This is a genomic window from Ancylothrix sp. D3o (genome assembly GCF_025370775.1).
GTDB lineage: Bacteria > Cyanobacteriota > Cyanobacteriia > Cyanobacteriales > Oscillatoriaceae > Ancylothrix.
The window spans coordinates 1-57,671 of record NZ_JAMXEX010000004.1 but is presented as its reverse complement, the minus strand read 5'-3'; the positions used below and the strand labels follow the sequence as shown (position 1 = coordinate 57,671).

At 43.6% G+C, this 57,671-nt stretch carries 47 protein-coding genes and 1 tRNA gene; 12 read left to right on the top strand and 36 right to left on the bottom strand.

Features of this window, described 5'->3' with window-relative positions; all coding sequences use genetic code 11:
- The first annotated feature begins 14 nt into the window (after window positions 1–14).
- Window positions 15–1,862, top strand: a complete 1,848-nt coding sequence (locus NG798_RS09565) for an ABC transporter permease (protein ID WP_261222256.1) — start codon at window positions 15–17, stop codon at window positions 1,860–1,862.
- Window positions 1,863–1,931: 69 nt separating this feature from the next.
- Here NG798_RS09565 and NG798_RS09560 read toward each other — a convergent pair whose 3' ends face one another.
- Window positions 1,932–2,363, bottom strand: a complete 432-nt coding sequence (locus NG798_RS09560) for a VOC family protein (RefSeq protein ID WP_261222255.1) — start codon at window positions 2,361–2,363, stop codon at window positions 1,932–1,934.
- Window positions 2,364–2,391: 28 nt separating this feature from the next.
- Here NG798_RS09560 and NG798_RS09555 point away from each other — a divergent pair, with 28 nt between their 5' ends.
- Entirely contained in the window at window positions 2,392–3,165 is a 774-nt protein-coding gene (locus tag NG798_RS09555; protein ID WP_261222253.1) for a TIGR00297 family protein, read from the top strand.
- A gap of 262 nt (window positions 3,166–3,427) precedes the next feature.
- Here the strand turns inward: NG798_RS09555 and NG798_RS09550 are convergent, their stop codons facing one another.
- The 4 genes from NG798_RS09550 to NG798_RS09535 all read right to left on the bottom strand — a co-directional run bounded on the left by NG798_RS09550 (window position 3,428) and on the right by NG798_RS09535 (window position 8,462).
- Window positions 3,428–4,312, bottom strand: a complete 885-nt coding sequence (locus NG798_RS09550) for an SDR family oxidoreductase (RefSeq protein WP_261222252.1) — start codon at window positions 4,310–4,312, stop codon at window positions 3,428–3,430.
- Window positions 4,313–4,404: 92 nt separating this feature from the next.
- Window positions 4,405–5,187, bottom strand: a complete 783-nt coding sequence (gene xth, locus NG798_RS09545) for an exodeoxyribonuclease III (protein ID WP_261222250.1) — start codon at window positions 5,185–5,187, stop codon at window positions 4,405–4,407.
- A 158-nt stretch (window positions 5,188–5,345) separates the two neighbouring features.
- Window positions 5,346–6,983 carry an acetolactate synthase large subunit gene (locus tag NG798_RS09540; protein WP_317619583.1) on the bottom strand — a complete coding sequence of 546 codons (1,638 nt, stop codon included), beginning with the start codon at window positions 6,981–6,983 and terminating at the stop codon, window positions 5,346–5,348.
- 111 nt (window positions 6,984–7,094) lie between these two features.
- Window positions 7,095–8,462, bottom strand: coding sequence for an NAD-dependent succinate-semialdehyde dehydrogenase (locus tag NG798_RS09535; RefSeq protein WP_261222247.1), 1,368 nt, complete (start codon window positions 8,460–8,462; stop codon window positions 7,095–7,097).
- A 781-nt stretch (window positions 8,463–9,243) separates the two neighbouring features.
- On the opposite strand from NG798_RS09535, the gene NG798_RS09530 reads away from it, so the two are divergent.
- Both NG798_RS09530 and NG798_RS09525 read left to right on the top strand, forming a co-directional pair.
- Complete coding sequence (locus NG798_RS09530) at window positions 9,244–10,896, top strand: S-layer homology domain-containing protein (RefSeq protein WP_261222245.1); 1,653 nt, start codon at window positions 9,244–9,246, stop codon at window positions 10,894–10,896.
- 22 nt (window positions 10,897–10,918) lie between these two features.
- On the top strand, window positions 10,919–12,691 hold the full coding sequence (locus NG798_RS09525) for a hypothetical protein (protein WP_261222244.1): 1,773 nt from the start codon (window positions 10,919–10,921) through the stop codon (window positions 12,689–12,691).
- Between the two features lie 108 nt (window positions 12,692–12,799).
- On the opposite strand, the gene NG798_RS09520 is transcribed toward NG798_RS09525, so the two are convergent.
- The 24 genes from NG798_RS09520 to NG798_RS09405 form a co-directional block, all read right to left on the bottom strand.
- A complete protein-coding gene (locus NG798_RS09520; protein ID WP_261222243.1) occupies window positions 12,800–15,115 on the bottom strand; it encodes a polysaccharide biosynthesis tyrosine autokinase in 2,316 nt (771 codons plus the stop codon).
- A 72-nt stretch (window positions 15,116–15,187) separates the two neighbouring features.
- Window positions 15,188–17,389 carry an SLBB domain-containing protein gene (locus NG798_RS09515; RefSeq protein WP_261222242.1) on the bottom strand — a complete coding sequence of 734 codons (2,202 nt, stop codon included), beginning with the start codon at window positions 17,387–17,389 and terminating at the stop codon, window positions 15,188–15,190.
- 170 nt (window positions 17,390–17,559) lie between these two features.
- A complete protein-coding gene (locus tag NG798_RS09510; RefSeq protein WP_261222240.1) occupies window positions 17,560–19,581 on the bottom strand; it encodes a nucleoside-diphosphate sugar epimerase/dehydratase in 2,022 nt (673 codons plus the stop codon).
- Between the two features lie 259 nt (window positions 19,582–19,840).
- Window positions 19,841–20,842: a glycosyltransferase family 4 protein gene (locus NG798_RS09505; protein WP_261222238.1), complete on the bottom strand. Its 1,002-nt coding sequence runs from the start codon at window positions 20,840–20,842 to the stop codon at window positions 19,841–19,843.
- 83 nt (window positions 20,843–20,925) lie between these two features.
- Window positions 20,926–22,731, bottom strand: coding sequence for a hypothetical protein (locus NG798_RS09500; protein ID WP_261222236.1), 1,806 nt, complete (start codon window positions 22,729–22,731; stop codon window positions 20,926–20,928).
- A gap of 319 nt (window positions 22,732–23,050) precedes the next feature.
- The gene (locus tag NG798_RS09495) at window positions 23,051–23,926 is read right to left on the bottom strand and encodes an NAD(P)-dependent oxidoreductase (RefSeq protein WP_261222235.1); all 876 of its coding nucleotides are present in this window, start codon (window positions 23,924–23,926) and stop codon (window positions 23,051–23,053) included.
- 29 nt (window positions 23,927–23,955) lie between these two features.
- A complete protein-coding gene (wecB, locus tag NG798_RS09490) occupies window positions 23,956–25,032 on the bottom strand; it encodes a non-hydrolyzing UDP-N-acetylglucosamine 2-epimerase (protein WP_261222234.1) in 1,077 nt (358 codons plus the stop codon).
- A gap of 8 nt (window positions 25,033–25,040) precedes the next feature.
- Complete coding sequence (locus tag NG798_RS09485) at window positions 25,041–26,096, bottom strand: polysaccharide biosynthesis protein (RefSeq protein ID WP_261222233.1); 1,056 nt, start codon at window positions 26,094–26,096, stop codon at window positions 25,041–25,043.
- Window positions 26,086–26,988 carry an SDR family oxidoreductase gene (locus NG798_RS09480; protein ID WP_261222232.1) on the bottom strand — a complete coding sequence of 301 codons (903 nt, stop codon included), beginning with the start codon at window positions 26,986–26,988 and terminating at the stop codon, window positions 26,086–26,088. Before NG798_RS09480 ends, NG798_RS09485 begins: the two co-directional genes overlap by 11 nt.
- Window positions 26,981–28,207, bottom strand: coding sequence for a glycosyltransferase family 4 protein (locus tag NG798_RS09475; RefSeq protein ID WP_261222230.1), 1,227 nt, complete (start codon window positions 28,205–28,207; stop codon window positions 26,981–26,983). The genes NG798_RS09480 and NG798_RS09475 overlap by 8 nt, the downstream gene beginning before the upstream one ends.
- A 7-nt stretch (window positions 28,208–28,214) precedes the next feature.
- Window positions 28,215–28,862, bottom strand: a complete 648-nt coding sequence (locus tag NG798_RS09470; RefSeq protein WP_261222228.1) for a 2OG-Fe(II) oxygenase — start codon at window positions 28,860–28,862, stop codon at window positions 28,215–28,217.
- A gap of 317 nt (window positions 28,863–29,179) precedes the next feature.
- Complete coding sequence (locus tag NG798_RS09465; protein WP_261222226.1) at window positions 29,180–30,154, bottom strand: class I SAM-dependent methyltransferase; 975 nt, start codon at window positions 30,152–30,154, stop codon at window positions 29,180–29,182.
- 83 nt (window positions 30,155–30,237) lie between these two features.
- Window positions 30,238–31,296 carry a glycosyltransferase family 4 protein gene (locus NG798_RS09460; RefSeq protein WP_261222225.1) on the bottom strand — a complete coding sequence of 353 codons (1,059 nt, stop codon included), beginning with the start codon at window positions 31,294–31,296 and terminating at the stop codon, window positions 30,238–30,240.
- A 119-nt stretch (window positions 31,297–31,415) separates the two neighbouring features.
- Entirely contained in the window at window positions 31,416–32,678 is a 1,263-nt protein-coding gene (locus NG798_RS09455) for a glycosyltransferase (protein WP_261222224.1), read from the bottom strand.
- Between the two features lie 98 nt (window positions 32,679–32,776).
- Complete coding sequence (locus tag NG798_RS09450) at window positions 32,777–34,105, bottom strand: hypothetical protein (RefSeq protein WP_261222222.1); 1,329 nt, start codon at window positions 34,103–34,105, stop codon at window positions 32,777–32,779.
- Window positions 34,102–35,316: a glycosyltransferase gene (locus NG798_RS09445; protein WP_261222221.1), complete on the bottom strand. Its 1,215-nt coding sequence runs from the start codon at window positions 35,314–35,316 to the stop codon at window positions 34,102–34,104. Before NG798_RS09445 ends, NG798_RS09450 begins: the two co-directional genes overlap by 4 nt.
- A gap of 81 nt (window positions 35,317–35,397) precedes the next feature.
- Window positions 35,398–36,588, bottom strand: a complete 1,191-nt coding sequence (locus NG798_RS09440; protein ID WP_261222219.1) for a glycosyltransferase — start codon at window positions 36,586–36,588, stop codon at window positions 35,398–35,400.
- A 117-nt stretch (window positions 36,589–36,705) separates the two neighbouring features.
- Window positions 36,706–37,668 carry a class I SAM-dependent methyltransferase gene (locus NG798_RS09435; protein ID WP_261222218.1) on the bottom strand — a complete coding sequence of 321 codons (963 nt, stop codon included), beginning with the start codon at window positions 37,666–37,668 and terminating at the stop codon, window positions 36,706–36,708.
- Between the two features lie 47 nt (window positions 37,669–37,715).
- Window positions 37,716–38,690: a glycosyltransferase family 2 protein gene (locus tag NG798_RS09430; RefSeq protein WP_261222217.1), complete on the bottom strand. Its 975-nt coding sequence runs from the start codon at window positions 38,688–38,690 to the stop codon at window positions 37,716–37,718.
- Between the two features lie 71 nt (window positions 38,691–38,761).
- A complete protein-coding gene (locus NG798_RS09425; protein ID WP_261222216.1) occupies window positions 38,762–39,526 on the bottom strand; it encodes an FkbM family methyltransferase in 765 nt (254 codons plus the stop codon).
- Between the two features lie 147 nt (window positions 39,527–39,673).
- A complete protein-coding gene (locus NG798_RS09420; RefSeq protein WP_261222214.1) occupies window positions 39,674–40,579 on the bottom strand; it encodes an FkbM family methyltransferase in 906 nt (301 codons plus the stop codon).
- Window positions 40,580–40,658: 79 nt separating this feature from the next.
- A complete protein-coding gene (locus tag NG798_RS09415) occupies window positions 40,659–41,903 on the bottom strand; it encodes an ABC transporter ATP-binding protein (protein WP_261222213.1) in 1,245 nt (414 codons plus the stop codon).
- A gap of 8 nt (window positions 41,904–41,911) precedes the next feature.
- A complete protein-coding gene (locus NG798_RS09410; protein WP_261222211.1) occupies window positions 41,912–42,742 on the bottom strand; it encodes an ABC transporter permease in 831 nt (276 codons plus the stop codon).
- 176 nt (window positions 42,743–42,918) lie between these two features.
- The gene (locus NG798_RS09405; protein WP_261222209.1) at window positions 42,919–43,977 is read right to left on the bottom strand and encodes a zinc-dependent dehydrogenase; all 1,059 of its coding nucleotides are present in this window, start codon (window positions 43,975–43,977) and stop codon (window positions 42,919–42,921) included.
- An 80-nt stretch (window positions 43,978–44,057) separates the two neighbouring features.
- Here NG798_RS09405 and NG798_RS09400 point away from each other — a divergent pair, with 80 nt between their 5' ends.
- The 3 genes from NG798_RS09400 (at window position 44,058) to hetR (ending at window position 48,205) form a co-directional block, all read left to right on the top strand.
- Window positions 44,058–45,812 carry an FAD-dependent oxidoreductase gene (locus NG798_RS09400; RefSeq protein WP_261222613.1) on the top strand — a complete coding sequence of 585 codons (1,755 nt, stop codon included), beginning with the start codon at window positions 44,058–44,060 and terminating at the stop codon, window positions 45,810–45,812.
- Window positions 45,813–45,970: 158 nt separating this feature from the next.
- Entirely contained in the window at window positions 45,971–46,192 is a 222-nt protein-coding gene (gene patX, locus NG798_RS09395; protein WP_261222207.1) for a heterocyst-inhibiting protein PatX, read from the top strand.
- Window positions 46,193–47,305: 1,113 nt separating this feature from the next.
- Complete coding sequence (gene hetR / locus NG798_RS09390; protein ID WP_261222205.1) at window positions 47,306–48,205, top strand: heterocyst differentiation master regulator HetR; 900 nt, start codon at window positions 47,306–47,308, stop codon at window positions 48,203–48,205.
- A gap of 184 nt (window positions 48,206–48,389) precedes the next feature.
- On the opposite strand, the gene NG798_RS09385 is transcribed toward hetR, so the two are convergent.
- A tRNA-Pro gene (locus tag NG798_RS09385) sits at window positions 48,390–48,463 on the bottom strand.
- A 94-nt stretch (window positions 48,464–48,557) separates the two neighbouring features.
- Here NG798_RS09385 and lipA point away from each other — a divergent pair.
- The 3 genes from lipA to sigC all read left to right on the top strand — a co-directional run bounded on the left by lipA (window position 48,558) and on the right by sigC (window position 52,379).
- Window positions 48,558–49,436 carry a lipoyl synthase gene (lipA, locus tag NG798_RS09380; RefSeq protein WP_261222203.1) on the top strand — a complete coding sequence of 293 codons (879 nt, stop codon included), beginning with the start codon at window positions 48,558–48,560 and terminating at the stop codon, window positions 49,434–49,436.
- 104 nt (window positions 49,437–49,540) lie between these two features.
- Window positions 49,541–50,467, top strand: coding sequence for an NAD(P)H-dependent glycerol-3-phosphate dehydrogenase (locus tag NG798_RS09375; RefSeq protein ID WP_261222201.1), 927 nt, complete (start codon window positions 49,541–49,543; stop codon window positions 50,465–50,467).
- Between the two features lie 658 nt (window positions 50,468–51,125).
- Window positions 51,126–52,379 (top strand): RNA polymerase sigma factor SigC, encoded by a 1,254-nt coding sequence (gene sigC, locus NG798_RS09370; protein ID WP_261222200.1) that lies wholly within the window; start codon window positions 51,126–51,128, stop codon window positions 52,377–52,379.
- 48 nt (window positions 52,380–52,427) lie between these two features.
- On the opposite strand, the gene NG798_RS09365 is transcribed toward sigC, so the two are convergent.
- The 4 genes from NG798_RS09365 to NG798_RS09355 form a co-directional block, all read right to left on the bottom strand.
- Complete coding sequence (locus tag NG798_RS09365; RefSeq protein ID WP_261222199.1) at window positions 52,428–53,522, bottom strand: peptidoglycan-binding protein; 1,095 nt, start codon at window positions 53,520–53,522, stop codon at window positions 52,428–52,430.
- A 198-nt stretch (window positions 53,523–53,720) separates the two neighbouring features.
- Entirely contained in the window at window positions 53,721–53,894 is a 174-nt protein-coding gene (locus NG798_RS09360) for a hypothetical protein (protein ID WP_261222197.1), read from the bottom strand.
- Window positions 53,895–54,218: 324 nt separating this feature from the next.
- Window positions 54,219–54,458: a hypothetical protein gene (locus NG798_RS27980; RefSeq protein ID WP_317619572.1), complete on the bottom strand. Its 240-nt coding sequence runs from the start codon at window positions 54,456–54,458 to the stop codon at window positions 54,219–54,221.
- Window positions 54,459–54,581: 123 nt separating this feature from the next.
- On the bottom strand, window positions 54,582–55,553 hold the full coding sequence (locus NG798_RS09355) for an ATP-binding protein (RefSeq protein WP_317619571.1): 972 nt from the start codon (window positions 55,551–55,553) through the stop codon (window positions 54,582–54,584).
- Between the two features lie 324 nt (window positions 55,554–55,877).
- Between NG798_RS09355 and NG798_RS09350 the strand changes: the two genes are divergently transcribed.
- Both NG798_RS09350 and NG798_RS09345 read left to right on the top strand, forming a co-directional pair.
- Window positions 55,878–56,108: a hypothetical protein gene (locus NG798_RS09350; RefSeq protein ID WP_261222195.1), complete on the top strand. Its 231-nt coding sequence runs from the start codon at window positions 55,878–55,880 to the stop codon at window positions 56,106–56,108.
- A gap of 214 nt (window positions 56,109–56,322) precedes the next feature.
- A complete protein-coding gene (locus NG798_RS09345; RefSeq protein WP_261222193.1) occupies window positions 56,323–56,766 on the top strand; it encodes a hypothetical protein in 444 nt (147 codons plus the stop codon).
- Window positions 56,767–56,996: 230 nt separating this feature from the next.
- Here the strand turns inward: NG798_RS09345 and NG798_RS09340 are convergent, their stop codons facing one another.
- Together NG798_RS09340 and NG798_RS09335 are read right to left on the bottom strand one after the other, a co-directional pair.
- Entirely contained in the window at window positions 56,997–57,218 is a 222-nt protein-coding gene (locus NG798_RS09340; protein ID WP_261222191.1) for a DUF4926 domain-containing protein, read from the bottom strand.
- Window positions 57,219–57,235: 17 nt separating this feature from the next.
- Complete coding sequence (locus NG798_RS09335; protein WP_261222189.1) at window positions 57,236–57,556, bottom strand: DUF6883 domain-containing protein; 321 nt, start codon at window positions 57,554–57,556, stop codon at window positions 57,236–57,238.
- Window positions 57,557–57,671 lie beyond the last annotated feature (115 nt).

Here is a 57,671-nt window from a genome sequence, read left to right as displayed (position 1 = left end):
AGGACTCACCAACCATGAAAAATTTGCTGGATAAGTTGGGAAATTGGAATCCGCAGTTATTGCGAGAATTAAAAGGCCGGTTAAAAGGTCGAAATATTTTTATTGCCGCGTTGGCTTCGATTTGTGGTCAATTGTTGGTGTTGTATTCTTTTTTGCGGCAAATTCCGATTCACCCCTACAATATTATGGGTGACTATTGCCGGCTGAGGGATAGTTATTTACCTTATCAACAGCAACAATATCAATTGCAAAACCAAGTCAGTAACCTTCGACATTCATCTGGTTATAGTCCTCCAAATACTCAGTTTTATATGCAGTTTGCGGAAGGGACTTCCAAGGCTGAGAAAATAAAACTCTTGGATCAAAAAATATCCCAACTGGGAAAATTGTTAAATCAAAACTGTCCTGCTGATGGGATCAATTTACAACTTTGGTGGGAAAATCACTGGCCACAGATTTTTGTAGCGTTGAGTGTGTGTGGTTTCGTTGTTTTATTAACGGTAGGAACCTATATGCTCATTAGTGATTTAGCGAATGAAGAACGGCGGGGAACGCTTAATTTTATCCGCTTGAGCCCTCAGTCTGGTAACAAGATTTTTCTAGGGAAAATTTTGGGTGTTCCGTTGTTACTTTATGTGGCGGCGTTGGTGGCTTTGCCTTTTCATTTGTATGCGGGGTTTTCTGCGGGAATTCCTAACCATGAAATTCTCAGCTATTACCTGGTTGTGGTAGGTAGTTGTGCGTTTTTCTATAGTGGGGCGTTGCTCTTTGGTTCCATGACTTCTTGGTTGGCTGGTTTCCAACCTTGGTTAGGAAGTGGGATGATTTTCTTGTTTCTGATGATGGTTAATTACAAACAAATTTTGAAAAGTCCTTTTGATTTCTTGAATTTGTTTTCTCCGTCAGTTTTGCTTCCTTATTTGATAAATTGGACCGGCAAGGAGTATTATGATCTGCCGTTTCGTCACGGGATGATTAATTCTTGGGAGTGGTTTTATTTACCGTTGGGGGCTGCGGGGTTTGGTGTAGTGCTTTTTGTGCTGTGTCATTATGGGTTGTGGACTTATTGGATTTCCCAAGCTTTGAACCGGCGTTTTGATTCGGATGAAGCGACGATGTTAAGCAAACGCCAAAGTTATTTAATAACGGCGTGTTTTGCGGTGGAATTGTTGGGTTTTGCGGTGCAAAGTCCGAACCCAAGTTATTCTTCGCAGTATCTTATAAATCTGCAATCAGGGTTAATGTTAACGTTTTTCTTGTTGTTGATTTTGATGGCTGCGTTGTCTCCCAATCGACAAGTTTTGCTGGAATGGGCGCGTTATAAACATTTGGCAAAACGCAAGGAAAGTGGGGTTCGAGTTTCTGTTTGGCAGGATTTAGTTTGGGGCGAAAAAAGTCCGACTGTGGTGGCGATGGTGGTTAATTGTGTGATTGCTACTGCGCCGATGATGGCTTGGATTTTGCTTTGGAGTGCGCCTTTTGAGGCTAAGGAAACGGCTTTTGCTGGTCTAATGTTGTTGATGAGTTTAGTGTTAATTTGTGCTCGTTTGGTGCAATTAACTCTGTTGATGAAGACTCCCAAACGGGCTTTTTGGGCGGCTGGTTCTGTGGGTAGTCTTTTGTGTGTTCCGCCGTTTGCTTTGGGCATTCTTTCAATTTATGCCGGCACTAATAATGGCGGTTTCTGGTTGTTAACGATGTGGCCTTGGGAGGCGCTGAAATATGTTGATTTAAATCAGGTTTTTGGGTTGCTTGGGTTTGAGTTTGTAGTGTTTGGGGTGTTGAGTTGGCAGTTGCACAAGCAGCTACGAATGTTTGGGGAATCTGCGTCAAAAGCTGCACTGGCTGCAAAACGCAGTTAAGAGACGATTGAAGTTTTTTAAAAGCCCGGTTTCTTCTGAAAGAAGCCGGGTTTTTGATTGGGATAAAAACTAGACAGCATCTCCAACTTGGGCAAATTCTTTGGCTCCAAAAATGGCTTCGTAGTGGCAATAATATTTGAATTCTAGGACGTTATAAAAGGGGTCTTCTAAGAAAAATGTGCGGTGTTCGGTGGGTTGGCCGGTGAACCGGCGTTTCGGTTCTTCTCTAAAGGTAAGTTGTTTTTGTTGGGCGCGTTTTAGTAAGGTTTCCCAGTCAGACTCCGAAGTGAAAATTAGGCCGAAATGGCGGGGATAAATTGTGCGTTGGGGGGTGAGGGGTTCGTGGGTGAGGTGGGCAACAATTTGATGTCCGTAAAGGTTAAGAATGACGGAACTAGGGGACTCGCGGCCAATTTGACAGCCTAATCCTTCGACGTAAAATTGTTTGGTTTGGGCAATATTTGCGACGGGGAAGGCAAGATGAAATAAAACTTGGTTCATAATGAATTTGTAGTTTTTGGTGAATGCGATGTTATCTCTAGTTTATGGGTTGAATCCTTGGTTGGTTGCTGTTGGTTTGAATACGGTTTTGTTGATTGTTGCGTATTTGGTGCCGAAAAAGTTGCTGACACCGGCAGGGTTGTTACACGCTTGGGTTTTGGGGGTGTTGGTTTGGGGATGTTTGGGGTGGCGTGGGTATGGGGTGGTGATGTTTTATTTTTTGGTGGGTTCGGCGGTGACGCGGGTGGGAATGAAGCAGAAAGAGGCGCTGGGGATAGCGGAGAAGCGGTCGGGGGCACGCGGGCCTGAGAATGTGTGGGGCTCGGCGTTAACGGGGACTTTGTGTGCTTTGGGGGTGTTGGCGGCGGGTTATTGGGGTGGGGGGTTTTGGGTGCCTTTGTTGTTGTTGGGGTATGTGGCGAGTTTTAGCACTAAGTTATCGGATACGAGTGCAAGTGAGATAGGTAAAGTATATGGAAAGCGGACGTTTTTGATTACGACTTTGCAGCCGGTGGAACGGGGTACGGAGGGGGCTGTGAGTTTGGAGGGTACTTTGGCGGGAGTTTTGGCTTCTGTTGTGATTGCTTTGGTTGGTTGGGGGGTTGGGATGATTGATTTGTTGGGGGTTTTATGGTGTGTGATTGCGGCTTTTGTGGCGACGAATTTGGAAAGTGTGATTGGCGCAACTTTGCAATCTAAGTTTGTTTGGTTGACGAATGAGGTGGTTAATTTTATTAATACTTTGATTGGGGCTTTTGTGGCTATTTTGTTCGGTTTGGCTTGGGGTTTTTGGGTGGGGTAGGTGTGGGGTTTGTTTGGTTGGGTTGATCTTTAACCCAACCTACTCTGTGTTTTGCTGATTGTATGAAAAGGGGGGCCGGTGGAATTGCCGAACTATTTTTATGATAGGTATTTTGGGAAAGTGCCGGCATCTTACCCCCAAATCAACAAATCCCAGCCCTTGTGTGATAATCCAAAACAATTAACCAACCCCATAAAACGCTCCCTAGCCCCGATAGGGGCTTTATTCATGTAGCTCTGGGTTTGAACCCAGAGCGCATAACTCAAACCCCCAAATACCGGCGCACAAAAGCCTCCAAACTCTCCATCTTCATATCAAAAACAGCCTCCAACCGCGCAATTTCTTCAGGCGTACAAAAAAACTCATTCCCCAACAAAGTCCGAAAAGTACCCAGAGACTTTTGCAATTTTGGATTCAACAAACCCAAACCCGCACGCACACCATCCAACACCAAAAGCGGCGGATTAACAATCACCGGCTCCCTGTTAAAAATCTTCCCAAAAATCTGCGGAATCTCATCACGCGACAAAATTTGCGGCCCCCCAACCGCAAAAACTTGATTTTTTGCCCCCTCCACAAACACCGAATCAACCGCAATTTTTGCCAAATCATCCGTACTCACAACCGACGATCTATTACGCAAATCACCCACACTCAAATAAATGCCGGTTTGCCGAAATCTTTCCGCCAAAACTAACAAATTAGAAGCCAAACCAGAAGGACGCAAAATCGTATAATTCACCCCGCTTTTCTCTAAATACTTCTCTACCTCCCGCTTAGCCTTAAACACCGGCGCATCCTCATATCCCCGATCTGCACCCAACACCGAAATAAACACAAAATGCTCAACTCCCTGAGCCTTTCCAAAATCAATTAAATCAATATTTGCCCGATATTCAAGCGCCTGCGCTCCCCCACTCACCTCATTAGAACCGTGAGCGCTGATAATATATCGCACTCCTTCACAGGCTTTTTGCATATCTCGCTCTCGCGTCAAATCCCCAATAAAAATTTCCGCCCCTCGATTTTCTAACTCAGAATAGCGAGACGTGAGACGCACAAAGGCTCGCACTTCCTGACCCCGTTCCCGCAACAACCGTACAATCCGTCTGCCTAAACCGCCAGTGGCGCCGGTGACTAAAAACATAAATTTGCCTCTTTTTGATTTTTAACCGCAGATTAACGCAGATTAACGCGGATGATCTATCTGCGTTTATCCGCGTCCATCTGCGGTTTATTTTAAACCTCCAAAATCACTGGCGTATGGTCGCTCGGTTTTTCCAACTTCCTCGGCGCAACATCAATCACACACCCAACCGCTCGCTCATAAAGGTGCGGAGTTGCATATAAATGGTCAATTCGCCAGCCGCGATTTCGCGCAAATGAACCTCCGCGATAATCCCACCAGCTATATTGCCCACCCTCATCACTAAATTTGCGAAACGTATCCGCCAACCCCAAACTTAAAACCTCCCGCAAAGCCTGCCTTTCCGGCTCCGATGCCATCACTTGGCCCTTATACGCCTTCGGGTTATGAATATCTCGCTCCTCCAAAGCAATATTAAAATCCCCGCAAATGCACAATTTATCAAATTTGTCAATAGCTACTTTCAAATATTCTTGCAACAACTTTAACCAACTCAATTTATAAACATATTTATCGCTGCCAACCTCCGAACCATTCGGCACATAAACATTGACAATCCTTACGCCATTAACCGTGCCGGCAATTAGCCGTTTTTGTTCATCAAAATCACCCACATCCGCACCCAAAACCCCACCAAAACCCAAACTTAAATCAGTCACCGGCAGCCGGCTTAAAAACGCCACGCCATTGTAAGACTTTTGCCCATAAACATACACCTCATACCCCAACTCCTCAAAAGTTGAGCGGGGAAAATCAGCATCCACAACCTTAGTTTCTTGTAAACACAAAATATCCACAGAATTACTCAACAACCACCCCTTAACATGATCCAATCGGCTGCGAATTGAGTTCACATTCCACGTCGCAATTTTCATTTTATCTCCTAATTTTTAAGCGTAATTGGCTATAAGTATAAACAAAAAAAATCCTTGACAAAAGTTTCTAGTCCTTCTGAACTAAAAACCCGGCTTCTCACAGAAACCGGGTATCTAACCATCCTAACTTACCATAAAATCTGCCCCATTAACCATAGCTAAATGGCACAATTTAAAGCACCGGCCTTTTGAGTAAAACGCAGATTTTCCCGATAATCAACCCGACAATCAATCACCGAAGGCACAGACTGAGTAAGCGCATCCTTCAACATCGGAATAAAATCAGCCGTAGACTCAATCCGATATCCCTTCAACCCCATACTTTCGGCAAACTTCACAAAATCAGGATTCGTAAATTGCGTAAAAGCACTACGCCCTAACTGATTCTGTTGTTTCCACTCAATCAACCCATAGCCACCATCATTAAAAATAATCGTGACAAACGGAGTCCCCACACGCAAAGCGGTTTCTAACTCCTGGCAATTCATCATAAAACCACCATCACCCGTCACCGCCACAATATTCTTATCCGGGTAAACCAACTTCGCAGCCATCGCCCCAGGAATTGCAATTCCCATCGCTGCAAAACCATTAGAAATAATACAAGTATTTGGACTTTCGCAGTGATAATGCCGCGCCATCCACATTTTATGAGCACCGACATCACAAATCACCACATCATCAGCACCCATCACTTGCCGCAAATCATAAATCAATTTTTGCGGTTTGATTGGAAACTCTGAATCATTCGCATAACGCTCATAATCAGCCCGAATACTATCCCGCAATTCCACCGCATAAGGCTCAGGTTTCCCTGTCCGATCCGTCCGTTTCATTATTTCATAAAGCGAATCTGAAATATCTCCTACTACTTCCACTTCAGGAATATAACTACTATCAATCTCCGCCGGCATCGCACTAATATGAACAATCGGCGTTTTCCCCTCCCGATTCCATTTTTTCGGGGAATACTCAATTAAATCATAACCAATTGCAATCACCACATCCGTATTATCAAACCCACAACTAATATGATCCCGTTGCTGCAAACCCACCGCCCAAAGAGCCAAAGGATGAGTATAAGGAATCACCCCCTTACCCATAAACGTATTTGCCACAGGAATATTCATCTTTGTAGCAAACTCCGTCAAAGCCTCACTCGCATTCGCACGAATCGCCCCATTTCCCACCAAAATTAAAGGATTCTTCGCCTGCGAAATAATCTCCGCCGCCTTTTCAATACTGTGAAAAGACGCAAAAGTTGGGGATAAGTCGCCTTTACTGAGTGGTTGCCCTGTCACCGGCATCGCCGCAATATTTTCCGGCACATCAATATGCACAGCACCCGGTTTTTCTGATTGTGCTAACTTAAAAGCACGACGCACCAATTCCGGCGTAATACTAGGGCGAACAATTTGAGCATTCCACTTAGTAACTGGCGCAAACATTGCCACTAAATCCAAATATTGATGAGATTCAATGTGCATCCGATCTGTCCCCACCTGGCCGGTAATAGCCACCAAAGGAGCCCCATCCAAATTTGCATCCGCCACGCCGGTCATTAAATTAGTCGCCCCAGGACCAAGCGTAGACAAACAGACCCCAGCCTGACCCGTTAAACGACCATAAACATCAGCCATAAAAGCCGCACCCTGTTCGTGACGAGTCGTAATAAACTGAATCGAAGACTTACGCAAAGCCTCCAAAACGTGCAAATTTTCCTCTCCCGGTAGCCCAAAAACATAACGCACACCCTCATTTTCAAGGCAGCGTACAAGCAACTCAGCAGTATTCATTTCACTCATATTCTTTTTACCTGTTCCTTGGTTTCTTCAAAAAATTAAACTCATTACTAGGATGGTTCCTAAAAATAAAAACCATCCTACATTTTTCTACCTTTACAACCTTTATTTGACCCAAACAGTCTTGATATTGACAAATTCGTGAATTCCCTGCACACTCAACTCCCGACCATAGCCAGACCGCTTAATTCCGCCAAACGGTAAACGCGGATCAGATTTCACCATGCCATTAATAAAAACAGCACCGGCCTCTAACTCCTCCATAAACCGTTCCGCTTCTTGAGCATCATTTGTCCAAGCACTTGCACCCAAACCAAACGATGTACTATTTGCTAATTCAATCGCCTCATCGATATCAGCTACTCGAAATAGCAACGCCACCGGCCCGAAAAATTCCTCAGAATAAGCCGGAGAACCAGGAGCAAAATCTGTCAAAATCGTAGGCGCATAAAAATTACCAGGCCGGTCAGACAAAGCATGACCTCCGACCAAAACCCTCGCCCCTTTTTCCACACAGTTTTGCACTTGACTATCCAAATCCTTCAAAATATCGGCAGTTGCCAAAGGCCCAATATCAGTTTTATCATCCAAGGGATCACCAACCCGCAAAGCTTTAAATTTCTCTACGAATCTTTGCTCAAATTCATCTGCAATTACATTCGCAACAATAAAACGTTTAGCAGCGATACAAGATTGACCAGCATTCAGCAGCCTTGCCGCCACAGCAACAGAAACAGCCGCCGACCGATCAGCACTTGGCAAAACAATAAATGGATCACTTCCGCCTAATTCCAAGACAGTTTTCTTAAGACATTTCCCCGCAGCCGAAGCCAAAGCCATGCCTGCCGGTTCGCTGCCGGTGAGAGTAGCCGCCATCACACGATCATCAGCAATCAAACCGGCGACCTTATCTGAACCCACCAACAAAGTCTGAAAAACTCCCTCTGGAAAACCGGCTTCCTGAAAAATCTCGTCAATGGCTAAAGCACATTGGGGAACATTAGAAGCGTGTTTGAGCAAACCCACATTTCCCGCCATCAAAGCCGGTGCCGCAAACCGAAACACCTGCCAAAATGGGAAATTCCAAGGCATCACCGCTAAAATAGCCCCCAACGGTTGATAGCGGACAAAACTCCGACCGGCATCCGACTCCACCGGCACATCCGCTAGAAAACTTTCTGCTTTTTCTGCATAAAATCTGCACACCAGCGCACATTTTTCTACCTCGGCAATAGCAGATTTTAATGGCTTGCCCATTTCAATCGTCATTATTTTGGCAAACTCTTGTTTACGCCGGTCTAAAATATCTGCCGCCGCCTTCATCCACTCACCGCGCTGCGTCATCGGAATGCGCCGGTAAGTTAAAAACGCCTTCTGTGCAGCTTCAAGTTTTGCTTCAATCTCCGCCTCAGTTAGCGCCTCAAAGGTTTTCAGCACTTCGCCGCTTGCTGGGTTAATCGTCGCAATCGCCATGAATTTCATCTCCTATTGAAACTCTCTACGCGGATAGTACGGGCGGGTTCATCCACATCCTGGCCACCAACAAATATCATTTAAGAACCAGCCCCTACCCCCTTCTTCCACTGTGGCGTATTGCAAGCCCATTGCCCAATTTTTTAAGTTATTTTTTTATAATTTAAAGTTTTTGTAAAGTGTTGACACATTTAAAGGTGATCCTCATCTGCCAACACAAAAAGCCAAATTTTTCTCTTCCAAAAACGGGAACTATTCAAATAACTTTCCCGTCCGAACAGACAAACTAACAGCCAACATTGATGCCGCCAACAACCTCTCAAGGCAGTTGGCATATTCTAGGCATCAAATTTTAAAAGGTAGTTTTTCAGGTTCTATGCAACCAGAACTTGCGAAAGATCCTGATCTTTTAAGTCTTGGGGTAGGCAAGTTCGTTGGCTCTGATACCAGCAGGCCAGCCGTGCGTCAGCACCTTAACCCTACGGGAAGCTTAGCTGTTTAACCAGATGGCCAAGCCCAACCAAAATCTATCTTTTGGTACAGGATAAAAGCCATTCCTAGACTGGGATATTCCTATATATTTAGTGTTAACTGCCTCCTAACCGGCTTTTCCGGAAAATTTAGAGAGAAGTACAGGGATCAAGAGACAGTTTTTGTGAGGAGTCATAGGAGTAAATGTGTGAAATCAACACGATTTAAAACTTATCCCAGCGCAAAGGGCCACGAGCTTTTCTTGTGGTGGAAACAGCTTTTATTTGTAAGCTCGATATTCAGCAGTTTTATGCTGATGTCCCCTGCTTCGGCGGCATACTGGCTTGAAAGCCTCAATGTGGCAGTGCAAGAGCAGACCCCCCAAAACTCAGAAAGCCTACCCCCAGAAACAACAAACCACCAAGCTGTAGCTGTTAAGCTCGTTGATGCCAAAAAAGCTGAGCCGCTGGCAGCAAAAACTACCGTCACGGAATTGCTGACATCAGGAACAACGCACGAGGTACAACCTCTTGTAGCCCAAGCTTCTACTTTCCCCGATATTCAGGGACATTGGGCACAAAGTTTTGTAGAACCTTTGGCGGCGAGGGGTATTATTCGCGGCTTTCCCGATGGCACATTTCGCCCGGAAGAGTCGGTGACGCGGGCCCAGTTTGCGGCAATTATCGGCAAAGCCTTTGCTGGCAATGCGGTGAGAAACCCAATTCAATTTGCCGATGTGCCGGTGAGATATTGGGCTTACGATGGCATTCAACAAGCCTACCAAATCGGCTTTTTGGAGGGATATCCAAACAATACTTTTAATCCAGAGCAAAATATCCCCCGTGTACAGGTTTTGGTGTCTTTGAGTAATGGGTTAAATTTAGCTGCCGGTGCAGAACAAAACCGCGTTTTAACAACCTCTTTTCAAGACGCCGCTCAAATTCCCTCCTATGCTCTGCCCAGTGTAGCGGCGGCGGCGGAAAATCAATTAGTGGTTAATTATCCGGATATCAACCGGCTTAGACCAAATCAAAACGCCACGCGAGCCGAAACCGCAGCCTTGATCTACCAAGCGCTTGCTAATGCCGGCCTCGTTCCCTCGCTCACCCCAGACAATCCAGCCACCCGCTATATTGCAGGCTACCAACCCCCCCAACCTACGGCTCAGCAACCCGCCCCACAACCGGCACCGGCACCGGAAGATCCCGCCAGCCTCCGCGATGAGTTACGAATTCCAATTCCCCAAGCCGCTTTGCTTTTGCCAAGTTTCAGTTCCATTTCACCTGGATCGAGTTCTGGCAGTCCTACAGCTTTCGGTGCCGATTATGGGAATGCTTTTATAGGAGCAAGTTTTCAAGCCCGCACTCGCTATACCAACCTTTCTGATGGAGCCGTTTCTTTTGGCTTTGGTGTCGGGGACGCCCAAAAATCTGTTGGTCTGGAAGTTGCCGTCGCTGTTTTAGATTTGGCCAACAGCGGACGCGGCGACCCAGGGACACTGGGACGGGGTAGTGTCAGTTTTAAGCTACACCGCATTTTACCTGATGATATGGCAGTGGCAGTTGGGGTTGAAAATTTACTCGTTTGGGGGGGAACCGATTCAGGAACCAGTTTATATGGTGTAGTCAGTAAAGTTTTCCGTTTACAAGATAGTCCCGAAAAACCCTTCAGTAGCCTAACTGCTTCGGTGGGTTTAGGTACAGGTCGTTTTAAATCGGAATGGGATTTTGAAAACGGCCAAGGCTCTGTCAATGTATTTGGCAGTTTGGGTTTACGGGTGGCGGAACCTGTCAGTTTAATTGCCGACTGGACGGGTCAAGATTTAACTTTGGGTGCATCTATTGTTCCATTTAGAAATATTCCGCTTGTGATTACTCCGGCGTTTGCTGATATTACCGGCAATGCTGGAGATGGAGCGAGATTTATTTTGGGAATTGGGTACAGTTTTCCTTATTCTTTCTAAGTTTTTACAGGATTAAAAAACCATGAACAGAAAACATCTTGTCAAGTTTGGTTGTGCGTTTGGTTCTTCTTTAATGTTGCTTCAAATGGCCCCTTTGGTTCATGCCGGGAATATGTCTGACGGCACCGGCCACAACGCCAACCCCGTCCCCACCGGCAATGGATCAGATTACACCGGCTCACTTAACCAAGTTATTGTCAGGCTAGTGACAACAACGTTAATTAATATTCGGGGAACAGCCATTTCTCGTGAAATTCAGCAAAGTTTTGCCGCTCTTTTGGTTGGCGATGCTGATATTAGTTCGGTTGTCCAAATTTTGCTCAGGGCTGGAATTGAACAGCAACAGGCTTTACTTTTAGCTCAGCGTTTGCAAGGTTTAATTCAACTCGATGGCACTATTAATCAAGCCCAACTCGCTCAGGTAGTTCTTGCTTACCGATCTATTATAGCTTCGGCAAATATCGAGTTTTTTTTGAATCCTAACCCCGAATTTTTAGCGCTGCAAGCCATTTTAAGTCAGCTTACTCAAAATCAGTTAGATTTTGCCTTTATTGCGCCGGATGTTAATACAAATCCGACTTTGATTACGCTGATTAGAAGTTTGAGTGGGGGCAGCTTTACAGCCGGCGGTGTAACGGTCAATAGCCAGTTTCAAGCAGTTTTGTTAAATCTAATTTTAGGTCGGGTTGATATTAGTACAGCCGTGAATACTTTTGTTGCAATTGGTATTCGGGCTGATTTAGCTCAATCTTTAGCCCAAGGTTTTCAAGGTTTGATTCAAGCGGATGGAAGTATTAACTACACTCAGCTAAGTTTGGTGATGACGACTTATCAGCAAGTGGTAGCGAATTCGAGTGTGGCATTTTTAACTAATCCTTCGGTGGAATTTTTAGCTTTACAAGCGCTTTTAATTCAGTTGGGTGTTAATCCTACGCAAGTAGCAATTAATGTGCCGTCAAACCCTGGCGGTGGCGTGACTCCTCCAACTGATAACGCTGGTGGTGAAACCCCCACAACTCCGGGGGGTGGAACAAAGCCTGGTGGCGATGTGGCCGGCAAACCTGGTCAGGGTCAAGGGAACGGTTCGGGCGGTAATATGTCGGATGGGACTGGTGCAATTATTACTACTGGAGATATTGCGGGGAATTTATCGGATGCTACCGGCCCCATTGTGACAACGGGTGATATTGCAGGTAAACCAGATGATAAGCCAGGGCAAATCAAGCCGCTGCCGGTTGCTAATAATAATTCAGGTACATCGGTCGGCAATAATAACAATAATGGAGCCGGTGTAATATTTATTGCCAGTTACATTGGTGGGCCCTTTTCTTTTGCCAATATTGTCATCCAAAATGCAATTCGCCTTGCAGCAAGATCGGTGGTCGCACAGTTAAGAGCGCCCGGCTCCTTGACGGTTCAAGGTCGCATAGTTTCGTTTGAGTCTAAGCAAGTTGTTCTCAACATTTTGATTGCCAAAAATGAGGCAAATAATGGCCGATTTGTCAGTTCTTGTACGCGGGCCGGCATTAACGGCGCTTTGGCTCAAAATTTAGCAAAAAGCTTGCAAGGATTGGTTTTAACGGATGATGGTGGCGAAGTGTCCGGCGTTGATGCTACGAAATTGTTAGCAGCTTTGGGAAGTTACAATGCCATCATTGATAGCAGCAGTCCGCAAGTTTTGGCTAACCGTCCGGGTGAAGTGACGGTGGTGCAATTTAGCTTGTCTAGTATGGTGAAAGCTGGGTTTAGTGCATCATCAGGAAATCAAACTGCCACAACTGATGCCAGCGAATAAAGAACAAAGCCGGTTAAAAATTAAGGGATAGTAAAAAAGCCATCATCGGAAAATAAAATTTTCGCTTGATGGCTTTGTTTTACAATTTAGTTTCGGTATCCCTTAAAATTACAAGGCACTACTTATTTCTTCCTTCTGCGTTCGGGGAGTAGGTGAAATATACCTCTGGTTGTTATAAACACTGACCGTTTCTTTTACCTGGTTGGCAACAATTCCTAAAACTGGAGTACCGGCAATTTGCAATCCTTGTAAAGCCTGTTTTAATTCGGATTGATCGGTATGAGAGATTCCCACAACCAATAAGATCCCATCAGTGTAGCCGGCTAAAAGACTGCTATCTGCCAAACCCAACAAAGGAGGGGTATCGTAAATAACTAGATCATAAGCTGTCCGCCACTGCGACATTAAACTAAGCATTTTTTTAGAAGACAGCAGTCGCAGGGGGTCAGTGGTATGGGAACCGGCAGTAATTACAAATAAGTTTTCTTCAGCCGGCGACTTTTGGATAACGCTTTCTGATGTTAAATCTGTGGCCAACAAATCGGTCAAGCCGGCAGAAGCCGGTAAGCCAAGTTTTGCCTCAATTTGAGGCCAGCGGAGGTCTGCATCCACCAATAAAACTCGCTGTCCCATTGCAGCGGCAGCCTGGGCCAAATTAGTTGCCACTGTAGATTTACCATCGCCTGGTGCCGATGAGCTAATAACTAAAGAGTGAATTGAATTCCCGGCACTTAATAACCGAAGATTAGCATTTAGAGAGCGAAACGCTTCCATAAAAGGCGAAGCGCTGGTGTAGGTGGATAAGGCAAAAGGCGTCTTATCGACTGGTACTGTTTGTGAGGGAATTAGCTTCGCTTGGTCACTCAGAGGAATGAGTCCCAGAATTGGTAATTTGGTGGCGTTTTTAATATCTTCAGGCCGGTGGAAAACATTATTAAGCCGGTCAAGTAAGAAGGCGGTAGCTACACCCAAAAGCAAACCACCAAAGATTCCTACAGCTAAACGCTTTGGCAAATTAGGAGATGCAACAACTAATTTCCCATCCTTATCTTTGGGAATTTTTGGCTCTGAAATCATCTCCCAAGGCACATCTTGCTTTGCCGCATCCACCCGCAAACTTTCTCGCTGAGCTAAAAGTTGGTTGAGAGTATTAGTAGCAACACCCAATTCTCGCTGTAAGTCAGTAAATTGACGAATGACTACGGGGAATTGTTTCACCTCTTCACTGAGCCGCTTCAGCGCCCCATCAATAGCTTGAGAGCGAACTTTTAAAACCTCAATTTGATTAGAGCTATCCACCAACTGTTGAGCTAAACCTAGACGGATAGAATCTTGAAAAGGCACACTTTCGAGTTGTTGTATAGGCACTTGTTGCAAGCTTTGCCCTAAAACCTTTTCCGCTTCTTGACGTATTAAAGGTTCTAACAGGGCCTCCTGATTCAACATATCTTGAATTTGAGGGCTGTTGACAGTAAACCGCCTTTTTTCCAATTCAATTTTCGTGCGGATATCTTTGAGTTGATTGAGAAGCTGTTGGTAGCGTGGAGCTTGAGTGAGTGCTGAAGAAACCAAAGCTGTATCTGCCGTTTGACCGCTGAGGCGTTTTTGCAAGTTTTCCGCAAGCAATTGCTGTTGAACAATGGCAGTTCTTATCTCTAACCTCTGACTATCAAGGTCAACCATTTGTTTGGCTAATTGTTGACCTTGAACTTGAGGATCAATCAAATTATACTGTTGCCGAAATTGTTGTAGTTGAGCTTGTAAACCATCAACCCGCTGACGCATTTGCGGAAGTTGCTCATCAATAAACTGAATTCCTTGGCGACTGTCTGTCTTGCGGTCGTCACGGCTATAGTTCAGGTAGCCTTGAGACAATTTCTCCAAGACAAACATAATTTTTTGAGGATCTTTGTCGATATAGCTAACTGTAATAACCTTAGTTTTTCTGATCCGCTCTATCGCTAAAAAGCCTTTTTGACCTGGCCCCCCTAAAAGTTTTTTATAATCAATTTCAGCATATTTGGATTTTAACTGCTGAATAATCGGCTCCATCACTTTTGGGCTTTGCATAACCGCCAATTGGCTCTCGTAATCCAAACTTCCGGCTCGGCCCATCCCCAATAATTCAGCGCCCGCAGGTAAATTGGCCGGCATCTTGTTTTGACTCGCCACCGGCTCCACTAAAAGTTGAAATGAGCCTTGATATTTCGGTGTCTCACTTAAAGTCCAGGCTAACACTGCTCCTGTTGCTGCTGTTGTGATTAGCCCCACGACAATAGCTCGACGGCGGATAGTACCTAATATAGAACCGAGATTCAAACCATCATCTTCAGATTCTTGAGCCTCAGTTATGACCTCATGCTGATATTGAGGCTGGATATTTCTAGCCTGTGGTATGTTCGGATAATTTTGTGCAGTTTCCATTTGACCCCCTTGTATTGTTTGCTAGTTCTTATTTGAAATAAATATTTATACCCGCTCCTCAGACATACCCTTCTAAAACCCGAATAGCTGCAAAACGCGGAAAACGCCAAGTATATTTGTGACGGGACTAAAGACAGTTGAAAGCGTATCTGATAAGGCAGCAATACGCGACCGGCCTACTACTATCACATCATTGGGACGTAAGGAAGGGTTGTTATTTTCATTTAATTCTTGCGAAAAATCAAGCTCAAGAGTCCTGCGAGAAATCGTCCCATTGGGGTTGAGACGAATCAATTCTACTTCTTGCGTTTTGGCTCTCAGTTGGTTTAGTCCTCCCGCAGCCAAAAGCGCCTGGTTTAGAGATGTGTTAGGTGGTACTTCCACAACACCAGGTTTAGTAACCTCTCCCACCACATTGACTCTAATGATAGCTGGAGAAAAATTAGCCGCTCCAATTTGGGCTGTTTCGGTTAAATCGACAATCTCAGCCGTCGGCACCACAATTGTGTCATTTTGATCCAAAATCACATCTTGATTAAGATCCCCCGCTTGCAATAACTGCCAGAGATTAACATCAATAATTTGCTCAGTACCTTCTCTTGTTGGCCTGCGTACCTGAATACGGCGGATATCAGCAGTTTGAGTAATCCCCCCAGCAGTTTGCAAAGCGCGAGTCACCGTTACCACCCCAAGCTGTCCGCCTTCATCATCCAACCGCTGCATGGTATAAGAACCCGGCCGGTTGACCTCACCCGTAATGGCAATATTTAAAGGCCGAGTTGAGTCACCGGCAAAACTCGTAACAGCCAGTTGAGCAAGTTCTGCGGTATTAACATTCGTAGACGTAGGCACTACAATTGTATCGTTTTGGCCCAAAATAATATCTTGCTTCAGGTCGCCAGCCTGTAAAAGTTGCCACAAATCCACATTAATCACTTGCTCTGTGTTTTGTCGGGTTGGCCGGCGTACTTGAATGCGGCGGATATCTGCCGACTGGGTAATACCGCCGGCGGTTTGCAAAGCACGAGTCACCGTTATTAATCCCAATTGTCCGCCTTTATCATCTATGCGCTGAACAGTATAAGACCCCGGACGGTTGACCTCACCCGTAATCGCAATATTCAGAGGTCGAGTTGGGTCGCCGGCCAGGCTTGTGTTGGCAATTTCCGCTGCCTGATCCAAGTCCAGACGCGCCACCGTTGGCACAACAATCGTATCCCCCGGGGCGAGTACCACATCTTGACTCAAGTCTGTCCCTCGAACTAAGCCCAAAAGATTCAGATTAATGGTTTGGGCGATGCCGGTTTGAGTCAAACGCTGTACCTTCACATTTTGGACATCGGCTGCCCCCGTTAAACCCCCTGCTGTTTGGATGGCACGGCTGACTGTTAAAACCCCACCCGTTTGATCCACACGAGTCACAATATAAGGCCCAGGCCGGTTTACCTCACCCACCACCGTAATATTCACGGGCCGAGTCTGGTCGCCTGAAAAACTTGTAATAGCGAGTTGAGAAGCTTGCTGAGGAGTGAGCGACGTTAAAGGCGGCACAAAAATACTATCTCCATCTCGCACGGGAATATCTTCACCAAGAGCCGCTTGCTGAGACAATCTCGAAAGGTCAAAAGAGCCACCGGCTCCAGTTGCGGAGCGGATTTGGACATTACGGATATCAGCCGACTGTGTGACCCCACCAGCAGCTTGAAGGGCTCGCGTCAAAGTTGGCACTTGAATTGCCCCGCCGCCACCAGTATTACCCAGTCCAACAGGAGTTAAACTATAAGATCCAGGCCGGTTCACTTCTCCAGCCACAGCAATATTAATCGGTCTCGGTTCGAGCAAGCTCAGGGTAACAATGGGATTGGTTAAAAATGGCCGGTATTGTTCAGATATTTGTCTTGCCGCTTGCTGTAAAGTCAAACCTTGAACAAAAATAGGCCCTGGTAACAGGGGTAAATTGAGCGTCCCATCCGCCAAAACACGGTGCTGACCATTGCCACCGCTATATTCTGGGACATTAAAAATATCAACTTGAACCCGGTCGCCTGGACCAAGTATATAAAGTTCTCCGCGTTGGCCAATTTGAGCGATTTTCTGACTTTGACCAAAGTTACTAGGGGCTGTTTTATCCAGATCCCCGCCACCAACCAACATCATCGAAGAACCACCCCCTACAGGAATGGCGGCTGACACCACAGGAGATGAAGAGCCGAGCAGCGCGACAGCAAAAGCTGTTAAACCGGTCAGAGATTGATTAAAAAATAGTTTATTCACACTCTCTTCGTGTTTTCCAAACAAGCCCATGAATTTATGTTCCCTAAAACCTGCACGAACCATAAGGATTTTCGTAAGTTCAAGCTTACCTTAGCAGGAAAAAAGCCTCAATATTGTCCTTTGTCCCTTGTAAGAGTGTCATTGGTTTTTTCTTGACCAATGCCTAATGACTAATGACCTAAGTTCGCACTGCTATGTATGCTGCTCTTGTTTGGCCACTCCCCATATCCACCCACACCGGCACCAGCGCACTCCATAGAAGTCGCGGTACTCCGTGCTGGGGCCTTCGCCGCGACTGCTGCATTGGCTGGTTTATACTCAGCAACGAGGTGCTGCAATTGGGTGATAATTTCGGCTCGGTTGTTACGCCGAGCGGCTGTCTGTAGGAGTTCCAGGCGTGCGTGTAGAACTTCCCAAGGGATTTTTGGTTCCCTGGCGCTAAAAATTTTGGGATGTCGGGTGGGGGTGATATTATCGCCATCTATGAGTAATTCTTCATAAAGTTTTTCTCCGGGTCTGAGTCCTGTAATTTTAATTTCAATATCTTGTCCGGGGACTAAGCCGGAGAGGCGGATCATTTGCAGTGCAAGGTCGTAAATGCGGACTGGTTCACCCATGTCAAGAAGAAAAATTTCTCCTTTTTTGCCTAAAGCACCTGCCTGAATTACCAAACGAGCAGCTTCGGGTATTGACATAAAGTAACGAGTGATATCGGGATGGGTGAGGGTTAGGGGTTCACCAGCGGCGATTTGTTTGCGAAAGCGGGGTACAACTGAACCGCTACTATCTAAAACATTGCCAAATCGAACCATGCTAAAGTTTGTGGTCATTTCTGGCTGAACGGCTAAGGCTTGCAAAATCAACTCTGCGACTCGTTTGGTTGCTCCCATGACGTTTGTGGGGCGAACGGCTTTATCGGTAGAAATTAAAACAAAGTGTTTGACTCCGCAGTCTACTGCACAACGGGCTGCGGTGAGAGTTCCTTCTACGTTATTGACAATGCCTTGAGCAGGGTTTGCTTCGACGAGGGGGACGTGTTTGTAGGCGGCTGCGTGGTAAACGGTCTCGACTTCATACTTATACAGAATTGAGCTTAGGCGGTTTCTGTCGGTAACAGAGCCTAAACAAGGGATCTGGTTCAGGTTGGGGTAGGTTTCGGCTAGTTCAATTTCGATGTTATAAAGAGCGAATTCGCTCATTTCATATAACACTAAACATTTGGGGTTTTGTTGTGCAATTTGTCTGCATAGTTCTGACCCTATTGATCCGCCGGCACCGGTGACTAATACGGATTTACCGGTGATGTTCATTTGCAATAATTCGGGGTCTGGGGCAACTTCTTCTCTGCCTAGTAAGTCGGCAATATCTACATCTCGAATTTCACTAATTGATACTTTGCCAGCTAGGATTTCGCCTATACTGGGTACGGTTTTAACCGGCACTGATAGGGTTTGCAATTGTTCAATAATTTCACGTTTTACTGAGCGCTCTACTGAGGGCATGGCGAGTAAAATTGTGTCTAGTTTTTTTTGAGTTACTAGCCTGGGTAAGTAGGAGGGTGAGTAAACGGTCAAGCCTTGGATGATTTGGTTTTGCAGGGAGGGGTCATCATCGACAAATCCAAGGAGATTGTAGGTGCTTTGATAGGCTAAGGCGCGGGCTAATTGAGTACCACCGGCTCCTGCTCCGTAAATGATGACTCTTTGGGGGGGTTTGTTTTGGCCGGCTCTGTAGACGAGTTGGCAAACGAGCCAGCGCATTGAGTAGCGGACACCAACTACGAGTACCAAGGTGAGCAAAGCGTCGTTGAGGAGTACAGAGCGAGGTAGCTGTAAGAATTCGAGTAAGTAGGCGAGTAGAACGAAGGTACCGGAACTTAGTAAAACGGCTTTGGTGGCGCTAAAGAAGAATTCTAGGCCGGTGTAGCGTAAAACGGGCCGGTAGATGCCCATTGTTATAAAACTTATTATTTTAATAAAAATGAGTAGAGCAATCAGGCCGGTGTAGGGAAGAATTTTATCTAAGGGGTTAAGGGGGCTGAAGCGCAGGGCAAAGGCTCCATAAATTGCGCCTAAGAAAAGTAAGATGTCTATGGCAATCAGGAGGCTGTGTTTTTGTCGCCTTGATAGGGAGGCTGCGGCTCTCTGAATGGCATCAGCGAGGTTTTTGAGCAATATTTGTTGGTTGAGCATGGCGGCGTTGATGGGGGCTGTGGATGCGACGGGTTGTAGTTATCGCTGCTCTTTGCAGAAAATTTGTCACTTCAATCAAGAGTCTGATGTCGTGAGCCAAGTTCCCACATTTGTGCGGAAATGGTATCTAAAAGGCTGCATATAGCTATTTTTGAAACATAAGTTTACAAGCTGCGTAGATTATAAGGTATGTATTTCTGGTTGGGGGGTTTTAACAGAAAAATCGCTGTAAATAATGATTTGGGTTGATTAATGAGAATCACGACGAATGAAAATGCTTTAAATAAATTTCACTGATTATAATTGCACCGGCCACTGCTGCTAAAGCGATCCAAGCGGCGCTCCAGTCAAATAAAGCTAGGCCACCGGCGATTAACAATGTCATTGTGATATAGCTGCTGGCAACTTGTGCATGGCTCCACCCTGCTTGCTGTAGCCTTTGATACAAATGAGTGCGGTGAGGTTTAAAAATATTTTCGCGTTTCATAAGCCGGCGAATGAGAGTGTAAATAGCATCGCCCAGTAAGGGAAGGGTAATGGCCAAGGCTGACCAAGCTTGAACGGTATTGTTATGGTTGTTGAGAAGCGAACAAGCAACGGTTGCGCCTAAGACTGTACTGCCGGCATCTCCCATAAAGATTTTGGCCGGAGACCAGTTCCAATAGAGGAAGCCCAAAAGCGCGGCAACCAGGAGCCAGAGGAGGGGTTGGTTGAGGTAGATGGCCAGGAAGCCAAGCTGGACTGCGGTGCTACCGGCTACGATACCGTCGAGGCCGTCCATAAAATTATAAAAATTGATCATGGCTGTCATGCCAATGACGGTGAGGGTGAAGGCTGCGATGGAGCCGACGGTGCCGAATTGAGCCAGCCAAGGTTGGGGGAAAGGGCCAAAACAGGCGACGGCAATGGCGGCAGAGGATAGTTGAATTACATATCGCAGGCCGGCGGGTAGTCCTTGTTTGTCATCGATGATGCCAATGATGGTTAAAGGGGTAAGCATCAGCCAGAGGAAGGTAGGATTGGGGGTGGCCGGTTGGTGGTTGAGAGACTGAGCGAAGTAGGCGGGGAGGAGGTAGACGGTTAGGCTGGTGATGGCAAAGGCGATGATAAAGCCCAAGCCGCCGCCGCGTGGGGTGGGTTGGGTATGGGAACTGCGTTCGTTGGGGATGTCGAGAAGTTGTTGGCTAAACCGTTTTTTGATGAGGGCGACTGTAGCGAGGCTAACGAGGAAACTGAGGGATGAAAGGATTATGAGTGCCATTGAGATCGCAAGGTTTGGAAAAGACCCTGATCTATGGTAAAAGGTGGTTGCCAGTTTAGGCGGTTTTGAATGTGGGAAGTTATTTATTGATCTTTTGCTGCTCTGTTCCACTGTGAAAACGTTATCCCCATCAAATATCCCTGCCTGTTATGCTTACCCCATGCTACCTGGGACAGCTTTACCTTTAAATATCTGGTCGTGAAGATGATACCCTGGTTGAATTCGTTAGTGCTCAAGGGGTTGTACTCCTCAGCTTCGGAGGCTGACCAAAATACCCCGTGCTTTTCTGGTGGATTAATATAGCCGGTGTAGACCAATGTGCGAATACCCCCAGGCGGCAACCTTCCAACAAGAGAGTCGATATCATAGTTTAAGAAAGATTCTGTAGTTTTCTGATCGCCGTCTTTAGCTGCCAGCCAATTTCCGTACTTGCTTACAAATCGCTCGACTCCATTGTTAGTTCCATTGACAGAATCCTTGATGAACTTGTCAGTAGTGAAATCGTCGCTGTAAACCACTGGAAGATTGTCCAGATCGACTTCACATTCAAAAATCTCTGCTTCTCCAGGTGGCAAGGTAACTGTGGCTTGCCGGAACGGAGCGACCACCTTAAGTTCGAGCTTTTTCTCGTCGCGTAAGGTTTTCAGCGAGGTAATATGTGGCCCTAGGGTGATTTTGATCGTTTGGTTTTGATTATTTTGATAACTTGCAACAACTATCAAGTAGCGCTTGTTTGTTTGGTTATTTACCAATACTCTAGCAATTGAGCCGTTATCTGCTGGTTCTGTTACCCAAGCTTCGGTAGCATCGGTAGGTTTGAGGGGAGCGAGTATGGAGGAGAGTGAATGAATTTTTGCAAAAGTTTCTCCCATAACCTCGTATTGGGGCGTGGGGCGGCCATCCAGATAAATCAATCCTAGAGGAGAAGAGGAGTTTGTTTCTTGGCTAAACCTAAAGTTTTGGTTCGCAGACATAGCAGCCTGGGGGTTACTTTGAATCGGCCACCGATAATTAAAGTAAAAAAGACCTTTGGCTCCTGTAGCCAGGGCCGACCAAGCCTGCCACTTGATTTGCGCTGGTGTTGGCATCTTCCAAAATGCAACACTACCAGGTAAGTAAACCAGGTTGCCTTGAGAGTCAAATTCGTAAGGCCCCTCGGCTCCCTGAAAAGCCTGGGGCATCATCCAAGGACGAGACCTTTGGTTGACAACGTTACGCGAAATCATTAGCCAGCCTCCCCAAGGAGATACCCCATCCCCATAGGAATAGCCGTTCCCGAAAAACGGATAAGCATCCGAGCATAAGATATCGAAACCGGCCTCACCTGCTGAGAACACATCCGACGGCATCACCACAGTAGTTAGGGGTTCTTTTGGAACTTGCCTTCTCCAAGCCTGTATGTAAACTGCGATTTCCTTCATATATTCTGTCAACGGTTCATCGCCTAGCCCCCAAGCGATGGGAGACGGGGCATCGCCCCAAGCTTTAAGTGTCTTAGTAATGATTTTTGAATGATCTCCTCGGCGAATTTCGGCATTAGTGCCTTCAAGCTCTTTTAAAGATGCCACCAGATAAATGTTTCGTTTAGCCGCTCGTCGGGCTAATTCGGCTGCTTCATCGGCAAACAGATGTGTTGACCAAATCGCATTGACATTGTGTAGAGCCAAATCATCCAAAGCCTGGTCGATTTTTTCCCATCTTTGAGTAGTGGGGTATTCCTTGAAAGTAGCCCCTTCGTGCCAGTACACTCCCAAAGGAATGAACTCTTTGTGCCGCTGAATAGTTTGAGGAGCAACACTAGCCCTTGATGTGAATAGAATTAATAAGACTGCAATACCGAAAAGCAGTGAGATGTATTTTCTTAGTCTTGCATAAAATTTTTTTTTCATTTTCCGTTTTTATCTGCGATTATAATAAATCATCATCTATGTAATTTTCCTTTCTATCAAAAACTTAGCATAAAATGTTTATATCTCTGACTAATTACTCGCTTTTTGAAACTTTTTATCCTCATTGGTTTAACTCCTTGATGTGGATAGCCCACCCAGGGGCTTAATTGTATTAAGTATCGGCGAAAATTAATCCTTGTGATTAATAAGCACTTTCAATGGTTTATTATTCGTCAAATGATGGTTGTTGGGGATAAGTGCTTTTAATGGAGTAAAAAACAAGCAGATTGATGAAAGAGTGTAAATAGGCCATTTTTTTCTATCGCAGAGATTGCCCTAACGCCATTGCTTTAATTTCAGCGGTAATACCTTCATCAAAACTTCTTGGAGAATAGCCTAGTTCTACTTGAGCTTTAGAAATATCAAAAACTTTATCTTCTTGTAACCGCATAATTTGCTCCTCTGTGATCGGAAAGCCCGGAATTACTTTAGCAAAGTGAGCTAACGTAATTCCCAAAGGAATACTTATATTGATTTTTACAACTTTGCGGTTTAATTTTTTAATAATAGTTTCTACTACTTCACGGAAACTAATTGGTTCTGGCCCAGCAAGGTTATATTCTTGTTGCTCCGTATTTCGTTTAACAATAGCTGCTACAATTCCATCAGCTAAATCATCAACAAAAACTGGCTGCATTAAACTTGCGCCGTTTCCAAATAGAGGAAAAACAGGATATCGATTTAAAAAATTAATTAGCTTATTCATATTTTTATCTTCTGGAGATCCGTAAATCATGGTTGGGCGTAGTAGAGTATAAATAATGCCACTTTCCTTGATTTTTGCCTCATTAATTTTATAGATATCTGAAGAACTGTTGTATTGGGAGAAAATCCCAGTTGTTGTAACGAAATAACCCCTTTTTACTCTTGCATTCACAATCGTTTCAAGCGAAATATGATAATGCTTGGGATGAGTCATATCTATATAGATGACATCAGGACCTAGACAGCTTTTGTAAGAATCTGGATCAGTGACATCACCCTTATGAATGTGAACTCCCATAGCTTGTAGAGGCTCTATCTTAGATGTAGGCCTAGCCAAGCAACATATATTTTCCGCGCCCAGATGAGGCACTAGACGATTTAGAACAGCTACGCCAGTCTTGGAAGTACCACCAGCGAAAAAATACGTCATAACATTTCCTTACTCTACTGTTTTTTATGCTAAGTGTTACTAAGTATAAGCCGCAACACCTTATCTGAAACATTAGCGTCCAAGTATCCGTCAGGAACCCGCCAAGAAAAGCGGGTTTCCGTGGCTAATTTTACCCCTTCAATGATGTAATTTGGAATACAGCCTGTTAGTATGTTGCTCCCGCATTCTACTGTCTCTGGTCGCTCGGTCGTATCTCTTATTGTAATAGAGGGTATGCCAAAAATGCAGGCTTCCTCCTGAACAGTACCGCTATCAGTGATAACGCAGAATGCTTGCTGCTCCAGCTTGATAAACTCAAAAAAATCGAAGGGGGGGAGTCGCCGAACTAGGGGATGCACCTCTAATCCCAACGCATCCATTTTTGATTGTGTCCGCGGGTGAAAACTCCAGATTATGGGATACTGATAAAGACTAGCAAGTGTATTTAAAGCCTCGACAATGCCAGCCAATCGAGAGGGAACATCGACATTTTCAGCGCGGTGAGCAGTTACTAGAAAAAATTTTTGTTTTTCCAATCCTAGTCGCTCAAGTATATCAGAAGCCTCTATAGATCCTTGATAGTTCTGGATTACCTCAAAAATAGGATTTCCTGTTACAAAGATAGCTTCTTTGCTAATGCCCTCGTTAAGCAGATTAACTTTGCTGTTTTCCACATAGGGCATTAGCAAAGTGCTAACGTGGTCTATTATCTTGCGGTTACGCTCCTCTGGTACGCGAAGATCGAAGCAGCGGTTCCCTGCCTCCATGTGAAATACTGGCACCCCCATTCTGGCGGCCACAATCGCCGAAAGACCGCTGTTAGTATCTCCTAGAATCAGGCAAGCGTCCGGCTGCACCTCAGATATCACACGCTCGGCTGCCTCTAAAATCTTGGCAATTTGGCCAAAGGCAGTCTCCGAGCGGGTGTCGAGCCGAATATCAGGCTCCCGAATCTTCAAGCGCTCAAAGAAAATTGAGTCAAGTTCCGGGGTGTAATTTTGACCTGTGTGCAGCAAAGTGTGTTCACTTAGTCTGTCAAGTTTGCCAATAATCAAGCTTAAACGGATAATTTCGGGTCTTGTGCCGAGGATGGTTAAGACTTTCACAGAATCTCCTAATGGTGCGAACTAACAATCAGGCGCTCGAACTCTAATTCCCCAGCTTGTTTGAGCAGATCATAGAGTCCTGCACTCTCAAGGGTTATACCCTGCGAAGAATACTCGGCCTCCAACGGAGGAGTATTTGTGTAAACACCGCTAATTTCAGGCAACACGGAGCCAATAACATAATACTTCCCCCTCTCAGTTGTGCGAACCATTTCTTCTTCAGAGATCATAATTTCGTGTAGTTTCTCACCAGGGCGAACCCCAATTTCGACTACAGGAATCTCCCTACCATTGATAAGAACCTCTACTAAGTCGCTAATTTTGGTAGAGGGCAAACGCGGAACGAAGGTTTCACCTGGTTTGCCAAAACGTACACAATCAAAGACTGTATCAACTGCTTGGTCAAGCGTAATCAAAAAGCGTGTCATTTCGCCAGAGGTGATGGTCACCGGGCCACCGTGTTGAATTTGATGCTTGAACAGGGGGACGACCGAGCCACGAGAGCTAATAACGTTTCCGTAGCGAACACAAGTAAAAGTTATATTGTCTTGTCCGAGATTTGCCTCCAGTAAAATCCGTTCCTGAAGTGATTTGGTCATCCCCATAACATTGACGGGTTTGCAAGCTTTATCTGTTGAAATGCCCACCACTAGCTCGACTGGAGTATCATTCTCCCGCACAGCACGAACTAAATTAATTGCACCTTCTACGTTTGTTCGGACTGCCTCAGCAGGAAAGTATTCGCAGGATGGGACTTGCTTGAGTGCAGCTGCATGAAACACTACCTCCGCTTTACGCACTGCTGTGAGAACCGAGTGGTAATCACGCACGTCTCCAACACGGAACTCCAGCAGTTCCTCAAAGTTGCGGTAGAAGATATCATCAGTGGCGACTTGGATCTGCTTCCAGTCAACTTTCATCTGGTGGTGCTTTCCTTCATCGCGGGAAAAGACTGTCACTCTTTTGGGCCGGCCCATCTCACCCTTTAGCAAGCGGCGCACCAGGGCTTTTCCAAGAGAGCCGGTGCCACCTGTCACTAGAACTCGCTTACCTTCAAGATCCATATTTTCTTCCTTCCTTTGCCTCTTCTGCCATTACTTCGATCATAGATGACCAACTGGGGGAAATATAACTGGTTACTTTTCTGAACCGGGATGAGTCGAGCGTCCGATCTATTTTTAGCGCGGTATCGGGAATGATTTCGGTAGCCAATCCGAATTTTTCCTTTAGCAAACACAAAAGATCGTATTTTGATATGGGTTCGCTGGCTACCTGATACAAGCCATGCAGTTGGGGAAATTCCGTAATAAGCCGTTCGATTAAGCGGCTCACTTCGATAGTGGTTAAGCCGTTATACATTGCGTTTTGAAAGCCTTTAACTGGTGATGGGGCATTCAAAAACCACTCCATTAAACCAGTTTTGCGCTCAAGCTCTAATCCTACAATCGAAGTGCGTAAAGTCAGGGCTTGAGGCTGGTTTACTTCGCCCATTAGCTTGCTGCGACCGTACAAATCTATAGGATCTGGGGCATCTTGTTCTGTGTAATTGCCTTTTTTCCCACTAAAAACACAGTCTGTACTGGGATGAATAAGACGGGCTCCGGCGGCCTGACATAGGAGAGCCAGTCTGTGAGGCAGCAAAGCGTTGATTTCGATGCTGATGATGCTGTCCTTAGCGGTGGGGCGTTGTTTGACAATTCCTACAGCATTAATTACGGTATTGGGTTGGAAATCAGCAAAGACCTCTACTATGCGCTCGAAGTTACGCACGTCTAGCCCAGTGTAACTGCACTTAGGGTCAAATAGCTGATAATTCTGATAGTCTTGAAAATCTCGTCTCAAGGTTACGCGAGTGTCGAAGCGGTCAGGCTGCCGGCTAAAGTGCTTCCAAAGCTGATGGCCCAGCATACCATCTCCACCCAAGATGAGGACGCGTATCTGGGAGTTTTTAGTCATTGTTGGAACCTCCCTTCATTATTTCTATCAGGCGGTCAATCACGCGAGAGCGGGAAAAGTAAGAATCATAGTATTGTCTGGCGTTTTCTCCTAATTTTTGTCGCTGTTCGAGTGGCATTTTGTATAAATTTAGCACGGCATCGCGCAAGCTGGCTGGGTTTTCGGGTTCACAGACGACACCGGCTTGAGCATCTTCTATGACTTTGGCTCCACTACCTTCGAGTCCGGCTATAACTGGACGAGCACAGGCGAGGTAGGATTGAATTTTAGAAGGAATGGTAATTGCAAACAAGGGGTCGCGCTTCAGTTGCACCAGCAGAGCATCTGCGAGAGCGAAATACTGGGGCATTGTTTCTACCGGACGGCGGCCTTTGAAGCAAATATTGGTTAGTCCCTCCGCTTCCGTCTTTAATTTTTCCAGATTTGCTCCGTCTCCTAAAATTACAAATTGTATGCCGGGGTAATCTGCAAGCATTTGGGCGGTTTTAACTACTGTCTCCAAACTTTGAGCAGTGCCTACATTACCAGCAAATACGACGTTAAAATAACCGGCCATTCTCTCTCGTTTAGCAAGTTCCAAATCTCGATCTACCGGCTCGTACAAGTCTTCGGCCCAATTAGGCAAAAACTCTATTTTTTCGGCAGGGATGCCGTATTCTAAGATTTTTGGAATAAAGCCGGTGGATTGGACGAGTATTTTTTCTGACCTGTGGTAGAGAAAATTCACGAGGTTGCGAGTTAATTGGATAGCAAGCCCTTTCTCGACCAAGCCGGCGGCTTGGAGACTTTCCGGCCAGATATCCTGAATCCAAAAATAGATGGGTGCTTTGCTGAAGTGGGCTGCTTTGATGGCAATCGAGGGCAACCCGATGGTGACAGGTGAGAGTTGAAAGGTTATGATGCGGTCATACTTGCTTGGATGAATTAAAAGGGGGCCAAGAAGTGATGCTGAAGCGGCGTAGGAGAGGTAGTTTGAAATGCGCTTTAGCTTGGAATAGCTCGTATCTGGGTAAAGAGGGACTCTAAGGACTGATACTCCCTGATAGTCCTCTCGCTTAAATGGTTGAAGCTGGTAGCCGTCATAGATTTCTCCCTTGGGGTAGTTAGGAAAACCTGTAAGCACGGTTACTTGACAACCGCGTTCTTGCAACGCCACTGCCAAATCCCCAACCCGAAAAGGTTCTGGTGGAAAATATTGGGACACAATCAGAATTTTCATTGTTTCCTCAATATTTGTTAATTTCTGATTTAGAGCCTTGATAAAGGTCTTTTTTTCCGACTCCTTTTGGAAGAATTTGTCGCAGCAAAGTTCTAAGGGAATTATCGACTTTTGATACGAGCCGTCTGAAGGGTTGTTCGGGACGCGCTACATAGGATGTGACGTGAAAGTAATCTTTTTCCTCCAGGGATTCTTTTTGGAAATAATAGTTAGATACACAGCAACGAACACCTTCAACGCGGACTCGGTTAACTGAATGGTAAGAGTGGCGGTGCGTTTCCATCACCACTAGCCGGTTGAATAGGCTGGGAATTTCTAGGGGTTTAAGCACTTTTGCATCCCACACTTCCAAGTTGCCCCCGAAATCTGCTTGCCACCCCGGAGTAACGTAATAGAGTAGATTTAGTCTCCTGTAAAATTGCTGCTCGGCATCGTGGGAGTTGTCGATGTGAGGGTTTAAATAGTGGTTTTTTGCCATAGCGCTGATTCCCCCGGCATAAAGGTATGGATCGGCAATAAGATTTTTGAAACCGCAAATATGGGCAATTTCGGCAATTACTTCAGGAGTTTGAAAGGCAAAAGTTGCATCGCTTATAATTTGAGGGAATTTGTTTAGGGATTTGGAAGTATATTTTTTTTCTCTAAAGCTGGACATGAGGCGCATTTCAGAGCAAGGGGGAAAGGCGCTATGTATAGCCTGGGATATTTCCTCTGGCAATAGGTTGTCCACTACAAAAAACCGAGTGCTTACATCACTTTTCGCTCTGTGAAATTCTTGCTGTAACTTATTGCTTTCTGCACGGAGTCGGTCAACTATGGAGTGGGATATAAGATTTTTCATTTTATGATCCTAGTTGATTTATAGATGTATGCTTTTGCCGATTTTAAAAAAAACTTGCTTTTTGATGTAGAGTCTTGATAATTTAGGCTGTAGGTTCCTAAAAGATGGATATCGTAGCAAGTGTGGGGGTTTTAAATCTTTCTGCGTATCCAAAAAGAACCCGGAATGCCTCCTATTTTAGCATAAATAGGACATTTTTCTGAAAGTTCTTGACTATGGTTTTGGCCAAGGTAATTGAGAGCCAACAAAACTTCAAATTCACTATTAAAAGCCAGAAATGCTTGCAACAAGTATTGCTCATTCCAATATAATCTTCTATTTACTAACCATTCCCTAGGATACTCTGAGGGCAAAAAAATGTCGTGGATGTGGATGATTACCCCCGGCTTTAAGCTTGGTAGAATTTTCAAATATTCATAACAAACATCTCCCCCAGTTCTGATAACATGGGAAGAATCTATAAAAAGTATGTCTCCTGCTTCTAGAAGTTCAAAGGTTTTTAACGGTAAGTTTTCAACTTTTTCTCTAATAACTTTATCAACACCGATATCCTGTAACCACTGATTTTCATACGGTTCTATACATATATGCTCGCATCGTTTACCTTCCGTATTATTTATTTCTAAAGCACTTTTTGCTAAAAGTGTGCTGAAACCGGCTCCAATTTCTATCAATTTTGCGGGCTTGAAATATCTAAGTACACTGTAAAATATTTCCGCATCACAGTGTTCAAAAAAACCATTGTGGTGATAAAATAGATACTTTTCATTGTTTTTCTTTAAAGGAAATTGGGCTAACTCAGATTGGTAATTAAATTTTTCAAGCAAAGAAAGTTGAACTTTAAGGTTAAAATCAATTCCAAATAAAGGGTCTTTCTGTTCCCATATTTCAGTAGGAAGTTCGTCTGCCTTAACTAAAGGTTGATAGTAATGATACCTTACTGGAGCCACCCCGAATGAGTCCCACACTTTATACGATAGGGGTAAACGCTCGGCACCAAATCTAGCATGGAATTTACTGATCAAAGCAACAAGAAAAGTGAAAGGTAGGAAAAGTAAGTCTGCTGAATAAACTATAAAAGCTTTAAGTGACTTGTTTGGATTCATATATATTTATCTAACGAGTAGGGGTTTGAGAAAGTAATTTAACATTTTAAGCGATATGTTGTTGGACACGCACTATATTAACCTTAAATATCTTGTAGCATATCTTTGTACAAAAGCAAAAATTTTTCAATTAAATTGTCAAATTCAAGTTCTTTCGGATAATGAGGGGTTAGGCCCACTGCCGTTTTCATAGCCTTTGCCAAAGCATAAGGATCTCCCGGAGGAACTAAAAGACCATTAAGTTGGGGTATAACCTCCACAAAACTTCCCACTGCTGTAGCTACGACAGGCACTCCTAAAGCGGCTGATATCAAGGGAAGAAAAGATTGCGATGCCTGGTGATAAGGCATGACACATACGGCTGAGCGCTGAAAAAGCTGGGTTACCTCAGAATCAGTTATATAGCGGTTGTGGAGTTCAAAAATTTCCGGGCGAGCGTGAATTTTTTCAAGCACCCCAGTAGGAAGCTTTCCAGGCCCAGCAATAGTTACCTGTAAGCCCTCAAGTAGCGGAGCGGCATCCACTAGCACCTCTATGCCCTTGTAAGCCACAAGACGCCCGAAAAAAAGTACACGAGGCTCTTTAGTAATTGATTCTTTATAGTAACGGAGGAAGCGAGGGGCTGAACTGCCATGAGGGATGACCGAAATTTTTTTTTCTTCTACACCTTGTTGAATTATTAGTTTCTCTAAAATCTTACTGTGTATATGAACTCTTGCGGCTTGCAACATAGTTAGCCGACAAACATAAGTATTTAATGTTTCTAGCAGAAGCCCAGGATGGGGTTCGGGATCGTGAATAGTAGCTACTAAAGGGATATTATCCAACTTGGCCCAATAAGACCATAGTACACTCCAAGGATAGCCCTCTCCGAAAAGGATATGCACCACATCAGGTGATAGTTCCTTTACCCTCCGCCATTGCCGCCATGCCTGCCAAGGATTTAACAAACGCAGACGGGCATTAAGCCCTCTTGTCCCTGTATTAATGGGATGGAATACGCCTCGACCTGTACCTCCTGAGTAGTATTCGGGTACGAATAGATGCACCTCGACTCTACTGCTCAAGGCTGTGACAAATTCTTCTATATATTGAGCGGCTGCTCCCTGCGCTACAGAAAACGCTATCAATGCTACTTTCATCAGCTAACCTCATAACCTAGTAAACTCCAACCACGCTAATATCTACTATAAAAGATTGGCTGGTTCAAACAGATTTGAACTGTTCGCTAAAACCTAATAAAAAACTTAACAAACTAATTTTAACATGAATTTACGTTAATTAATAAATTTTCATACGCTTTGGAAATTTCATCTAAACGGTAACAGGAGAGTAGCTCTTGCAATTGCGACTTTTCTAACCTGGGGGGACGCTGGATAAATTCAACCAGTTTATCTATCTGGGGGGCCGATGCCGATGTCCATTCATTTTCTATGAGGCATAAAGCGCCTGTGTACATTTTGAAGAATGCAGTTGAGCAATCCCTATCATTTTGGGCAAAATTTAATACAGGTTTACCCAAACTGGCATACTCGACGACTTTACTTGGAAGTTCATAAGGAGTGTCATTGCTTATATTTACAAGAATGTCCGCTTTGAGCATTTCCTGAAAGGCTTGTTCCCGACTAACTATTCCATGTGTAAATATTTTTTTATTTATTAGATGTTGATAGGGAAGGAAATACTTATTACAATCTCCTATAGAGCCATAGAAGTGTAGCTCTAACTTCTCCATAAGAGGAGTTTTTAAAAGTTGTTGAAACAAACTTAGCAAAAATTCAGGTCGTCTTATCTGGCTATAAAGCGTTCCGACAAATACTAAGTTAATCTTATCCGCTTTCTCTAAAGCAGGATCTTCTATAGGAAGATTGGGAAGTTCAGGAACTAATTGTGATATAACAGAAAACTTGTCTGCCATTGTAGGGAATAGTTCGGTATACTTGTCTAAAGTTGCTTTTGTTGTCACCGCAATAGCATTAGCTTTCAAAAAAATATTTTTCTCTAAATTAAAATTTAAATTTTTATATAATGAATGATTGTTTAGAGGCCGATAACTCGCAAAAGAGAAGGGATCGCTTATATCAACAACCCAAGGGAGGGAGGATAAAATCTTTTTAAGGTTCAACCCTACTAAGTGGGGCGTAAAAGGATCAGAAACAGTTATCAAATGTGTACAAGAATTGTCTAAGATTATCTCTTTAGCTTTTTGAAATGCAGGAATGTACCACAAGCACATCCGATCAGGCCAATAAACTTTTTTCCAAGTCCGGTCATAAACCCACTTCGCCAAGGTTTTAATTAAGCTTGATGAAGTTTGAGCACTATTAGTTCCAAGGTTTACCGATGTAGAGGTATCTATAAGCTTGCTCCGCAATACTTCAGTAATAGACCCTCCTACACGATGAACATAGACGTTATTAAGCTTTTCATTTCTGGCTAACCCTGGCTGCCAACCGCAGATGACATGAACCTGATGCCCTTGGCTCGCCCAATGTTCAGCAATAGCAGCCCAGCGAAATGCCACAGGGCTAACAGCGGGAGCGTAAAAAAAAGTTACTATTAGAATTATATGAGACGGCATATTGATAAATTTATTAACCTCTATACTTAGACTTAATAATTTTAAACTTTGTTCCTAGGAGAAGGAAAAAATTTACCTAAACCTTCTTCTTGAATGTGAAGAAATGCACCAAGAGCAAAACCAGCCCCTAAAAAAGTAAATGTACTGAACCCTCCTGACAACGTAAGTAGCACGAGCAGACTAAAAACTCCGGGTAGGACTATTAATGCCGCAGTCCGAGTATTAGAGTCGAGTGAGCTAGGATTTAACCATGCAATCCCGAATAGCGCTGGTAGTATAACGTATAAAAAAATTGCAATAGGAAGGAAAATAGTTAAGCCTCCTTTGAGCAAAAAAGTAAATACTCCGATGTGTAAGGCTCCGACCATACCCACATTTTCCACTATTGAATAGAAAGCATACCCCAAGCCTCCTCCAAAAATCCACTGAACAGCATTTAATTTGTCCAAAGCATCAGCTAATTCTAACATACGCAGGAGTGTAGTATAGTCATCTGCTCCTCTGTCAGAAATTAAACTTGTACTATTATCAAATAAATTTCCTATTAGTGTTAAAACAATTAAAAATGAGCATATTACACCGAGCATAGCTATTAGAATGGATAAAAATGATTGCTTAGTCGTAAGCCTACCGTTTTTGATTTTATAAGACAAACCAACCGAAGAAAATAGCATTAATACTAAAAGGGTAATGGCGCTTGATCTTGTAGCAGTAAGTAAAACTATGTTATAAAAATGAATCGCAACCATTGCTAACAATAAAGTTACATATACTACTCCCTTTCTGAATAAAATTCCTACGGCAATTGCTGTAGGTACTAGCAAAAGACCAGAACAGGCATACACTGCTTTATTAATCACTCTACCACTAGATAGTATCTCTGAGATTTGTGTCTCTAAAGTTACTATCTGAGAATAGTTCATCACTGCGGTGAATAGGCAAATAAAAGCAAAAAGGTGTAAGGTTGGCCTTTTTGATTTGAGCATTAGCCGGAAGAGTGCTACACCCCCTAGAGGCCACACCAAAACTACTATATCACCGATTAAAAAGCTAACCTCATTCCCCTGTATCAATCCCCACAAACTGTAAAACACTAACACAACAAAATAAGATAATGTTGCTTTTTTAGTAAGAAACTGGCAAAATTTTTTATCCACCAGAATCTCGGCCCCAACGGCAATAATAAAAGGCATCAGCGACGAACCAAGTATGCCTCCTCCTGTTTCCGAATCACTTTCTATAGTTGAAGCAATTCGCATCGCCAAAAGTAAAATGCTCGCGTAGAAAGCAATTAATGAAAAAATACCAAGCAAGCTAGATGTACCGATCTTGGCTAAGGGGGGAGTTTTATGAAGAGTTTTTAACTTCATCTTCTACCCTCCTCTAGGAGAAATTTGAATTGATTCGTAACCTGTTTTTGGGAATGCAAGACAGTAAATTCTTCACATCTATTTAATTCTTTAAAGTCCCCGATTTTATTTAAAAGCAAATTTAAGGCACTGATACAGGCAGAAACATCTCCTGATTCAATCGAAAGACCCAAAGCAAACTTTTCCACTCTTTCTGCCATGCAGAAATTTTTACTGACGATTACTGGTTTTTTAAATAAAGCTGCTTTAGTTAAAATATTACTACTGTGAGGATAATATTCATAGGCAGCGAATAAAATATCGCATACATTTACTAAAGAGTTAAATTTAGATTCATCAGGAATGTAATTAAAACTAAAAAAACAGTTAGAGGGAGTTTGATTTATGAAATCATTAAGTGTAGAAAAATCTTGAGGAGTAAATCCTGCTGGGTCTAACTCGCCGGCAAAGACAAAAAACCAATCTTCCTCTAATGATTTTTTCGCTACTTCTATAAGGGTCATTATGCCTTTGCGTCTTTGCAAATAGCCTAGCAAACCTATTATCTTTCGGTTTCCCGCCTTTTTACGAATCTCTTGGAGCAGGTAATAATTGGCATCTGCGGGTGATTCATCGCAGAAATCGGGAAAAATAACTACAGGGTTATTTATTCTCTTTTGTAGTTGTTGAGCGATACCCTCATCAAGAACAGCTACAAAGTGGCAGCGAGCAGACTTGAGTGTTGCACTCGGATTAAACGGGCCACGCCTGAGCGGATAAAAAGGTAGTTTCAAACGTAGATGGTTTGGTTGAAAATAAAGGCCAGACCAATTGTAGTGAAAAATTCGGTCAACTAGCCAGTGAGTAACACAAAAAGCCAAATAATAATCGATACAGGCAAAAAAGACTAAATCGGGATAATATCCTATCTTTATATATGATCGCTCGATTGCTTCTCCTGCATTTCGCCATCTCTGTATAGCAGCCCATGTTTTTCTCAATTTGCCCAGCGCCAAGCGGTTTAGGGGTGGATCGTTTAGTTCAAAAGAATAAAATTGATCAGCTAAATTAGAACATTTCTGGTTAATCCATTGGTTTACTTCTTCTGGAGCAGGGCAAAAAGCTAGAACGTTGTATCCTAGCTCCAACAATGTTTTGGCCAATACTTTAAAATAAGTTGGGTGGTGTCCGTTCCAGATTGTTTCAACAAGAGCAATAGTTTTCAATGCCATCACTTAGGTTCTCTTTTAGTTTGTTATTTGAGTAATGATAATTATATAGATTAAAGATAACTTTACTTAGATTTTTTTTTACTAAACTATAGTTTTAGGTATTGGCTCACTTTCGTAAATGCTCAGCTTATGTGCAGCCTCTTCTAATTCCAGAAAGTCTTTCACTAATGGCCAGCGAGATTCAAAATTATGGCAGAATTTTATCATAGATAGTGCATTGTTACGCATACGCTCAATCTGATTCGGGTCTTTATAAAGGGAAATCAAAGCTTCGGCCATTAAATCAGGGCGATAGCGGGAAACGATAACACCATTAAAGTTATGCAGGAGTGTTTCTCTGTTCCCAATAATATCAAAAGCTATGACCACACAACCGGTCGATAGAGCCTCTATAGTAGTTCGAGGACAGCCCTCTCCCCAAAGAAAGTCTTTTCCTATATTCAGGCTTAAAAATACTTCACAAGACTGCATTCCTGAAAGCACTTCTGCTTCACAGCCTTTAATTAGCTCTAATTTTAAATCTAGCCCGACTGAGTGAAAGACTTGTTTTATTATATTAATGTACTCGTCGGTGTGAGAACCCTCATTCATATATCCAACGTGCCTGGGACGGCGCTTTGCTTCGTCAGGATACCACAAAGATTCGTCAAGTAGATTGGGAATAACACTACAGGGTTTCTCGAAATGAGCCATGTGCCATGCTTGTATTGTTCGGGAAATGCCAGCAACTCGCTTAATTTTTTTCCTGTAAAGACCTGCCAAAGTATAAAACTGTACTTTATCAGTTTCGGATAATTCCATATCCCATAAGTAAATTTGTTTGCATTCATTTATAAAGGCTTTGGCGATGGGAACAGATGTGACGCAACGAACATCCTGAGCTAAATTTAGCATTTGTCGGAATTTTTCCAATGAAATATGAGGTTGATGCTCTACTAACCAAGGCTCATAACTACCATCATAGGTAACCATGTAGGCTTCATACCCCCGATTTCTCAGGAGTTTTACTAGATAATTTAACTCTTTTATTCCGCCACTGTAGCGCCAACCTCCAGATAGATTTTTATCTATACAGGCAGAAACAAAAATTATGGGGGTGGTGCTACTGCCAGGCGGACTTGTCAAAATTTCTGGTTTAATCAAATCATTTGCTGTTACTTTTAACAATGATGTGTCGCTTGGGATTATTTTTAATTTTTGTGCGAAACTCTTTAAGCTTGAGTACCAACCAAGCCATCGGGAAGTAAAAACTATAATATCCAGCGCTATCATCCGTAAAACCCGACTGAGAGCCAATCTCAATTGGCTCAGTCCCTTGCGTGTACGCCACAAATTTGCCATATAAGTGATAATTCAAGTTTATAATATTAATTATTGACTCCGTAGCCTTCAGTAGCGGGTTAGCTCAACTAACACGACATCGCCGGCTATTTGATGATTAACTTTCTGTCGTCTGCTTTGGTATTGCAACTCTCTAAAGGTTGCCAAGGGATGTTGCAAAGCAGACAAGGCAGTTTTCCACCTGGAAACCAGGTGAGCGGGGCCATTCTCTGCGAGATTGAGAGCGTATAAAGTCCTGTTTATTAAATTCTGAGCTTGTGGCATAAATAATTTTACCTCCAACCCAAACTGTCTAGCTAGTTCTTTGTAGGCTGAAGCATTCCAGCGAGTCAGGTGATGAGGTGGGTGATTTAACGGATCGAACCAAGCATTTTCAAATGACATAGGGGAATATGGAGTGCTGAGAAAAATGCTGCCGTTAGGCTTCAGTAACCTAAGCATACACTTAATTAAATTTTTAGGGTTATTAATATGCTCTAAACAGTGAAAAGCTACTATAAAATCAAAATTCTCTTGAGATTCTTTACTAGCTTTAAGCAAAAAATTTTCTAAAGTTTCTGGATACACTTCTAAACCTTTATCTAGGCAGCTTTTTACTGATGTCTCCGTCGTATCTAGCCCAACACTTCTTTGTAAATTTGGAAGGTTTTGTGTTGCCATTTCCAGAAATTTCCCAGAACCACTACCTATTTCTAAAAGGTTTATGGTAACTGAAGAGGTTTTTCCCATCTGCTCAATGACTGTAAACCATTCCCACCTGTGATGGGGATAATATCCACTATGGTTGGTAATCCATTGATAAAATGACTGACTGCCAGCTTCTAAAGGAAAAGCGTACTCAAGACTACAATTTTCACACCGTAACATTTCATAATCGTTCAATATTATTTCAGCGGGAGGTCTTTCAGAATAGTACAGTTCTAGCTGATCCAATATAAATTCCCGTTTGAATAAAGAAATAAATTTACTCTGACCATTACAAACTGGACATTGTATATTTTTTGGTAACATTTTTGAACCTTCTGTTTTACTAAATGATTTCTGGATAGTTTCTAATATTATTTAAGATTTTTTGCCCATAGTTTTTCCAAATACAATTTAATTCTTCCCTGCATTGGTAAATTATTAATATAATACTTTTCCTTATTTTCTTCCCATACTTTTAAAGCATAACTTTGCTCATTTTCATAAAATAAGTTTGGAAGTTCAACTATTATATTACTGTCTTCCTTGTTAACGGCTATGTTTGCTATATCTAAACCATGTAAATCTCTAATAAGTTCCATATTGCGATTTTGTATTTCAGTCATTTTCGGATCGGGTTTAGTTCTTGTGGTTCCCCATTTAACATCCGAATAAAAACGCAAAGGAAAAACTGCGTTACGATAGCCCGCTCTGATACACCGAACTGCGTACTCTATGTCATCATACATATAAGGTGCAAGCCGCTCTTCAAGTAGTCCAACACAGCGAACTAAGGAAAACGGAATACAGACTGGACTTTTTATGGGTAGGCTTCTGTAAGCTATATAGCCTGGTAATAAAACATTTGCATGGGGTAATCCATGACCATAAGCATTTTCTACAAAATCGGTAAAGGGTGCTAACTCATTTGATGTAGCAGCATCTTCGGTAAAGTTCGCGCCCAGGCGAAATGATACAAATCCCAAGTCACCCCCCGCCCACTCATAAAGTCGTGCCACCTTTTCTTCCAACATGAAGTCGGCTAATAACACATCATCCTGTAAGATTATATTATACCCTTCTCCTTCTTGACTGGCTGCCTGTAGCCCAGCATTAATTGAAAGAATTTCGTGTACATCAGGTGTATAGACTTTTGTTATGGGGACATTAGCAAATGTGTTGATAATATTATCAATGTTTTTTTCAGTTGCATCTGTACACCCGTCCAAAACTGCATAGATATGGCTACCTTCACGGCAGCATATCAAGACAGACATTATAACTCTTTCAATTAATTCTGCCTTATTATGAATTGTGATGATGTAGTTGAATCGGGGTGATGTTACCATTTTTTAGTTTTTTATGGGAGTGATACAAAGAGTTTAAATACTAAAAAAACTCGTTTTTTAGCTTATTTTACCTACTTAATTCGCTTAAATAAGCCATCCATGTGTAAGAGTTGATTGGTTTTAGGGCTGCGAGCAAGACCCACACAGTCTATAAGCTCAAATCCCAGGTCTGTTGCTTTGCGATACACACTATCAAAGGTACTTCCCCCTTTATAGAAATCTTTAAAATTTAATTCTATCCACAGATATTTTGTGTGAATTAATGTTTCCCTACTTCCTTCTAGGACTTCATTTTCATATCCTTGAACATCAATTTTAATTAGAGACGGATAGGGTAAAGCGTGTTGCATTCGCCAATCATCTAGCGTTACTACTTCTACCATAACAGGATGGGATATTTTTGTAAATTCCCATTCTTGAAGGGTTAATTCTGTCATGGAGAGAAAAGAACTGCTGGGAGAAAAATCATTAGAATTGATTATATTTTTACCCTTATTCAGGCCACAAGCCACAGGCTGAATATGAATCAAAGGTATTTTTTGACTGCGCTTTTTAAGGAGAGAAATCATATTGGGCAAGGGTTCAAAAGCATAAACATTTTGATTGGTATAGAGGGCAAAAGCTTCCGACCAAGCTCCATCATTAGCTCCAATATCATAAACAATATCGATTTCATCGTTCAAAGCATCTAAAGCTGCACTAATTTCAAACAAAATATATCTTTCATCAACATTCATTTGCCTTATAAAAGATGAGCCAAAGCGGCTTACCAAATTGTTATATATTTTTTTGTCCCTATATTGCTTCGCCAATATCTTCCCTATTTTTACCATCATGTTATTCTCCCTAAAAACTCCTGAAAATTTCCCTCCGCTGAAACAAATGTTCTCAGATGAAAAACGGTAGGGATTCTCTAAAAATGTCAGACGATAATTAAACGCTTGGCATTTCCTAGTGTTAATTTAGTACATACTTATCCATTTTTACCTGGGTTGAGGTAATATTGCTTTGTTTCTACAAGCCCACACATTACCTGATGACCGCAACAAACCTTCGCTTGTATCCCATTTTCCTTCTGTGCGGTTCCATGAGTACACTTCAAATCCAAGCTGACGCAAAAACTGAAAGACATTTTCTTGGGTATGTCCAGCCCTTTGACATCCTTCAGGAGTACATTCAAACATTACTAAAATATTAGGATTTGCTGTCAATACTTTTTGTGCACCTTTAAATACAGCATACTCACCGCCTTCAATATCGATTTTCATCAAGTCTACCTTGGGAAGCTCGGTATTGTTTTGAATCATATAGTTATCTAGAGTAATTACGGGTACACTTTCTGTATCTCCTGAATCTTGCTGGAAATGAGTAGTATCGTATATTTTTGGAACTAAATATCTATCACCATCCCTATAGCCTGAAGGACGCATCAATGTGAGTACGTCCTCCACATCAGCGAGACCCATCTTTATAACTTCCACGCCTGAAACTTGATTTAAAGACAAGTTTGCTATAAGTCTCTTATGGGTTTCGGAGGATGGCTCAAAGGCCCATATTTTTCCATTTTCTCCAATAATTTTAGAGGCTAAAATTGAGTATAAACCTATATTGGCTCCTACATCTACCACTTTCATACCAGCTTTCAAATAGGCACTTACTAATTGGATCTCAGTTTGTTCAAAAGTACAAGTGTAGAGTAGTTCAGCTATTTGCCCTTCAGGATATAAGTAGATGATATTTTGCCCAGCTAATTTATAACGAATCGGCTTACCTTGTTTAGCCTTATAGCTGAATAATTTTTTTAGTAAAGAAGTTTTTTTATGAGAAAAATACCTTTTTACTCTTCTCAAAAATTTATTAGAAATATTTTTTTTATTCGGGTCATCCATACTAATCTTCATTTCTTCCTCCAAAAATAATAAATATCTAATTCTGTGGGTGGCATTTATTAACTTAAAACTTCATGTTTCAGCATGAATTTAACTGCTTTTGTTCAATAACTATTAAAGGGATTTCCACCGATCCATAACCCCATGATTGGGATAAAGCTCTCGCTCCTCCATCTAAAGGGGGGCGTACTACTTCAAAAAACAGGCAACTTTCGGCGCGGTCATAGTATGCTGCATCAGGAAGTGTTAAGTCTATACTTACCCTATAAGTACCTAGAGCAAAGTGATTTGCTAAAAACTTCAGACAAATCTTGTTTGAGCCAGGCTCAAGTTTTACTATATCCCCAGAGTTAAAAGAACCCAAAGAACCATATCCTAGAGGACAGTCTAAACTATCCGTAACCCGCAGATCTATACTAATCTCCTTTTTTTCAGATGTAGATATTTCTAAATCAATATTAACCTCTGTATCAAAGTTTTTATTACTTAAAACAATTATACCGCCTGCTATTAATGTGGGATTACCATTGGCTTGAGCCGGACGGGTAAAAGAAGAATTAGAAGGACTATCACGCAAGTAGGATTGTATGGCAGATCCGATGACTTCATCTGCTGATAAGTAGCCTCTATCTAAAACTATACCGCGATGACATAAGGACTGAATTGTACTCATATTATGACTGACAAAAAGAACCGTTCTTCCAACTCCACCCAATTCTTTCATCCTACCTAAACATTTTTTTTGAAATTTAGCGTCACCAACCGCTAAAACTTCATCAACGACTAAAATTTCCGGTTCTAAATGTGCAGCTACCCCAAACGCCAACCTTACATACATCCCCGATGAATAGCGTTTCACCGGCGTATCTAAAAACTTCTCCACCTCCGCAAAATCGACAATCTCATCAAACTTCTTTTTAATCTCCGCGCGACTCATTCCCAAAATGGCACCGCTAAGATAGATGTTTTCCCTGCCGGTTAACTCTGGATGAAAACCTGTTCCCACCTCCAACAGCGAACCCACACGCCCCCGCAAAACCGCTTCCCCATGTGTTGGTGGCGTAATCCGTGACAAAATTTTCAGTAGCGTACTCTTGCCAGCACCATTTCTACCAATAACTCCAACCACTTCGCCTGGGTAAATATCAAAATTAATATCTTTTAACGCCCAAAACTCTTCAGATTTTGAATCACCAAATTTGCCATGCACAAGGTTTTTAAACGTTTCAGCCAAATCATCCCGCAGCGTTCGGTATCGCTTTTTTTCTACCGAACGAATGCGGTACATTTTTCCTAAGTCTCTAACAGAGATAATTGGCTTCATTTTACTCCCTAAATAAAGTCTGCAAAACTGCGCTCAACTTGCCGAAATACACTAAAACCTAAGCTAAACAATATTAGCGAAATCAATGCAGAAATTCCCAACCCCAGCCAACTAAAGCCTCCTTGTCCAGTAACAGCATACCTAAACGCTTCAATTAATCCTGCCATCGGATTCAAATAGTACCATAACCTTGCTGATTCAGGCACAATACTCACAGGATAGACTATAGGAGAAGCATACAGCCAAATCTGAATTAAAAAAGGCATCACATAGCGAAAATCTCTATATCGGACATTCAAACTTGCCAGTAATGTTCCCATTCCTGCTGCCAAAATCATCACCAAAATCATCAAAACAGGAATTAACAATAAGCTAACAGTCGGTCTTAGCCCAAATAAATAAGTTAATGGCAGCAAAATAAACAAAGACACGGCAAAATCAATCCAAGCAGAACCAACTGCCGCAAATGGAATTACTAGCCTAGGAAAATAAACCTTAGTAATCAATTTTTCATCGGCAATAATACTATCCCCTCCCCTGGTTAGACCCTGCGATAGTAAACCCCACAGAACTAAGCCTGAATAAGCAAACACCGTGTAGGGAATTCCATCAGAAGGAATTTTCGCAAACCGGCCAAACACCAGAGTAAAAATCAGTGTTGTCAACATCGGCTGCAACACCACCCATGCTACCCCAATCGCCGTTTGCTTATATCGAACACTGACTTCTCGCGCTGCCAGAATATAAAGCAAATCACGATAAGCCCAAAACTCCCGCAAAGCCTCAATTAAAGACTGATTGCCAGGACGAATAATTATTTTTTTATCCCCTATTTGCACTTAGGTACTCCCCAGCATTGCCCAGTTAATCTTAACACCTACTGTCATAAATTCTCTTTTGACAACAGCGATTACAATCATTACTAATTCATCCGAGACGCACCTGTAGATCAGAGGTTCCTGACCACACCACTTTATTTCCGTAAATCATTTGATTTACCTAATTTCCAGGTATCTTACACTTTTCCCTCTGGATAAATCAAAATCTTATAAGTCTCAGCACTCGGCCTCACCGCCCGCTCAACCGCAGCCCCCAAATCCCTCAGATTATAACGATCACTCACCAAAGCATCCACATCAATACACTTGTTAAACACAATATCCGCCGCCAAAGCCTGCACCCGGAACGACGAACTATAACTGCCCATCAAATCAACCTCCCGACGATACAAAACATTCGGATTAAGCGGAATCTCCACCTCATCAGGAAACTCAGCAAAAAACAAAATCTTACCACCCTTGCGCGTACAATCAAGCGCCTGAAAAAACGCCTTCTCACTCGGCACCGCCAGCAAACTCGTGTGCACCCCCAACCCGCCAGTCAGATCCCTAATCTTACTAGGCAAATCAGCATCCCGCGCATCAAACGCCGCATCCGCACCCACCTGCAACGCCTTCTCAATCCGCGCCGGCAACAAATCGGTCGCAATCGCCCGCGCCCCAAAATACTTAACCAACATAATAAACATTAACCCAATCGGCCCCGCACCCGTCACCAGCACAGTCTGCCCTGGGCCAATCTGAGCCTTTTTCACCGCCTTTAAACAACAGTTCGTCGGCTCAACAAAACTCGCCTGCTCAAACGTCACCCCATCAGGAATCGGAATCAACCCACCATTCCGTACAATATGCCCCGGCACCTTCACATACTCCGCAAAACCCCCACCACTAGGCGCAAACCCCGCCGTCGTCGTCACATTTTTATAGGTGTCACACATCGAAAAATTTTCATTCAGGCAATAATCACACCGCATACAAGGAATATGGTGCATCACCACCACCCGCTGACCCGACTGCCAGCCCTTGACATCCGATCCAACTTGTGATATAATTCCCGCCGTCTCATGCCCAAAAATACGCGGCGGCTCATAAAGCGGATACATAATCTTTTTAATATCAGATTGGCACAAACCAACCACCCGCACCTGCACCAAAACCTCATCCGGCCCCACCTCCGGCACCGGCACCTCTTCGTAACTTAACTGATTAACCCCTCGAAAAACTTGCGCTTTCATATTGCTCCCCTATAACCACTCCTCTCATTTGGCAAAAATTTATCATAAATTAGCAAAACTTGACAGTTCCCCCATCCCCCATGAACCAACTCACCACAGATATTTTAGTTGTCGGCACCGGCACCGGCGGCACCGCAGCAGCCATCCAAGCAGCCCGACGCGGCGCAAACACCATCCTCATCGGCGACACACCCTGGCTCGGCGGAATGCTCACCAGCGCCGGCGTATCCGCCCCCGATGGCAACGAACTCGCCCCCCTCCAAACCGGCCTCTGGGGTCAATTCCTCAACGAACTCCAACACAACACCCAACTCGATAACGCCTGGGTTAGCTTCTTCACCTACAACCCTCCCACCGGCCACCAAATCTTCCAAAACTGGCTAAACCAACTCCCCAACCTAAAATGGATAGCCGGCCAAACCCCCCAAGAAATCCTCAAACAAAACAACCGCATCACCGGCATCCGCTTTGAAAAACTCACCATCCACGCCAAAATCATCCTTGATGCCACCGAACTCGGCGATATTCTTGCCCTAGCCGAAATCCCCCACCGTTGGGGATGGGAACTTCAAAGCCAATTCAAGGAACCCAGCGCCCCACAAACACAAAACCATTGGACACAAAACTACCCTGTCCAAGCACCCACCTGGGTAGTCATCCTGCAAGACTATGGCCAAGATATAGCCCCAGAAATTCCCCCACCCCCCACCTACAACCCCAGCTTATTCATCGCCGCCTGGGACAACTACGGCCCGGAAATGTTTCTCAACTACGGACGCCTGCCCGGTAATCGCTTTATGATTAACTGGCCAATTCACGGCAACGACTACGGCGAAGGCATAGATCGCCTCATCCAATCAACCACAGCAAGGCAAGAATTTCTCCAAGAATGCCTCTGGCATAGCCAAAGTTTTGCCCACTTTATGCAAACCCAACTCGGTCGCCGGTATGGTTTAGCAGAAAATATTTTTCCTCTGAAAAATTCCCATTCCCCATTTCCAATTTCCACCGGCGCCTTTGCTATCCATCCCTACTACCGCGAAAGCCGCCGCCTCAAAGGACTCGTCACCATCCGCGAACAAGATATCTTACCCATACCACAAGGTCGCGTCGCCGCTTTGCCTGTAGATACCACCGGCCAGATCACCAGTATCGCCATCGGTAACTATCCCAACGACCACCATTATCCCTGCGGTGACTGGCCGGTGAAACCTAAATCTATCCGCTGGGGAGGCCGGTGGACTGGTACACCTTTTTGTATCCCCTACGGTTCCCTCATCCCCTCCGAAATAGACGGCTTACTCGTCTGCGAAAAAAGTATATCCGTTTCCCACATCGCCAACGGCGCCACTCGCTTACAGCCTGTAGTTTTAAACATCGGTCAAGCAGCCGGAATGGCAGCCGCATTGTGTATCGAAAAAAATTGTCAGCCGCGAGACTTGCCGGTGAGAGTTTTACAAGAAGCACTCTTAGAAGATCCAATCGCACCAGCAGCCATTATCCCCCTCTATAACTTGACCCCAGATCACCCAGACTGGCTTTACTGGCAGCGTTATTATCTGGATCATCCCGATGCTTATCCACCCACCGGCAACTGTCCCCTTTCATCCTCAGCCAAAAAAGCAAAAGCAGAAAATTGCTTTTGTGGGATTTTCTCTTGTCAGGGAGAACAACATTACACCATTACTTTCTCAGAGCAAACTTGGACACTGGTTACACTTCAGCCAGAGGTGAACGAACAGCTACAAAACCTTGCCACAGGTCAGCCGGTGACAGTTCAAGGCCGACTTAATTACGCCGGCGGCTGGCTGCTACTACAAGCTATCGACTTCTAGCAACCACTATTGAAACCCTTATCCGGCTTGTATTTTCCAATTTTGATTTCCCTCAAGCTCATTTTTGCCAATGAACTCTCAGCAAAGTTAACAAGTGATCCGGGTGAAGGCCACAACAGCCGTATCAGGAATAGAAAACTCTGATACCGGCTTTTTCCATGCGGACTTACGCCTCTATCCTTTTATCAAGTTTACTGATTGTTAGCCTCGCTATTGAGTCTCAGCAAGTCAGTTTTGGTGACAAGCCTTCGCCTAAAACTAAAGGTTCCAGCTTGCCGGTGCAAGCACAAGAAAATTGCCAACCCCACAGAGGAAGCGGGCGTAAGGAGTGTGCTGCCAATTCTTTGAGAAAATCAAAATATATTAGTTTTATCCGGTAATTTTCTCTAAAGAGTTTAAATGACCATCTATGTTGCCTGTTTTTCCAACAGTGAAATCAAAAAAAATCGGTTTGTCGCCATACTCGGTTTTTAGAACTGAATGATAATATTTACTCCACCAGCCAAACCTTTAGAGATTTAGAGCCTGCCTAATTTATTGGTAAAAAAAGCCCTTGTAAAATACCTTATTTAACTAGGTTTTTTTAAATTTAGAAGGCTTTGTGGCTTGCATAAATTATTGATATTTTCTCTCTTTTAATAAATATTGAAGCCCACCAATCGGTACAACCGCTTCGTCAAAAAAAGATTTAAAATAGTCCATATTTTCAGGATAATTACCTAATTACCGCAAAAAGCTTATTTGAAAATGAGGTAGTGAAGGTTATAAGTTTTAAATACATCAGCCAGGAAAAGTCTTATCACTCCAACGGTAACACAAAGTTAAGGGCACAAAAATCCAGGGTAGAATTGGCAGAAATTCCGCATATGAAAGAAAAGCTATAAGATTTTGCTTAATGTTAAAAGGCGAGAAAATATTTTAAGAATCTTTTTCCGGTTGCGGCATTTCGCTGGCCATGACATTTTTTGCGGTTAAAATTGATATAGTTAAAAATAATAACCAAAAAATCAAAGACGATCTGCCCTATATCAGGGCCAGCGGCTCGGCACAGAACCACCAAGAGTGCTGGTTGTCGAGCGCGAAAGGGCAAATCGTCTAATGCCAAGGCATGAGAGAGAAGCCCAAAAGCTGAGAAAATACATTCTCAGTTTCTTTCCAGGCAGAGGCTACCGCCGTCCTTATAATCTTGATGGGTTGCAAGCTACATAAATTTACCGATGTCGCCCTCTGGAATTGGATCGTAAAAGCGCATCTGTTTGCGGAGCGTGACATTAGCCGGGGAAGGTTGGGGGCATCAAAGCCGCAAAATTAGCATAAGTTTTATCGCGCTCAAGGGCGTATGGATTATGCTACCGGTAGGTATTTCGCTAGTAGAAGCGGGTAAGCCTACAGGCTTGGTTTCCAACCGGGCCGACGCAACAATAACCAGCCGATAGAGGAGCGTAGCTAAAGCTAATAGGAAAACTCCTCTATTTACCATCGTAGGGATAGTGATGACCAACGACCTAACTCTGATCAAACGCCTAAGCGCCAGTGCGATGGATCAGATCATGTTTTACCTTGCATTCAGTGCCATGAGAACCAGCGGACACCGGCACGGCGCTTTTCTGGATGCCGCAGCAACCGCCGCCAAATGCGCGATTTATCAAACCTACCTAGAGCAGGGCCAAAACCTGCGGATGACAGGACACCTGCATCACATTGAGCCAAAGCGCGTAAAGGCCATTGTTGAAGAAGTCAAAGAAGCTCTGACCCAAGGTAAATTGATGAAAATGCTCGGCTCCCAAGAGCCGCGTTATCTAATTCAATTTCCCTACGTTTGGTTAGAGCAGTATTCCTGGCATCCAGGCAAACCGCGCATACCCGGTACCAGCCTGACGGCTGAAGAAAAGCGCGTTATTGAACAAAAATTGCCTAAAAATCTGCCCGACGCGCAACTGATCACTTCGTTCCAGTTCCAAGAACTGATCGAATATCTGCACGCTCGTTCGCAGGAAGACTTATCTCCAGAACGGCGAATGCCGCTTTCGGAGGCGCTGGCTGAACATATCAAACGCCGTTTAATGTATGCCGGCACGGTTGAGCGAATTGATTCTCCTTGGGGAATGCCTTTCTACGCACTGATGAGAGCGACCTATTCTCCTTCCAATGAAGAAGAGCGCACCTACATCATGGTGGAAGACACTGCTAGGTACTTTCGCCTGATGCAGCACTGGGCTGATCGGCGTCCCAAAGTCATGCGAATTATCGAAGAACTTGATATACCTCCTGATCGAGTCGAAGATGCACTCGAAGAATTGGACGAAATCATTCGCGCCTGGGCCGACAAATATCACCGCAAAGGTGAACCGGCCATGATTTTACAAATGGTTTTTGGGTCAAAAGAAGATTGAGAAAACTCCGCTCCTCGCCATAGGTTCGTAGTAGAGGCCAATCGCCTCTACCACCCCAAAGCTCTCACACAAAAGTCAAAAAGCCCCCAACCGTCAATCAGATCAATAGCGGTGAGGTTAAGAATGATGCTTATGGGGAGGCGAGATATATATCAACTCGCTCTTACTTTAAACTTTAAAAAAATCGGGATGACAGGATTCGAACCTGCGGCCTCTTCGTCCCGAACGAAGCGCGCTACCAAGCTGCGCTACATCCCGATGTGGTCAGCGATTAACACCGCTCAACTATAGTAGCACATAATCTTGGGTTAGGATAAAAAAAGTTTAAATTTAATGTGGTTGAAACAAGGGCGTGGCTGTCAAACCAGACTGGTTGCGAGTGAAAGCTCCTCAATGGGAGCGCGTTGGCAACGTTAAAGAAATTCTAAGGGACTTAGCCCTGAATACGGTTTGTGAAGAGGCTTCCTGTCCCAATATCGGGGAGTGCTTTCAAGCCGGTACGGCTACCTTTCTAATCATGGGGCCGGCCTGTACAAGAGCTTGTCCCTATTGCGATATTGATTTTGAGAAAAAACCGCAAGCCCTTGACCCAACTGAGCCTCTGCGCCTCGCAGAAGCTGTAAAGCGCCTGGGCTTAAATCATGTGGTCATTACTTCGGTGAACCGGGATGATTTACCTGATGGCGGTGCTTCTCAGTTTGTCCGCTGTATCCAAGAAGTTAGGGCGATTTCTGGGAGTACAACGATTGAAGTTTTGATTCCTGATTTGTGTGGGAACTGGGAAGCGCTGGAAAAAATCCTCAGCGCTCAACCAGAAGTCCTTAACCATAATACGGAAACTGTGCCTCGCCTATATCGCCGCGTTCGCCCGCAAGGTAGTTATGAGCGGACTTTGGAGTTATTGGCTCGGTGTAAGGAGTTGGCTCCTTGGGTTTATACGAAATCTGGGATTATGGTTGGGGTTGGGGAAACTGAGGCAGAAGTTGAGCAGGTGATGCGCGATCTGCGGGCGGTTGATTGCGATATTTTGACGATTGGGCAATATTTGCAACCTACTCCTAAACATTTGCCGGTGGCTTCTTATGTGACTCCGGCACAGTTTGAGGCTTGGCGTCAGTTTGGCGAGGAATTGGGTTTTTTACAAGTTGTTGCATCACCCTTGACAAGATCCTCTTATCATGCTGAGGAAGTGCGGGCTTTGATGCAGCGATTTCCGCGTCCGAAAGGTTAGGTTTTTTAACCGCAGATAAACGCAGATGAACGCAGATAAACGCGCTGCGATAGACAATTTTTTCTGTGGGTGTCTGCGGTTTTTGTTTTTAGGGATATGGATTGATGGAAAAAATTAAGCTGGTGGTGATTGGGGCGGGTGCTTGGGGTACGAGTTTGGGGACTCTGGCTGCGAAAAATGGCCATGAGGTGCGGTTTTGGTCTCGTCGTAGTGGTGAGAGGCTCTCTGAGGTGGTGGCGGGGGCTTCGATTATTGTTTCTGCGGTTTCGGTTAAGGGGGTGCGTGAGGTTGTTTGTCAGTTGGGGGAGATTTGGGGGCAAACCATTTTGGTGACGGCGACGAAGGGGTTAGATCCAGAAACGACTAATACTCCTTCGCAAATTTGGCAGGCTGCTTTTGAGGGGTTGCCGGTGGTTGTGTTGGCTGGCCCGAATTTATCAAAGGAAATTCAGCAGGGTTTGCCGGCGGCGACTGTGGTGGCTAGTACGGTGATGGATGCTGCACGGAAGGTGCAAGAGGTGTTTTCTTCGAGTAGTTTCCGTGTCTATACGAATTCTGATCCTTTGGGGGTGGAGTTGGGGGGGACTCTTAAAAATGTGATGGCAATTGCTGCCGGTGTGTGTGATGGTTTGGAGTTGGGGACGAATGCCAAAGCAGCCTTGCTGACGCGGGGTTTAACGGAAATGATTCGGATTGGGACGAATTGGGGGGCGAACGCGGAAACTTTTTATGGGTTGTCGGGTTTGGGGGATTTGCTGGCTACTTGTAATAGTCCTCTGAGTCGTAATTATCAGGTGGGGTATCAGTTGGGGTTGGGGAAAAGTTTGGAGGAGATTTTGGCGGGGTTGGAAGGTACGGCGGAGGGGGTGAATACTACGCCGGTTTTGATTCAACGAGCGAAAGAACACAATATTTATACGCCGATTTCTTTTTTGGTTTACCGGCTGTTGCTTCGAGAAATTACTCCGCAGGAGGCTGTTTCGGCTTTGATGTTACGCGATGCTAAGCCAGAGTACGCTGTTGATTTTTGATGGTAAAGGTTAAAGTTGTAATAGGGCCAAGGGGTAGGTCGTCTGCGCTTGCTTGGTTCTAAAATTCTACTTTTTTAGAAACCTGGGCAGAATTAAACTAACAAGCTCAGAAGAAAAATCTTTAATATTTACTTAATTTTTTGTGCTGAGAGACAAAAAATTATTTCTGGTAGTTGCCCTGGGTGGGGTAGTGTTAGAAACACTGTCGTTGCTTGCTTTGTAGTTTTGGTATAGCCGGCGCTGAAAGTGGAGTTTGGGAGCATATTTGAGGGTGTGATCAGGATAACGGCTCAGCGGTGATGAAGATTATCTGAGCAGTGAACAGAGGTCACACCAAAGTCTGGTGTTTAAACTCTATACTACCTATCAACGTCGAATCGTGTCATTGCTTCTTATCCAGTGTTTTTACTGGATGTTGTATTTTTAGACTCGATTAGCTGTCTTGCTAGAGTTTCAAGTTTTTGAAGCTGTCAAACAGTCACAATTACAAGAAACTTGTTTGCATTGTCCGTCCGTTAGTTAAAACCACATAAATTGTGTGGGTTATTACTAAGCCTGCGGGAATAATAAGAATGCCAATATCTTTTTTACAGGCTTGGCTATTGACAGCTAACCAGTCATTATTCTCACCCAGAGCCACACCCCTTCGATTGCGATTATGCCACAAACTTTTTTGTACGCTGATGCAGACTATGACGAACAGTTGAATACCTCCTTGGGTATTCAGTTGGAGAACGTTGCTGATGATGTTGCACCCATTGCTTCGGACTTGATTGCGCTGGAAATTGATGGTGCTGAGGCGGTAATTGGAGGACAAGTTTCTAACCGCCGAACCACTGATCTTGTGCGCTTATATCTGCAAGAAATTGGTCGTGTTCGTTTATTAGGACGCGATGAAGAAGTCTCGGAAGCACAAAAGGTTCAGCGCTATATGCGGGTGCTGGAGTTGCGAGATCAAGCCGCAATGGAGGAAGAGGGCTGCATTCAGCTATATGTGAGGCTTATGGAGGCTCGTGATCGGCTGGCTTCTCACTTAGGTTTGAGTCCTTCTTTGGAGCGCTGGGCTGCTGCTGGTGGCGTTGATGTTGCTCAGCTAAAGCCGAGTTTAGCTGCGGGTAAACGGCGCTGGGCGGAGATTGCCGGTTTGACAGTTGAAGAGTTGGAGAAGTTACAAGCGGATGGAATTAGCGCTAAAGATCACATGATTAAAGCGAATCTCCGTTTGGTGGTTTCGGTTGCTAAAAAGTATCAAAATCGCGGTTTAGAATTGTTGGATTTAATTCAAGAAGGAACCCTGGGTTTAGAGCGTGCGGTTGAGAAGTTTGATCCGACAAGAGGTTATAGGTTTAGTACCTATGCTTATTGGTGGATTCGTCAGGGTATTACTCGGGCTATTGCTACCCAAAGTCGCACAATTCGCCTGCCGGTTCATATTACAGAAAAGCTGAACAAAATTAAGAAGGCTCAACGTAAAATTTCTCAAGATAAAGGCCGGACTGCGACGATGGAGGATATTGCGGCTGAGTTGGAAATGACACCGGCTCAAGTGCGCGAAGTTTTATTGCGGGTTCCTCGTGCGGTTTCTCTGGAAACAAAGGTTGGTAACGAAAAAGATACTGAGTTGGGTGATTTGCTTGAGACGGATGATGTTTCTCCTGAAGAAACGCTGATGCGGGAAGCTTTACACCGCGATTTACAGCATCTTTTGGCCGATTTAACCAGCCGCGAACGTGATGTGATTTTGATGCGGTTTGGTTTGGGGGATGGTCATCCTTATTCTTTGGCAGAAATTGGTCGGGCGTTGGATTTGTCGCGGGAGCGAGTGCGACAAATTGAGGCGAAGGCTTTACAAAAATTGCGCCAGCCAAAACGCCGTAACCGAGTGCGGGATTATTTGGAGTCTTTGACGTAGGTTTTAAGTTGAGAGGTTGGGTTAAATAACCCAACCTACAATTTTATTTTAGGGACGAGTGCGAATATCGCTGCTGCTGACACCATAACGCTCTTGGGCGTTTTGGACTGCTTGCTTGGTTTCTGGCCCGAAGTTATTATCAATTGCCCCCCTGTATAGGTTTTTGTTTTTCAGGCGCGTTTGCAGGTCTGCGACGCTGTAGGGTGATTGGCCAAATTGATCGTCTTTTCGGTCGGGGAAAGAATTAATGGCGGTGAGAAGTTCTCTTTGAGATGATGTGCCAAAAATGCCGTCACGCTCTATTCCTCTGTCGCGTTGGAAGCGAATTAAGGCGGCTTCTGTGCGACTGTCAAATTGGCCGCTGATGCTGGCGGTGTAGTAGTTTAATTGTTTTAAAAGTCTTTGCAGTTCGGCTACGTCGGCGCCGGTGTCCCCTTGCTGGAGGGTGCGGGGAAACGGGTTATCACTGATGCTTTCAGTAGTGGGGGGTGTTATGGGTGGGTTTGAGCCTTGAAGTTGGGCTATAGTAGTTGAGTCTGCTTCTCCTGTGGCTCTAAGTCCACGCTCTTGCTGATAGCGGAGTACACCGGCTTCGGTTTTGGGGCCATAAAAACCGGTAATTGCGGCATCATATAAACCGGCCTCTTGTAAGAGTTTTTGTAATTCTTCGACATCTTTGCCGCTGTCGCCTCGCTTGAGTGTCCTGTTGGTGGAAGATGTATTAAAACTCGCTGTGGGTGTGTTACCGAGTAAGCGGTTGATCTCGTCTAGGGTTTGTTGGCCGACTACTCCATCGGCATTGAGTCCTTTGTCTTGCTGAAAGCGGATTATAGCGGCTTCGGTGAGGCTGCCAAAAAATTCCGTAAGTGGGCCGTCATAGTAGCCTATATCCCTTAAATTTTCTTGCAATCTGGTGACTTGAGTGCCACTATCTCCGCGTTGAAGGGCTGCTAGGGCGCTTCCTGCGTATGTGATAATGCTGGCTGCAATGCTTAGAGATAACAAAGCAAGCAATGGCTTTAGGCTTACTGCTTTTGGTTGAAGTTTTTTGAAAAATTTAAAGATGTTCCAAGCTTTGAAGCGCAGGGTGGGTGCCGGCGCTTCGTAGGCTAATGCTAGATGAACACAGGCAAGGCTTTCCATGTTTCGCTCTTGATTTCCGCTAATTTTCTGATGGGAGGCGAGTAGAGGTTCCGCTGTTTTGTTTTGATTGAGCGTACATAATACCCGATTTAAGTATATATGTTAATTCTGTTGGGCTGTGATTGCTCGCCCAACAGTTTTTTTATTAAGACTGGTTTAAGGCTGACGGTTCTGTGCGAGAAAGTGATCTACGGAGGTTTATAGTAAACCGGCCCTGTCACATACTAAGGTAATTGCTACGGCAAGGCCGGTGATAGCTAGGGCAATGAGGGGATGTTGTCCTTGATTGACGGCAAAGGAGGTTACTATGCCGGCTCCCAAGGCTGCGGTTACGACGGCGGTTGCTAAGTCACTGGTATTTTTTCTGTACATCTTTTTCTATCTATGTTTGATATTTTGCTATTGATGTGTCATCGTACCACCGGCGTTTTCTTTGGAAAAATTTTTAGGCCATTTTGCAATTAAGCTTAAAATTTAGCTAAGTTTCTTAACAAATCTGGGTGGTAAAAGCCGCTTATGGAGGTTTTCTTCTTCACATAAATTCATAAATTGATAGATATAGGTGGCTGTTGCCTTGTAGGTATATAAATTAGTAACTAAGCGAGTATCAGTTATGTAGGCTGGGAAACAACTATTTTGCTCAATAGCTGAGGGAATGGCTAAAAAAATGAGATTTCTAACTAACCAATAATTTAGTTATAATGTTTTGATATACTCCTTCAGTACAGGTGGCAAAGTGTAAAAATTTGCTTGTTTTTTTATCAAGCAGCGCCGAGATAAAGATTGCAGGGCATTTAGTAAATTTGATGAGGGAATTTTTCCATTTTCTAATAACTTTGCCAGGTTGACTGAATCATTTTCTTTCGCCAACAAAGAGAGAACTTGTTTTTCTAGTTCGGATAGACGATGGCACTGCTCCTCTAAAATATCTTTCAAATCTTCTGGCAATAATATGGTATCATTTGGTAATAATTCTGTTCCGCAGCCTCCTAAGTCTTGTATGAGAGTGGCAATACTTTTTAACCATAAGGGGTTGCCTTCATAGAGGTTAATTAGTGCTTAGTAGTTGTCGATTGGTGATAAGCCTTTATCGTTGAGTATTTGGCGTGCGGCGGGGGTGGGGAGGCCGGTGAGTTGTAAGGTACGAATGGGTGTATTTTTGCTTTCGTTTTGAGGGAGTTCTCTGGGGTGTTCCCAACCTATTAAGATAAAGCAACTTTGATGAGGTAACTTTTGTATTTGGTTGAAAAAGGAACGATATTCTTCTTGTTCTGGTTTGTATTTTCCTGATAATTCGCTGGTACTGAAAAGGTTGTGAACGTCATCTAAGATTATTAAGCTGCGGTGTTTTTGGAAGTATTTAATTAGGGGGATGTTTTCTGATGGGGTGAAAAGCTGGGTGAGTTGGTATTGAAGTTCGTTGAGGGTGTCGGATGGGTTTATGGTGTGCCAAAGGATGTAGTCAAATTCTTGTTTGATTTGTTGTACGAGTTTTACTGCTAGGGATGTTTTGCCGATGCCGGTGATGCCGGTGAGTGATATTAGCCGGCATTGTTGTTGTAATATACAGGTGGTGAGGGTGTCGAGTTCGGGAGTGCGGGAGTAGAAAGTGCCTAATTCTGGCATCTCGCTTAAGTCTTGATGTTGAGTTTGTTGTGGGTTAGAAGTTTGTTTAGTTGACGGGTTTGAGTTGGGGATATTTGAGGGGTGTCTGGAGTCTCCACAGATGTTAAAACTACCACTAATGTGTTGTTCATTGACGTTTTGTGCAAAGTTTGAAACATTAGAGACTTGAAACCTATTAATTGCGGCTCTAAAATTCTTTTTATTTATATCTTCTCCTGATTCTTGTGAAAGTAGCTGCCATAATTGTGAGGCTGCATTTCTAACACGACTTTCAGAACAATCTAAATCTTTGGCTATTTGCTTATAAGTTTCATGTTGTAGAGTTCCTTGGAGTACCGCTTCTTGTAAATCGTCTAGGTGTTGGCCGGTTTTCTCGAAGACTATTTTATCCGCTAGATTTAACATTTCTTTAAGGTTCATCGCGTTAGGTAGGTTCGATTATTTTGTGTATTATGGCACAGTTTTAGACATTTTAGTATATTTTTAGATGCTTTTGTACAAAAGTAGATTTCAATTGAGTGAAATGAGCATAACTTTGGACGCAAAATAGGACAGTTCAGGACTAGACAAACCTTGAATTTCTAAGAATACTAGGATAGTGGGAAAAGCCTTAAAGCGTAAAATAAGGCTTAAATACTTGAAATTTTGCCCTGTAATGGGAATTTGAAACCCAGTTGCTATCTAAGAAAAATTTAGACATTACCGGAAGTTTATAGAAGGAGAAGTAGAATGGCTGAACTTATAGATAAAGGCAAAGCAGGTTCTTTGTGGTTACTTAAAAAAAACAAGTATCCTGGCATTACTGATTTGCACATCCATCAGCACTCAAATGGGTTAACTTTAACCGCAACTTATAAAGGGAACAAAGAGCATTTAGACATTGATAAGTATCAAACGGTCGATGACTTTGGACAGACACTGGAATATTTTTATAACAAGCTTCAGCAAAAGTATGGATAAGCTCTAGTACATAGCAGTTGTAGGGCGTGTTTTCAAGTTGTCTGAGAGCGAAGCCTTCAGGCAAAAAATAAAGATCGATAAGTGTTGGTTTTTTCTGATGGCAAGCTCGCACTACCCAAACAAAGCGTTATCAAAGCTCTTGTACGTTGGGTTGATGCAAGCCAACCAAACCTTTTTTATGATCTTGTAAAGATAGGTATTTTACGAGGAACAGATGGCAATTGATAAAGACTTGTTTTCGTCTAATAATTTTCAGTCAACCATCATCAATTATTGCAATCGAGTTGGCTGGAGAATTTATGAAATCAATACCAGCAAGGCTGTGATAAGATTTAACATGGACTCTGGAACTACACAGACAGTATTCATATTAAGATACAATACAACTTTAGAATTTTCCTGTCCAAGTGGAGTAAAATTTGATAGTTTTGATTACATTCCTCATCAACTTTCTTCATTTCTCCTCAAAGAAAACAGTCAATTTAAGATTGGATTCTGGGCAATTGAAGAGATTGGTGGAAGAGAGGTTTATTCAATTATGCACAATGCTGAAATTAGTTTGATCGATGTCAATTACTTTGTGAGTATTATTCAAACATTGACTAACAAATGCGATAATTTTGAACAAGCCGCAGAGCAAGCAATCAGAGGTAGATAAAATTGTCTAAAACTCCTTTAATTTCAGTGCCATTGCAACTTCAAACCCACATTAATCTGCACTTAATTTAACTTTGGTAAAGCGCGACCTTTATTAAGAAACCGGCCTTTTCTGCTCAATCAAGCACCGCACGGTAGATGAGTAGAAAGAAAGCCGGTTTCTCACTTCCAGGCAATCGAACGTACAAACGGAAACTATCATTCGATTAGTGAATCTAGTGAATCTGTATTCTAGTAAGGCATACTTACCGCGATTGGTTCAATTTTTGAAGCGGCCACAGCAATAACTGTAAAAGCCTTACCTTCTTCATTCAATACCTCTAAAACATACCCCGCTTCGGTTCCTGCCGGTCTAGGACAATAATCTACTATAATGGCCTGAGTTCCTTTGGGCAAATCGTATTCAGCCATATCTTCTTTTAAACTCACTTCTGAAAACATTTCAAATTCCATAATTTACCTCTGATTAGTTAATTGGGTAAAAGAGTAACAAATCTTGTCTCATTAGAAAATGAATCTACGATCCAGAAAGTTGCTACTTGAAGACTAACTCCATTAGAGCCAACTAAAACTCCTTCAATTTTATAGATATTGCCAAAAGAAGTTTCTCGATCTAATGTCGCTTCATTCGTCAGCAAGTTTTTTAAGTCCCGTTCAAGCTCTTGCCAGTTATCAAGAGTGTATCCGGCTTGAGCTAAAAACCCAGACTTATCATCTTTTGGTTTCCATACTAGCAAATATCTGGTTAGCTTGGCTTCAGGAATAATTGTATTGGTACTGAGATAGCTCATATTTTTCTTAACTGGCGATTATTTTTCTCCTGTTCGTTCCTGACGGGGTGACAGGTTGCCTGAAAAACAGACAGGGAGGCAATTCTAGACAAATCGCCTCAAAAAAGATAGGGTA

What these genes read in the sequence shown, in the direction of transcription:
- NG798_RS09365 (WP_261222199.1), bottom strand. Translation starts at nt 53,522, where the DNA reads ATGGAAAGCCTTGCCTGTGTTCATCTAGCATTAGCCTACGAAGCGCCG.
- sigC (WP_261222200.1), top strand. Translation starts at nt 51,126, where the DNA reads ATGCCACAAACTTTTTTGTACGCTGATGCAGACTATGACGAACAGTTG.
- NG798_RS09495 (WP_261222235.1), bottom strand. Translation starts at nt 23,926, where the DNA reads ATGACGTATTTTTTCGCTGGTGGTACTTCCAAGACTGGCGTAGCTGTT.
- NG798_RS09530 (WP_261222245.1), top strand. Translation starts at nt 9,244, where the DNA reads ATGCTGATGTCCCCTGCTTCGGCGGCATACTGGCTTGAAAGCCTCAAT.
- NG798_RS09350 (WP_261222195.1), top strand. Translation starts at nt 55,878, where the DNA reads ATGGCTGAACTTATAGATAAAGGCAAAGCAGGTTCTTTGTGGTTACTT.
- NG798_RS09415 (WP_261222213.1), bottom strand. Translation starts at nt 41,903, where the DNA reads ATGAAGCCAATTATCTCTGTTAGAGACTTAGGAAAAATGTACCGCATT.
- NG798_RS09360 (WP_261222197.1), bottom strand. Translation starts at nt 53,894, where the DNA reads ATGTACAGAAAAAATACCAGTGACTTAGCAACCGCCGTCGTAACCGCA.
- NG798_RS09400 (WP_261222613.1), top strand. Translation starts at nt 44,058, where the DNA reads ATGAACCAACTCACCACAGATATTTTAGTTGTCGGCACCGGCACCGGC.
- NG798_RS09520 (WP_261222243.1), bottom strand. Translation starts at nt 15,115, where the DNA reads ATGGAAACTGCACAAAATTATCCGAACATACCACAGGCTAGAAATATC.
- NG798_RS09355 (WP_317619571.1), bottom strand. Translation starts at nt 55,553, where the DNA reads ATGTTAAATCTAGCGGATAAAATAGTCTTCGAGAAAACCGGCCAACAC.
- NG798_RS09565 (WP_261222256.1), top strand. Translation starts at nt 15, where the DNA reads ATGAAAAATTTGCTGGATAAGTTGGGAAATTGGAATCCGCAGTTATTG.
- NG798_RS09335 (WP_261222189.1), bottom strand. Translation starts at nt 57,556, where the DNA reads ATGAGCTATCTCAGTACCAATACAATTATTCCTGAAGCCAAGCTAACC.
- NG798_RS09480 (WP_261222232.1), bottom strand. Translation starts at nt 26,988, where the DNA reads ATGACTAAAAACTCCCAGATACGCGTCCTCATCTTGGGTGGAGATGGT.
- NG798_RS09535 (WP_261222247.1), bottom strand. Translation starts at nt 8,462, where the DNA reads ATGGCGATTGCGACGATTAACCCAGCAAGCGGCGAAGTGCTGAAAACC.
- NG798_RS09465 (WP_261222226.1), bottom strand. Translation starts at nt 30,154, where the DNA reads ATGAATCCAAACAAGTCACTTAAAGCTTTTATAGTTTATTCAGCAGAC.
- NG798_RS09345 (WP_261222193.1), top strand. Translation starts at nt 56,323, where the DNA reads ATGGCAATTGATAAAGACTTGTTTTCGTCTAATAATTTTCAGTCAACC.
- NG798_RS09405 (WP_261222209.1), bottom strand. Translation starts at nt 43,977, where the DNA reads ATGAAAGCGCAAGTTTTTCGAGGGGTTAATCAGTTAAGTTACGAAGAG.
- NG798_RS09420 (WP_261222214.1), bottom strand. Translation starts at nt 40,579, where the DNA reads ATGGATGACCCGAATAAAAAAAATATTTCTAATAAATTTTTGAGAAGA.
- xth (WP_261222250.1), bottom strand. Translation starts at nt 5,187, where the DNA reads ATGAAAATTGCGACGTGGAATGTGAACTCAATTCGCAGCCGATTGGAT.
- NG798_RS09430 (WP_261222217.1), bottom strand. Translation starts at nt 38,690, where the DNA reads ATGGTAACATCACCCCGATTCAACTACATCATCACAATTCATAATAAG.
- NG798_RS09375 (WP_261222201.1), top strand. Translation starts at nt 49,541, where the DNA reads ATGGAAAAAATTAAGCTGGTGGTGATTGGGGCGGGTGCTTGGGGTACG.
- NG798_RS09540 (WP_317619583.1), bottom strand. Translation starts at nt 6,983, where the DNA reads ATGAATACTGCTGAGTTGCTTGTACGCTGCCTTGAAAATGAGGGTGTG.
- NG798_RS09435 (WP_261222218.1), bottom strand. Translation starts at nt 37,668, where the DNA reads ATGTTACCAAAAAATATACAATGTCCAGTTTGTAATGGTCAGAGTAAA.
- NG798_RS09510 (WP_261222240.1), bottom strand. Translation starts at nt 19,581, where the DNA reads ATGCTCAACCAACAAATATTGCTCAAAAACCTCGCTGATGCCATTCAG.
- hetR (WP_261222205.1), top strand. Translation starts at nt 47,306, where the DNA reads ATGACCAACGACCTAACTCTGATCAAACGCCTAAGCGCCAGTGCGATG.
- NG798_RS09470 (WP_261222228.1), bottom strand. Translation starts at nt 28,862, where the DNA reads ATGTCCAGCTTTAGAGAAAAAAAATATACTTCCAAATCCCTAAACAAA.
- NG798_RS09555 (WP_261222253.1), top strand. Translation starts at nt 2,392, where the DNA reads ATGTTATCTCTAGTTTATGGGTTGAATCCTTGGTTGGTTGCTGTTGGT.
- NG798_RS09440 (WP_261222219.1), bottom strand. Translation starts at nt 36,588, where the DNA reads ATGATAGCGCTGGATATTATAGTTTTTACTTCCCGATGGCTTGGTTGG.
- NG798_RS09525 (WP_261222244.1), top strand. Translation starts at nt 10,919, where the DNA reads ATGAACAGAAAACATCTTGTCAAGTTTGGTTGTGCGTTTGGTTCTTCT.
- NG798_RS09505 (WP_261222238.1), bottom strand. Translation starts at nt 20,842, where the DNA reads ATGGCACTCATAATCCTTTCATCCCTCAGTTTCCTCGTTAGCCTCGCT.
- NG798_RS09425 (WP_261222216.1), bottom strand. Translation starts at nt 39,526, where the DNA reads ATGATGGTAAAAATAGGGAAGATATTGGCGAAGCAATATAGGGACAAA.
- NG798_RS09460 (WP_261222225.1), bottom strand. Translation starts at nt 31,296, where the DNA reads ATGAAAGTAGCATTGATAGCGTTTTCTGTAGCGCAGGGAGCAGCCGCT.
- NG798_RS09475 (WP_261222230.1), bottom strand. Translation starts at nt 28,207, where the DNA reads ATGAAAATTCTGATTGTGTCCCAATATTTTCCACCAGAACCTTTTCGG.
- NG798_RS09450 (WP_261222222.1), bottom strand. Translation starts at nt 34,105, where the DNA reads ATGAAGTTAAAAACTCTTCATAAAACTCCCCCCTTAGCCAAGATCGGT.
- NG798_RS09340 (WP_261222191.1), bottom strand. Translation starts at nt 57,218, where the DNA reads ATGGAATTTGAAATGTTTTCAGAAGTGAGTTTAAAAGAAGATATGGCT.
- NG798_RS09560 (WP_261222255.1), bottom strand. Translation starts at nt 2,363, where the DNA reads ATGAACCAAGTTTTATTTCATCTTGCCTTCCCCGTCGCAAATATTGCC.
- NG798_RS09500 (WP_261222236.1), bottom strand. Translation starts at nt 22,731, where the DNA reads ATGAAAAAAAAATTTTATGCAAGACTAAGAAAATACATCTCACTGCTT.
- NG798_RS09485 (WP_261222233.1), bottom strand. Translation starts at nt 26,096, where the DNA reads ATGGATCTTGAAGGTAAGCGAGTTCTAGTGACAGGTGGCACCGGCTCT.
- NG798_RS09550 (WP_261222252.1), bottom strand. Translation starts at nt 4,312, where the DNA reads ATGTTTTTAGTCACCGGCGCCACTGGCGGTTTAGGCAGACGGATTGTA.
- patX (WP_261222207.1), top strand. Translation starts at nt 45,971, where the DNA reads ATGCGGACTTACGCCTCTATCCTTTTATCAAGTTTACTGATTGTTAGC.
- NG798_RS09445 (WP_261222221.1), bottom strand. Translation starts at nt 35,316, where the DNA reads ATGGCATTGAAAACTATTGCTCTTGTTGAAACAATCTGGAACGGACAC.